The 56,471-nt window shown below is 73.9% G+C and carries 50 protein-coding genes and 2 tRNA genes (2 of these 52 cut by a window edge); 21 read left to right on the plus strand and 31 right to left on the minus strand.

The features are described 5' to 3' along the window. Together IEW90_RS08950 and leuE are read right to left on the minus strand one after the other, a co-directional pair. Positions 1–1,671: the 5' portion of an Rne/Rng family ribonuclease gene (locus IEW90_RS08950; RefSeq protein ID WP_188717797.1), read on the minus strand. It extends 909 nt beyond the left edge of the window; only the first 1,671 of its 2,580 coding nucleotides appear in the window; its start codon is at positions 1,669–1,671; its stop codon lies beyond the left edge, outside the window. 226 nt (positions 1,672–1,897) lie between these two features. After that, a complete protein-coding gene (gene leuE, locus IEW90_RS08955) occupies positions 1,898–2,581 on the minus strand; it encodes a leucine efflux protein LeuE (RefSeq protein WP_188717798.1) in 684 nt (227 codons plus the stop codon). A gap of 140 nt (positions 2,582–2,721) precedes the next feature. On the opposite strand from leuE, the gene IEW90_RS08960 reads away from it, so the two are divergent. Beyond that, on the plus strand, positions 2,722–3,378 hold the full coding sequence (locus tag IEW90_RS08960; RefSeq protein ID WP_188717799.1) for a vitamin K epoxide reductase family protein: 657 nt from the start codon (positions 2,722–2,724) through the stop codon (positions 3,376–3,378). A 54-nt stretch (positions 3,379–3,432) separates the two neighbouring features. Here the strand turns inward: IEW90_RS08960 and ndk are convergent, their stop codons facing one another. From ndk to IEW90_RS08995, 7 genes are all read right to left on the minus strand, one after another. Further along, positions 3,433–3,843 carry a nucleoside-diphosphate kinase gene (ndk, locus tag IEW90_RS08965; protein ID WP_188717800.1) on the minus strand — a complete coding sequence of 137 codons (411 nt, stop codon included), beginning with the start codon at positions 3,841–3,843 and terminating at the stop codon, positions 3,433–3,435. A gap of 111 nt (positions 3,844–3,954) precedes the next feature. Beyond that, positions 3,955–4,365, minus strand: coding sequence for a DUF4233 domain-containing protein (locus IEW90_RS08970; RefSeq protein WP_188717801.1), 411 nt, complete (start codon positions 4,363–4,365; stop codon positions 3,955–3,957). Then, entirely contained in the window at positions 4,362–5,849 is a 1,488-nt protein-coding gene (locus tag IEW90_RS08975; protein ID WP_188717802.1) for a bifunctional folylpolyglutamate synthase/dihydrofolate synthase, read from the minus strand. The genes IEW90_RS08970 and IEW90_RS08975 overlap by 4 nt, the downstream gene beginning before the upstream one ends. After that, a complete protein-coding gene (ileS, locus tag IEW90_RS08980) occupies positions 5,846–9,139 on the minus strand; it encodes an isoleucine--tRNA ligase (RefSeq protein WP_188717803.1) in 3,294 nt (1,097 codons plus the stop codon). The genes IEW90_RS08975 and ileS overlap by 4 nt, the downstream gene beginning before the upstream one ends. A 273-nt stretch (positions 9,140–9,412) precedes the next feature. Further along, positions 9,413–10,270 (minus strand): hypothetical protein, encoded by an 858-nt coding sequence (locus tag IEW90_RS08985; protein ID WP_188717804.1) that lies wholly within the window; start codon positions 10,268–10,270, stop codon positions 9,413–9,415. Then, positions 10,267–10,977 (minus strand): LuxR C-terminal-related transcriptional regulator, encoded by a 711-nt coding sequence (locus IEW90_RS08990; protein ID WP_188717805.1) that lies wholly within the window; start codon positions 10,975–10,977, stop codon positions 10,267–10,269. Before IEW90_RS08990 ends, IEW90_RS08985 begins: the two co-directional genes overlap by 4 nt. Then, entirely contained in the window at positions 10,965–12,341 is a 1,377-nt protein-coding gene (locus IEW90_RS08995; protein WP_229679570.1) for a sensor histidine kinase, read from the minus strand. Before IEW90_RS08995 ends, IEW90_RS08990 begins: the two co-directional genes overlap by 13 nt. Before the next feature lie 142 nt (positions 12,342–12,483). Here IEW90_RS08995 and IEW90_RS09000 point away from each other — a divergent pair, with 142 nt between their 5' ends. Beyond that, the gene (locus IEW90_RS09000; RefSeq protein ID WP_188717806.1) at positions 12,484–12,963 is read left to right on the plus strand and encodes a hypothetical protein; all 480 of its coding nucleotides are present in this window, start codon (positions 12,484–12,486) and stop codon (positions 12,961–12,963) included. After that, the gene (locus IEW90_RS09005; RefSeq protein ID WP_188717807.1) at positions 12,963–13,808 is read left to right on the plus strand and encodes an aminotransferase class IV; all 846 of its coding nucleotides are present in this window, start codon (positions 12,963–12,965) and stop codon (positions 13,806–13,808) included. The genes IEW90_RS09000 and IEW90_RS09005 overlap by 1 nt, the downstream gene beginning before the upstream one ends. A 118-nt stretch (positions 13,809–13,926) precedes the next feature. Here the strand turns inward: IEW90_RS09005 and IEW90_RS09010 are convergent, their stop codons facing one another. Beyond that, entirely contained in the window at positions 13,927–14,550 is a 624-nt protein-coding gene (locus tag IEW90_RS09010) for a helix-turn-helix domain-containing protein (RefSeq protein ID WP_188717808.1), read from the minus strand. A gap of 79 nt (positions 14,551–14,629) precedes the next feature. Here IEW90_RS09010 and IEW90_RS09015 point away from each other — a divergent pair, with 79 nt between their 5' ends. Then, on the plus strand, positions 14,630–15,991 hold the full coding sequence (locus IEW90_RS09015; protein WP_229679571.1) for an MFS transporter: 1,362 nt from the start codon (positions 14,630–14,632) through the stop codon (positions 15,989–15,991). A gap of 15 nt (positions 15,992–16,006) precedes the next feature. Here IEW90_RS09015 and IEW90_RS09020 read toward each other — a convergent pair whose 3' ends face one another. After that, positions 16,007–16,825 carry a fructosamine kinase family protein gene (locus IEW90_RS09020; RefSeq protein ID WP_188717810.1) on the minus strand — a complete coding sequence of 273 codons (819 nt, stop codon included), beginning with the start codon at positions 16,823–16,825 and terminating at the stop codon, positions 16,007–16,009. A 62-nt stretch (positions 16,826–16,887) separates the two neighbouring features. Between IEW90_RS09020 and IEW90_RS09025 the strand changes: the two genes are divergently transcribed. From IEW90_RS09025 to IEW90_RS09035, 3 genes are all read left to right on the plus strand, one after another. Beyond that, positions 16,888–17,070, plus strand: coding sequence for a hypothetical protein (locus IEW90_RS09025; protein WP_188717811.1), 183 nt, complete (start codon positions 16,888–16,890; stop codon positions 17,068–17,070). Positions 17,071–17,217: 147 nt separating this feature from the next. After that, a complete protein-coding gene (gene valS / locus IEW90_RS09030) occupies positions 17,218–19,776 on the plus strand; it encodes a valine--tRNA ligase (RefSeq protein ID WP_188717812.1) in 2,559 nt (852 codons plus the stop codon). Next, positions 19,776–20,006, plus strand: coding sequence for a hypothetical protein (locus IEW90_RS09035; protein WP_188717813.1), 231 nt, complete (start codon positions 19,776–19,778; stop codon positions 20,004–20,006). The genes valS and IEW90_RS09035 overlap by 1 nt, the downstream gene beginning before the upstream one ends. Positions 20,007–20,069: 63 nt before the next feature. On the opposite strand, the gene IEW90_RS09040 is transcribed toward IEW90_RS09035, so the two are convergent. Continuing rightward, on the minus strand, positions 20,070–20,864 hold the full coding sequence (locus IEW90_RS09040; RefSeq protein ID WP_188717814.1) for a methyltransferase domain-containing protein: 795 nt from the start codon (positions 20,862–20,864) through the stop codon (positions 20,070–20,072). 75 nt (positions 20,865–20,939) lie between these two features. On the opposite strand from IEW90_RS09040, the gene IEW90_RS09045 reads away from it, so the two are divergent. After that, positions 20,940–22,979 (plus strand): M3 family metallopeptidase, encoded by a 2,040-nt coding sequence (locus IEW90_RS09045; protein ID WP_188717815.1) that lies wholly within the window; start codon positions 20,940–20,942, stop codon positions 22,977–22,979. Between the two features lie 60 nt (positions 22,980–23,039). On the opposite strand, the gene IEW90_RS09050 is transcribed toward IEW90_RS09045, so the two are convergent. From IEW90_RS09050 to clpX, 4 genes are all read right to left on the minus strand, one after another. Beyond that, positions 23,040–25,070 (minus strand): iron ABC transporter permease, encoded by a 2,031-nt coding sequence (locus IEW90_RS09050; RefSeq protein ID WP_188717816.1) that lies wholly within the window; start codon positions 25,068–25,070, stop codon positions 23,040–23,042. Further along, positions 25,067–26,053: an ABC transporter substrate-binding protein gene (locus IEW90_RS09055; RefSeq protein WP_188717817.1), complete on the minus strand. Its 987-nt coding sequence runs from the start codon at positions 26,051–26,053 to the stop codon at positions 25,067–25,069. The genes IEW90_RS09050 and IEW90_RS09055 overlap by 4 nt, the downstream gene beginning before the upstream one ends. A 65-nt stretch (positions 26,054–26,118) precedes the next feature. Beyond that, positions 26,119–26,937: an ABC transporter ATP-binding protein gene (locus IEW90_RS09060; RefSeq protein WP_229679572.1), complete on the minus strand. Its 819-nt coding sequence runs from the start codon at positions 26,935–26,937 to the stop codon at positions 26,119–26,121. A gap of 63 nt (positions 26,938–27,000) precedes the next feature. After that, positions 27,001–28,278, minus strand: a complete 1,278-nt coding sequence (gene clpX, locus IEW90_RS09065) for an ATP-dependent Clp protease ATP-binding subunit ClpX (protein ID WP_188717818.1) — start codon at positions 28,276–28,278, stop codon at positions 27,001–27,003. 170 nt (positions 28,279–28,448) lie between these two features. Between clpX and IEW90_RS09070 the strand changes: the two genes are divergently transcribed. Next, complete coding sequence (locus IEW90_RS09070; RefSeq protein ID WP_188717819.1) at positions 28,449–29,060, plus strand: copper resistance CopC family protein; 612 nt, start codon at positions 28,449–28,451, stop codon at positions 29,058–29,060. 79 nt (positions 29,061–29,139) lie between these two features. On the opposite strand, the gene IEW90_RS09075 is transcribed toward IEW90_RS09070, so the two are convergent. The 3 genes from IEW90_RS09075 to tig all read right to left on the minus strand — a co-directional run bounded on the left by IEW90_RS09075 (position 29,140) and on the right by tig (position 31,936). Beyond that, a complete protein-coding gene (locus IEW90_RS09075) occupies positions 29,140–29,805 on the minus strand; it encodes an ATP-dependent Clp protease proteolytic subunit (RefSeq protein WP_188717820.1) in 666 nt (221 codons plus the stop codon). Beyond that, entirely contained in the window at positions 29,805–30,416 is a 612-nt protein-coding gene (locus IEW90_RS09080; protein ID WP_188717821.1) for an ATP-dependent Clp protease proteolytic subunit, read from the minus strand. Before IEW90_RS09080 ends, IEW90_RS09075 begins: the two co-directional genes overlap by 1 nt. A gap of 167 nt (positions 30,417–30,583) precedes the next feature. Beyond that, positions 30,584–31,936 carry a trigger factor gene (gene tig, locus IEW90_RS09085; protein WP_188717822.1) on the minus strand — a complete coding sequence of 451 codons (1,353 nt, stop codon included), beginning with the start codon at positions 31,934–31,936 and terminating at the stop codon, positions 30,584–30,586. A gap of 272 nt (positions 31,937–32,208) precedes the next feature. On the opposite strand from tig, the gene sigK reads away from it, so the two are divergent. The 3 genes from sigK to IEW90_RS09100 all read left to right on the plus strand — a co-directional run bounded on the left by sigK (position 32,209) and on the right by IEW90_RS09100 (position 34,620). Then, positions 32,209–32,757 (plus strand): ECF RNA polymerase sigma factor SigK, encoded by a 549-nt coding sequence (gene sigK / locus IEW90_RS09090; RefSeq protein WP_373284744.1) that lies wholly within the window; start codon positions 32,209–32,211, stop codon positions 32,755–32,757. After that, positions 32,754–33,572 (plus strand): anti-sigma factor, encoded by an 819-nt coding sequence (locus IEW90_RS09095; protein ID WP_188717823.1) that lies wholly within the window; start codon positions 32,754–32,756, stop codon positions 33,570–33,572. Before sigK ends, IEW90_RS09095 begins: the two co-directional genes overlap by 4 nt. A gap of 109 nt (positions 33,573–33,681) precedes the next feature. Then, positions 33,682–34,620: a DMT family transporter gene (locus IEW90_RS09100; RefSeq protein WP_188717824.1), complete on the plus strand. Its 939-nt coding sequence runs from the start codon at positions 33,682–33,684 to the stop codon at positions 34,618–34,620. A 17-nt stretch (positions 34,621–34,637) separates the two neighbouring features. Here IEW90_RS09100 and IEW90_RS09105 read toward each other — a convergent pair whose 3' ends face one another. Together IEW90_RS09105 and mmuM are read right to left on the minus strand one after the other, a co-directional pair. Next, positions 34,638–35,645 (minus strand): aldo/keto reductase, encoded by a 1,008-nt coding sequence (locus IEW90_RS09105; RefSeq protein ID WP_308421871.1) that lies wholly within the window; start codon positions 35,643–35,645, stop codon positions 34,638–34,640. A 47-nt stretch (positions 35,646–35,692) separates the two neighbouring features. Further along, on the minus strand, positions 35,693–36,598 hold the full coding sequence (gene mmuM / locus IEW90_RS09110; protein WP_229679573.1) for a homocysteine S-methyltransferase: 906 nt from the start codon (positions 36,596–36,598) through the stop codon (positions 35,693–35,695). 253 nt (positions 36,599–36,851) lie between these two features. On the opposite strand from mmuM, the gene IEW90_RS09115 reads away from it, so the two are divergent. Continuing rightward, positions 36,852–38,609 (plus strand): hypothetical protein, encoded by a 1,758-nt coding sequence (locus tag IEW90_RS09115; protein ID WP_188717827.1) that lies wholly within the window; start codon positions 36,852–36,854, stop codon positions 38,607–38,609. A gap of 56 nt (positions 38,610–38,665) precedes the next feature. On the opposite strand, the gene IEW90_RS09120 is transcribed toward IEW90_RS09115, so the two are convergent. Further along, positions 38,666–38,740, minus strand: a tRNA-Pro gene (locus tag IEW90_RS09120). A 102-nt stretch (positions 38,741–38,842) separates the two neighbouring features. Then, the gene (locus IEW90_RS09125) at positions 38,843–40,633 is read right to left on the minus strand and encodes a cytochrome c biogenesis protein DipZ (RefSeq protein WP_229679574.1); all 1,791 of its coding nucleotides are present in this window, start codon (positions 40,631–40,633) and stop codon (positions 38,843–38,845) included. Positions 40,634–40,806: 173 nt separating this feature from the next. Between IEW90_RS09125 and IEW90_RS09130 the strand changes: the two genes are divergently transcribed. The 3 genes from IEW90_RS09130 (at position 40,807) to IEW90_RS09140 (ending at position 43,868) form a co-directional block, all read left to right on the plus strand. After that, a complete protein-coding gene (locus tag IEW90_RS09130; protein WP_188717828.1) occupies positions 40,807–41,490 on the plus strand; it encodes a fasciclin domain-containing protein in 684 nt (227 codons plus the stop codon). A gap of 194 nt (positions 41,491–41,684) precedes the next feature. Then, complete coding sequence (locus IEW90_RS09135; protein WP_188717829.1) at positions 41,685–43,034, plus strand: HNH endonuclease signature motif containing protein; 1,350 nt, start codon at positions 41,685–41,687, stop codon at positions 43,032–43,034. A 165-nt stretch (positions 43,035–43,199) separates the two neighbouring features. Further along, positions 43,200–43,868 carry an SDR family oxidoreductase gene (locus IEW90_RS09140; protein ID WP_188717830.1) on the plus strand — a complete coding sequence of 223 codons (669 nt, stop codon included), beginning with the start codon at positions 43,200–43,202 and terminating at the stop codon, positions 43,866–43,868. 19 nt (positions 43,869–43,887) lie between these two features. Here the strand turns inward: IEW90_RS09140 and IEW90_RS09145 are convergent, their stop codons facing one another. From IEW90_RS09145 to IEW90_RS09155, 3 genes are all read right to left on the minus strand, one after another. Next, positions 43,888–45,285 (minus strand): GH1 family beta-glucosidase, encoded by a 1,398-nt coding sequence (locus IEW90_RS09145; protein ID WP_188717831.1) that lies wholly within the window; start codon positions 45,283–45,285, stop codon positions 43,888–43,890. A 46-nt stretch (positions 45,286–45,331) separates the two neighbouring features. Further along, complete coding sequence (locus IEW90_RS09150; RefSeq protein ID WP_188717832.1) at positions 45,332–45,769, minus strand: hypothetical protein; 438 nt, start codon at positions 45,767–45,769, stop codon at positions 45,332–45,334. Positions 45,770–45,861: 92 nt separating this feature from the next. Next, positions 45,862–45,935 (minus strand) — tRNA-Gly (locus IEW90_RS09155). Positions 45,936–46,026: 91 nt separating this feature from the next. Between IEW90_RS09155 and IEW90_RS09160 the strand changes: the two genes are divergently transcribed. Next, positions 46,027–46,683, plus strand: coding sequence for a hypothetical protein (locus IEW90_RS09160; RefSeq protein WP_188717833.1), 657 nt, complete (start codon positions 46,027–46,029; stop codon positions 46,681–46,683). Between the two features lie 18 nt (positions 46,684–46,701). On the opposite strand, the gene IEW90_RS09165 is transcribed toward IEW90_RS09160, so the two are convergent. Genes IEW90_RS09165 through IEW90_RS09175 form a run of 3 tightly spaced genes read right to left on the minus strand, consistent with a single transcriptional unit; the run spans position 46,702 to position 48,793 of the window. Beyond that, the gene (locus IEW90_RS09165; RefSeq protein WP_188717834.1) at positions 46,702–47,676 is read right to left on the minus strand and encodes an Fpg/Nei family DNA glycosylase; all 975 of its coding nucleotides are present in this window, start codon (positions 47,674–47,676) and stop codon (positions 46,702–46,704) included. Next, entirely contained in the window at positions 47,676–48,161 is a 486-nt protein-coding gene (locus tag IEW90_RS09170; protein ID WP_188717835.1) for a ribose-5-phosphate isomerase, read from the minus strand. Before IEW90_RS09170 ends, IEW90_RS09165 begins: the two co-directional genes overlap by 1 nt. After that, complete coding sequence (locus tag IEW90_RS09175) at positions 48,161–48,793, minus strand: mycothiol-dependent nitroreductase Rv2466c family protein (protein WP_188717836.1); 633 nt, start codon at positions 48,791–48,793, stop codon at positions 48,161–48,163. Before IEW90_RS09175 ends, IEW90_RS09170 begins: the two co-directional genes overlap by 1 nt. A gap of 90 nt (positions 48,794–48,883) precedes the next feature. Here IEW90_RS09175 and pepN point away from each other — a divergent pair, with 90 nt between their 5' ends. The 4 genes from pepN to IEW90_RS09195 are packed head-to-tail and all read left to right on the plus strand — an operon-like array spanning position 48,884 to position 54,463. After that, a complete protein-coding gene (gene pepN, locus IEW90_RS09180; protein ID WP_188717837.1) occupies positions 48,884–51,421 on the plus strand; it encodes an aminopeptidase N in 2,538 nt (845 codons plus the stop codon). An 11-nt stretch (positions 51,422–51,432) separates the two neighbouring features. Continuing rightward, positions 51,433–52,374, plus strand: coding sequence for a mechanosensitive ion channel family protein (locus tag IEW90_RS09185; protein WP_188717838.1), 942 nt, complete (start codon positions 51,433–51,435; stop codon positions 52,372–52,374). After that, positions 52,371–52,787 carry a globin gene (locus IEW90_RS09190; protein ID WP_188717839.1) on the plus strand — a complete coding sequence of 139 codons (417 nt, stop codon included), beginning with the start codon at positions 52,371–52,373 and terminating at the stop codon, positions 52,785–52,787. The genes IEW90_RS09185 and IEW90_RS09190 overlap by 4 nt, the downstream gene beginning before the upstream one ends. Before the next feature lie 35 nt (positions 52,788–52,822). Continuing rightward, complete coding sequence (locus tag IEW90_RS09195; RefSeq protein ID WP_188717840.1) at positions 52,823–54,463, plus strand: FAD-binding dehydrogenase; 1,641 nt, start codon at positions 52,823–52,825, stop codon at positions 54,461–54,463. 74 nt (positions 54,464–54,537) lie between these two features. Here the strand turns inward: IEW90_RS09195 and IEW90_RS09200 are convergent, their stop codons facing one another. Beyond that, complete coding sequence (locus IEW90_RS09200) at positions 54,538–54,957, minus strand: cytochrome c oxidase subunit 4 (protein WP_188717841.1); 420 nt, start codon at positions 54,955–54,957, stop codon at positions 54,538–54,540. Between the two features lies 1 nt (position 54,958). Next, positions 54,959–56,471 carry the 3' portion of an aa3-type cytochrome oxidase subunit I gene (gene ctaD, locus IEW90_RS09205; RefSeq protein WP_188717842.1) on the minus strand. The gene runs 221 nt beyond the window's last position, so 1,513 of the gene's 1,734 nt are visible here — the last part of the coding sequence; the start codon falls outside the window, past its right edge — the gene reads right to left on this strand; its stop codon occupies positions 54,959–54,961.

A 56,471-nucleotide genomic window follows, 5' to 3' on the forward strand; every position in this document is an offset into this window, starting at 1 on the left:
GATGATGAGCGAGCCGCCCGAGGGCAGCCAGGCCTTGCGATCGAGCGCCTTGTCGATCTGCTCCGCGATCCGGAAGTGCGAGAACGGGTCGTCGGTGCCCTCGTAGGCCTCGACGCGGTCGAGCAGGTCGGGCGCGATCGCCTCGAGGTACTCGCGGATCGTCGTGAGGGCCTCCGAGCCCTGGATGACGAGCTTCTGGAAGTCCTCGTTGAAGACGTCGCGGACGATCTTCACGAGCAGGTCGGGCTCGGCGTGCAGGCGCTGCGGGGCGCTGCCCGAGGCCTTCTGCTGCTGGATGCGCTCCCACTGGCGGGTGAGGCGCTCGACGTCGCGCGTGAGCTGCTCCTCGGTGGCGCCCTCGGCGGCGGTGCGCACGATGACGCCCACGCCCTCCGGCAGCACCTGCTTGAGGATCTTCTTCAGGCGTGCGCGCTCGGTGTCGGGCAGCTTGCGCGAGATGCCGTTCATCGACCCGCCGGGCACCGACACGAGGTAGCGGCCGGGCAGCGAGATCTGGCTCGTGAGGCGCGCGCCCTTGTGGCCCACCGGATCCTTCGTGACCTGCACGAGCACCGTGTCGCCGGGCTTGAGCGCGAGCTCGATCTTGCGGGGCTGGCCCTCGAGCTCGGCGGCGTCCCAGTCGACCTCGCCCGAGTAGAGCACGGCGTTGCGGCCGCGGCCGATGTCGACGAACGCGGCCTCCATGCTCGGCAGCACGTTCTGCACGCGGCCGAGGTAGACGTTGCCGATGAGGCTCGACTCCGACGCCTTCGCGACGTAGTGCTCGACGAGGATGCCGTCCTCGAGCACGGCGAGCTGCACTCGGTCGTGCTTGGAGCGCACGATCATCTGGCGCTCGACGGCCTCGCGGCGTGCGAGGAACTCGGTCTCGGTGACGACGGTGCGGCGGCGGCCCGCGTCGCGGCCCTCGCGGCGGCGCTGGCGCTTCGCCTCGAGGCGCGTGGAGCCCTTGACCTTCTGCGGCTCGGTGATGAGCGGCTTCTCGTCGTCGGCCTCGCGGCGGCGCGGCGTGCGCGAGGAGCGAGAGCGGCGCGAGCGGCGGTTCGAGGGCTCGTCGTCCTCGTCCTCCTCGTCGTCGCCGTCGATCGCGGGCAGCGCCGGGAGGACGGAGAGGTCGGGCGCGTGGAAGAGGAGGCCGAAGGGGCCGGCCGGCTGCTCCGGCAGCGCGAGCGCGGCCTGCAGCGCGGCGTCGGCGTCGGAGGGGGCCTCGGCGTCGCCCTCGTCGTCGGCGGGTGCCTCGGCGGGGTCGTGGAGGCCGGGCTCGTGGCCGGGCTCGGCGTCGCCCTCCGGCAGCGCGGGCGCTGCCTCGTCGGCGTGCTCGGCGTGCGCGGTGCCGCGGACGGCCGTGGCGCGCTTGCGGCGTCGCGCGGGCGCGGCGGCGGCGTCGGCCTGCGGTTCGGCGGCCTGCGCCTCACCGGGCTGCTCCTCGCCGGCCTCGTGCTCGGCGCCCTCGGGCTGCCCGTCGGCGTCGGCGTGCGGCACATCGGCCGCCTCCACCACTTGGGGCGCGGCCTCGTCGGGCGCGGCCTGCTCGGGCGCGACGTGCTCGGCCTGGACCTGCTGATCCTGGTCGTGCTGGGCCTCGGCCTGCTGGGCGTCGGTCTGGTCTGCTGCGGTGCCCTCGGGGAGGGTCGGCTCGTTGTCCACCATCGCTGGCGTGCTCCTGTCGCGACCGGCGCCGCCGGTCGGAATCTCTCGCTCGCGATCCGGGGCGCGCCCGGCGCGAATCCTTGCCTGTCACCCCCTCTCGGGGGTGGCCCGGGCGAAGCGTCGCTGCCCGGAAAAACCTGTGCGTGCGCCCGTCGGGCGCGCTAGCGGGCAGTCTAGCGCACGTGCCCCGGATCGGCCCCGTCGACCGGAACGGCGATCCGCGTCGTCAGGGCAGCACGACGCGGACGGCGAGCGCGACGAACGCGGCCGCCGCCGCGAGGGTGCCGACGATCGCGAGCCGGCCGTGCGGCTGCACGCGCCGGCCGATGCGCGCGCCGACGAGCACGAGCAGCGTGAGGTAGGCGGCCGAGACGACCTCGAGGATCAGCATGAGAATCACGAGGTCGCCGAGCGGCGTCGGCGAGGCGGGGTCGATGAACTGCACGAAGAACGAGGCGAGGAACAGGATCGCCTTGGGGTTCAGCAGGCTCGTGACGAGCGCCGTGCGGTACGGCGAGAGCCGCGGGCTCGCGATGATCGGGTTCGGCGTCGTCGGCGGCTGGATCGGGTTCTCGGTCGGCTCCGGCTCCGCGCGGTGCGCACGCCGGGCGAGGATGCGCTGCACGGCGCTGCGCACGAGGCCGAGGGCGAGCCACAGGAGGTAGAGCGCGCCGGCCCAGACGAGCACCGTGTAGACCACCGGATTCGCGGCGAGCGCCTGCGCCGAGAGCACCGCGAGCACCATGAGCACCGCGTCGCCCGTGAACACGCCGAGCATGGCGCGGAAGCCGGAGCGCGTGCCGGCGCGCAGGGCCGTCGTCGCGACGTAGAGGCTGTTGGCGCCCGGCAGCAGCACGATGACGACGACGCCCGCGGTGAACGCGGCGAGCGTGGCGAGGTCGAAGCTCATCGGGACTCCTCGGATCGATGGATGCGGTGCCGGGCGGGACGCTCGCGGTGCCGGGCGGTGCGGTCGTTCATGGCAGATGCAGGGCTTCGGGCGCCGGGGTGCGGCGCGGCCTGCTGGCAGGATGTGGAGCAGGAGGTCCCATGAGCACCCGCACCGCCCCCGCGCCCGCCGCGCCCGCATCCGAGCCGACCGCGGCGCACGTCGCGGCGCCGCGCTGGCTCGGCGCGCTGCTCGTCGTGACCGGCCTCATCGGCCTGCTCGGCGCCTTCGCGCTCTCGGTGGAGCGCATCGAGCTGCTGCTGCACCCGGAGGAGCAGCTCTCGTGCGACCTCAACCCGTTCCTCTCGTGCTCGGGGGCGATGGAGTCGGAGCAGGGCCGCGTGTTCGGCTTCCCGAACCCGTTCCTCGGCCTCATGGCGTTCCCCGCTCCCATCATCATGGGCGTGCTCGCCCTCGCCGGCACGCGCCTGCCGCGCTGGGTGTGGGGCGTCTTCTCGCTCGGCGTGCTCGGCGGGCTCGTGTTCGTGCTGTGGCTCTTCGGCCAGTCGGTGTTCGTGCTCGGCTTCGTGTGCCCGTGGTGCTTCCTGGTGTGGATGGGCATGTACGCCATGGCCTTCCCGCTGTTCACCTGGGCGATCGGCGCCGGCGCGATCCCGGCGCCCGCGGGGCTGCGGCGCACCGCGGCCCGCTTCTCGAGCTGGGGCTGGGTGCTGTCGCTCGCGCTCGCCGTGGCGGTCGTGCTGACGATCATGGTCGCCCTGCCGGGCATCCCGCGCTTCCTGCTCGGCGGCCTCTAGCCGCCGACGCGACGACGCCCCGGGCCGCTCGGCCCGGGGCGTCGTGCGTGCGGGTCAGGCGAACCAGAGCGCGAGCTCGCGCGCGGCCGACTCCTCCGAGTCGGAGCCGTGCACGAGGTTCTGCTGCACCTTCAGCCCCCAGTCGCGGCCGAGGTCGCCTCGGATCGTGCCGGGCGCGGCGGTCGTGGGGTCGGTCGTGCCGGCGAGCGAGCGGAAGCCCTCGATGACGCGGTCGCCCTCGAGGCGGATCGCGACCGAGGGGCCCGAGAGCATGAACTCGACGAGCGGCTCGAAGAACGGCTTGCCCTGGTGCTCGGCGTAGTGCTCCTCGAGCAGCGCGCGCTCCGGCTGCACGAGCTGCAGGTCGGCGACCACGTAGCCCTTCGCCTCGATGCGGGCGAGGATCTGGCCGGTCAGCTGGCGGCGGACGCCGTCGGGCTTGATGAGGACGAGGGTGCTCTGCATGGCGCCCAGCCTATCGACGGCGGAGGCCCCCGCAGCGCCCGGGAGGGCGGCCGCGGGGTCCTCGGATGCGCGTGCCCGGGTCGGTGGGCCGGGTCGGGCGTGCGGGGCCCGTCAGGCGCCGGGCGCCCCGCGCGGGTCGAGCCCCGCGGCGCGCCGCTGGCGCTCGATCTGCCGCGCCTTCGCGAAGCAGTAGATCCAGAGGCCGATGAGGACGACGGCGACGACGCCCCACACCGGCTCGAACCAGGTGAGGGCCGCGACGAGCACCTGCACGCCGAGGCTCGGGATCCAGCCCCAGGGCCGCGAGAGCAGCGGCATCGTGAGCACGAGCAGCGCCACGACGACGAGGAACGCGACGGGCGCCGGCCAGTCGCGCGTGACGCCCCACGTGGCGAGCGCGCCGAAGAGCAGGCCGGCGGCCTGCAGCGTGTGGGTGATGCGCAGCAGCGCCTCCATGGCGCCGCGCGCGGGGCGCCGGCGCACGGGGCGGGCGGCGTCGGGCGACTGCGGGGCGTCGCTCATCGCTCCTCCTCGTCGGTGATGCGGATCTCGGCGGCCTGGCGGCGCGCGTCGGGGCGCACGAGCCAGCCCGCCTCGCGGGCGTGCACGAGCACGTCGCCGAGCAGCGTGATGGAGCCGGTGACGACGACGGCGCCGGCGCGGTCGACGGCCGCGTCGCGCGCGGCCTCGAGCGCCGTGCCCAGGTCGGGCTCGACGAGCACGCGCTCGGCGCCGAGCACCCGCACGGCGACAGCGGCGAGCTCGTCGGCGTCGAGGGCGCGCTCGGACGTCGACTGCGTGACGACGACCTCGTCGACGACGGGCTCGAGCGCCTGCAGCACGCCCGCGGCGTCCTTGCCCGCGAGCACCCCGAGCACGAGCGTCACCCGCTCGAGGCCGAAGAACTCGCCGAGCGCGACGCGCAGCGCCTCGGCGCCGTGCGGGTTGTGCGCGGCGTCGACGACCACGAGCGGGCCAGCGCCGATCGCCTCGAGCCGGCCGGGCGAGGTCGCGGCCGAGAGGCCCGCCGCGAGCACCTCGCCGGTGAGCGGCTGGCGTCCGCCGCCGAGGAAGGCCTCGACCGCGACGATCGCGAGCGACGCGTTGCGGCCCTGGTGGGCGCCCATGAGCGGCACGAGCTGGTCGATGTACTCGGCGGCGAGGCCGCGCACGGTCACGAGCTGGCCGCCCACGGCGACCGCGTGCGACTCGAGCGCGAAGTCGCGGCCCTCGACGAGCAGCTGCGCGCCCACCTCGGCCGAGCGCTCCTCGAGCACCGCGAGCGCCTCCGGCTCCTGCACGGCCGACACGACGAGCGCGTCGGGCTTGATGATGCCCGCCTTCTCGCGCGCGATCGCCTCGATCGTCGTGCCGAGCCGGTTCGTGTGGTCGAGCGCGATGGGCGTGATGACCGCGACGTCGCCGTCGGCGACGTTCGTCGAGTCCCACGTGCCGCCCATGCCCACCTCGAGCACCGCGACGTCGACGGGCGCGTCGGCCATGACGGCGATCGCGAGCACCGTGAACGCCTCGAAGAACGTCAGCCGCCGCTCCCCCGCCGCCTCGAGCTCCGCATCCACCATCTCGAGGAACGGCGCGATGTCCTCGTAGCCGCGCGCGAAGGCCTCGTCGGTGACCGGCTCGCCGTCGATGAGGATGCGCTCGTTGACCCGCTCGAGGTGCGGGCTCGTGAGGAGCCCCGTGCGGAGGCCGTGGGCGCGCAGCAGCGCGTCGACCATGCGGGCGGTGGAGCCCTTGCCGTTCGTGCCGGTGAGGTGCACGACGCGGAACGACCGCTGCGGGTCGCCGAGCAGCTCGACGGCGCGGCGGGTGGCGGCGATGCGCGGCTCGACGGCCTGCTCCCCCGCGCGGGCCAGCAGCGCCTCGTAGGCGGCCGCCGCGGCCTCGCGGTCCTCGAGGGAGTCGAGGATGCGGTCGTCGACGTCGCGCTCGCGGTCGTCGTCGGGCAGCTCCGGCAGGTCGGGCAGCGAGAGGCCGTCGCTCATGCCTGCACCGCCTCGGCCGACGGGACGCGCTCGAGCGAGATCGACAGCGGCGAGCCGTCGCCCACGCGGTACGCGGTGCCGCCGTCGGCGAGCTCGCCCGCCGAGTCGTCGACGCGCTCGAGCACGACGTCGACCGCGAGGGTCTCGCCGGCGACGAGCGCGCGGTTCGCCTCGAGCGCCGCGACGCCGTGGGCGTCGGAGCCGAGGACGAGCCGGATGCGGTCCGAGACGTCGAGGCCCGCGTCGCGGCGCGCCGACTGCACGGCGCGCACGACGTCGCGCGCGAGGCCCTCGGCCTCGAGCTCGGGCGTCGTCGCCGTGTCGAGCACGACGAAGCCGCCGCCGGGCAGGAAGCCCACGGCCGCACTGTCGTCGGCGACCTCGAGCGCGAGCTCGTACTCGCCGGGCTCGAGCGCGATGCCGCCCGCGACGACGGTGTCGCCGTCGAGCGACCAGTCGCCCGCGCGGGCCGCCTGGATGGCCGTCTGCACGCCCTTGCCGATGCGGGGGCCTGCGGCGCGCGCGTTCACCTGCAGGCGGCGCGTGATGCCGTAGCGCTCGAGCGCGTCGTCGCCCGCGGCCTCGAGCACGACCTCGCGGACGTTGAGCTCGTCCTGCAGCACCGCGGCGAAGCGCTCGACGTCGACGGTGCCGACGACGGTGAGGCGCGGCAGCGGCAGGCGCACGCGGCGGCGGGCCTGCTTGCGCAGCGCGTTGCCGACGCTCGCGATGGCGCGCACCGCGTCCATCTGCGCGACGAGCGCGTCGTCGGCGGGCAGCTCGGCGGCGTCGGGCCAGTCGGTCAGGTGCACGGAGCGCTCGCCGGTCAGGCCCTTCCACACCTCTTCCGCCACGAGCGGGGACAGCGGCGCGGCGACCCGCGTGAGCGTCTCGAGCACCGTCCAGAGCGTGTCGAACGCCTCCGAGCCCTGCCCGTCGGGGCCGACGCCCTCCCAGAAGCGGTCGCGCGAGCGGCGCACGTACCAGTTCGTGAGCACGTCGAGGAACTCGCGCACGGCGAGGGTCGCGCCGGTGCCGTCGAGCGCCTCGAGGCTGGCGGTGGCCGTCTCGACGGTCGTGCGCAGCTTCGCGAGGATGTAGCGGTCGAGCACGTCGGTCGACGCGGTCGAGCGCTGCGCGAGGTGCGGCTGGCCGTCGGCGGCGCGGTTGGCGTAGGTCGAGAAGAAGTACCAGGTCGACCACAGCGGCAGGTGGAACTGCCGCAGCGCCTCGCGGATGCCCTCCTCCGACACGACGAAGTTGCCGCCGCGCAGGATCGAGCCCTGGAGCAGGTTCCAGCGCACCGCGTCCGAGCCGTAGGCATCGAACGACTCCGTCACGTCCGGGTAGTTGCGGCGCGACTTCGAGGCCTTGAAGCCGTCGTCGCCGAGGATGATGCCGTGGCTGATGACGTTCCGGAACGCCGGCCGCCCGAAGAGCGCCACCGACAGCACGTGCAGCACGTAGAACCAGCCGCGCGTCTGCCCGATGTACTCGACGATGTAGTCGGCCGGGTGGTGCGTCTCGAACCAGCGGGTCGCCTCGAACGGGTAGTGCACCTGCGCGAACGGCATCGAGCCGGAGTCGAACCACACGTCGAGCACGTCGGGGATGCGGCGCATGGTGCTCCGCCCCGTCGGGTCGTCGGGGTTCGGGCGGGTCAGCTCGTCGATCGCCGGGCGGTGCAGGTCGGTCGGGCGCACGCCGAAGTCGCGCTCGAGCTCGTCGAGCGAGCCGTACACGTCGGTGCGCGGGTGCTCGGGGTCGTCGGAGACCCACACGGGGATCGGGCTGCCCCAGTAGCGGTTGCGGCTGATCGACCAGTCGCGCGCGCCCTCGAGCCACTTGCCGAACTGGCCGTGCTTGACGTTCTCGGGCACCCAGGTGATCTGCTCGTTCGCCGCGATGAGGTCGTCCTTGATGGCGGTGACGCGCACGAACCAGCTCGACACGGCCTTGTAGATGAGCGGCGTGCGGCAGCGCCAGCAGTGCGGGTACGAGTGCACGTAGCTCGCCTGCCGCAGCACGCGGCCGGCCTCCTTGAGCATCCGCGACAGCGGCTTGTTCGCCTCGAACACCTGCTGGCCGGCGACCGGCGCGACGGCCGGCAGGAAGCGCCCGCCGTCGTCGACCGAGAGGATCGTCGGGATGCCCGCGGCGTTCGTGATGCGCTGGTCGTCCTCGCCGTAGGCGGGCGCCTGGTGCACGATGCCGGTGCCGTCGCCGGTGGAGACGTAGTCGTCGACGAGGATGCGGAAGGCGCGCTCGGTGCCCCACTGCTCGGCGTCGGCGTAGAAGTCGAAGATCGGCTCGTAGAGCACGTCGGCGAGGTCGGCGCCGACGACGGTGCGCTCGATCGCGGCGGTCGCGGCGTCCGCGTCCTCGTAGCCGAGGTCCTTCGCGTGGCTCGCCACGAGCGGCTCGGCGAGCAGGAACGAGCCCTCGCCCGCCGTGGTGCCGGCCGGGCCCGCGGGCACGACGGCGTACGGGATCGCGGGGCCGACCGCGAGCGCCAGGTTCGTCGGGAGCGTCCACGGCGTCGTCGTCCACGCGAGCGCCTTGACGCCGACGAGGCCGAGCGCCTCCGCGCGCTCGCCGCGCATCGGGAAGGTGACGGTGAGCGTCGTGTCCTGGCGGTCCTGGTAGACGTCGTCGTCCATCCGGAGCTCGTGGTTCGAGAGCGGCGTCTCGTCGCGCCAGCAGTACGGGAGCACGCGGTGGCCCTCGTAGGCGAGGCCCTTGTCGTGGAGCGTCTTGAACGCCCACATCACCGACTCCATGTAGTCGAGGTCGAGGGTCTTGTAGCCGCCCTCGAAGTCGACCCAGCGGGCCTGGCGGGTGACGTAGTCCTCCCACTCGTCCATGTAGCGCAGCACGGACTCGCGGGCCTTGCCGTTGAAGACGTCGACGCCCATGGCCTCGATCTCGGCTTTCTCGGTGATGCCGAGCTGCTTCATGGCCTCGAGCTCGGCCGGGAGGCCGTGCGTGTCCCAGCCGAACACGCGCGGCACCTGCTTCCCGCGCATCGTCTGGAAGCGCGGGAAGACGTCCTTGGCGTAGCCGGTGAGCAGGTGGCCGTAGTGCGGCAGGCCGTTGGCGAAGGGCGGGCCGTCGTAGAAGACCCACTCGGGGCAGCCCTCGCGGCGCTCGAGCGAGGCGCGGAAGGTGTCGTCGCCCTTCCAGAAGGCGAGGATGCCGCGCTCGATCGACGGCAGGTCGGGGCTCGCGACGACGGGGGCGTCGCCCGAGAGGGGGTAGCGGTGCTGCTCGGTCACGCTGGTCTCCTGCATCCTTCTGCTGCCCAATGCCTGGGCCTTCTCGGATGCGGGGACGCTCTCGCGCGGTACCACCCCGCTTGCGGCCGCCCCGTCGGGGCGGACGCCGCTTCGTGCTCGGGCGATGACGGGCCTGAACCGTTCGGATCTACTGGGCCCTCTCGGGCCGTTCTGCCGACCGCTCCCCGGTGATGGCCGGATCGATGCGTGTGCCTCGATGGTAGCGCGGCCGACCGCCCGGATCGAGCCCGAAGGGCGCGGGTCCGGGCGGTCGGCCGGTCGCTGCTGCTAGCGCTCGCCGCGCAGCACCACGCTGCCGGCGCTCACCGTGGCGTCGATCGTCGAGGCGGCGTCCTGGTCCTCGTCGACGAGGATGCGGGCGCTGCCGGCCGAGACGTCCTGGGTGACGGCGTAGTCGCCGCCCGGCACGTCGAGCTCGATGCTGCCGGCGCTGGCGCTCGCGACGATCGACGACGGCTGGTCGCCCGTGAGAGCGCCGATCACGCGGCCCGCGCTGACGTCGAGGCCGACGTCGCCGGCGACGGCGAGGTCGAGGCGCGCCTCCCCGGCCGCGACCTCGATGTCGAGGGAGTCGGCGCTGCCGGCGACGTCGAGGCCGCCCGCCTGGAGGCCGAGCACCACGGCGTCCCAGTCGCCGTCGGCGTCGAGGCTGCCGGCCTGCACCTCGGCGGACAGGTCGAGCCCGTCGCGCTCGAGGGCCGCGGGGAGCGTGAGCACCGCCCGCTGCTCGCCGCCGCGGCGGTCCCAGTCGCCCCAGCCCCAGCTCCACCCGTCGCTGTCGCCGTCGGCCCAGCCGAAGCCGGGGCCGAAGAGGCCGCGGTGGCGCTCGGTGCCGACGACGATCGCGCCGCCCTCGCGCTCGAGCGACCACGAGCTGCGCGGGGTGCCCGAGCTCGTCACCTCGAGCGTCGCCTGGCCGACGTCGCCGAAGACGACCTGGACGTCGGCGGCCTCCGTCGCGATGCGCAGCTCGTCGGCGCCCGCGGCGTCGACGGACCAGGAGCCGTTCGTCGCGTCGTGCGACGCGAGGCCGCGGACGACGCCGCCGCCGACGGCGAAGAGGGCGCCGAACGAGCCGAGGACGATGAGGACGACGCTGATCCAGCGTCCGGGTCGGGTGGTCATCGGATGCCTCCGTCGGTGCGCGGCGCTCCGGGCGCCGGGTGGTGGGGGTGCGCGCCGCTCGCCTCGGGCGCGTCGAGGTGGGCGAGCACGGCGAGCACGCGGCGGTTGCCCGCCTCGGGCTCGAGCTCGAGCTTCTGGAACACCGCCGAGATGTGCTTCTCGACGCTGCCCTCGCTGATGAACAGGCGACCGGCGATGGCCTGGTTGGCGGCACCCTCGGCCATGAGCGCGAGCACCTGGCGCTCGCGGGGCGTGAGCCGCTCCATGCGGCCGTCGCGGCGGCGGCGCGTGAGCAGCTGGCTCACGACCTCCGGGTCGAGCACCGTGCCGCCCTCGGCGACCTGCCGCACGGCCTGGAGGAAGTCGGCGACGTCGGCCACGCGGTCCTTGAGCAGGTAGCCGAACCCGGCGGGGCCGCTCGCGATGAGGTCGGCGGCGTAGCGCTCCTCGACGTACTGCGAGAGCACGAGCACGCGCGGCCGGTCGCCGCGGGCGCGGATGCCGATGGCGGCGAGGATGCCCTCGTCGGTGCGGGTCGGCGGCATGCGCACGTCGAGCACGGCGAGGTCGGGGTCGTGGGCGGCGATCGCGGCCTCGAGCGCCGTGGCGTCGGGCAGCTGCGCGACGACCTCGTGGCCGGCGTCGGCGAGCAGGCGCGCGAGCCCCTCGCGGAGGAGGACGGAGTCCTCGCAGATCAGGATGCGCACGGCAGCTCCACCTCGATCGCGGTCGGTCCCCCTGCGGGGCTCGTGAGGGCCAGGGTGCCGCCGGCGCCGGCGATGCGGTGCGCGAGGCCGTCGATGCCGCCGCCGACCTGCCGGACGGCGCCGCCGATCCCGTCGTCCTCGACGCGTGCCCAGAGGACGGCGCGGCCGTCGGGGGCGGTGCGGGTGCGGATGGCGACGCGGATGCGCGAGGCGCGGGCGTGCTTCTGCGCGTTCGTGATCGACTCGGCGATCGCGAAGTAGGCGGCGGTCTCGGCCTCGCGGGAGCAGCGGCGGTCGATGCGGGCGTCGACCTCGACGGGCACGGTGCTGCGGGCGGCGAGGGCCGAGACGGCGGCGTCGAGGCCGCGGTCGTCGAGCACGGCGACGTGGATGCCGCGGGCGAGCTGCCGCAGCTCGGTGACGGCCGACTTCGAGGACGCGTGGGCCTCGTCGATGAGGGCGCGGGCGGCGGCGGGGTCGGTGTCGATCTTGTCCCGCGCCATGCCGAGCTGCATCGCGATCGAGACGAGCCGCGGCTGGACGCCGTCGTGGAGGTCGCGCTCGATGCGGGTGCGGTCGAGGTCGGCGGCGCGCACGGCGCCCTCGCGCTGCACCCGGCTCTCGCGCGCCTCCCGCTCGAGGCGCTCGCGCTCGTCGGGCACGAGCAGCGCGGTGGTGATGCCGCGGTGCGCGTAGGCGGCGCCGAGCGTGCCGCCGATGCCGCCGACGAGCGCGAGCGAGCCGACGAGCGGCGCCCACTCGACGGGCACGACGTAGCCGAAGTAGGGCACGGCGACGCTGTCGGCCGCGCCGAGCGCCGCGAAGGCGAGCGGGCCGCCGAGGCCCGCGAGCCCCAGGAGCGAGACGGTGATCGATCCGAGCAGGCTCGCGAGGAAGAAGCTCAGCACCGCGCGCCAGTGCTGGCCGTCGGCGACGATGCGCAGGAGCGTGTGGGGCACCCGCAGCCAGTCGGTGCGCGGCGAGCGGCGGAGCTGCGCGGGCGGCACGGGCACGCCGTAGAGGCCGGCGACGCGCTCGCGCTCGAACCAGGCGACCGCGAAGATGGCCAGCAGCGCGAGGGCGAGGAGGCCGAGGCCGACGACGAGCAGCAGCGTGCCGACGCCGAGCGCGACGAGCACGCCGATCGCGGTGAGGATCGGGATGCCCATCGCGCCGAGCACGGCGAGGTGCGCGACGGTCGCGGCGATGGGGGCGAACGAGCGGCGGGCGCGGGGCGCGGCGGGCGCCGCGACGTCTGCCGCGGAGGCCGCGGCGGGCTGTCCCGGGCCGGGCGCGGGGCGGGCGCCGGGCGCTGCCGACGGGCTCGGCGTGCCGGCCGCGGCGGGGGCATCGGAGGAGGTCATGGCTCCACGCTAGGCGCGCGGCGGCCGCGCGGCCCCGGGGGTCTCCGGAAGCCCTCCGGGGGCTTTCCCCCACCGCGCATCCCCCGGGGTGGCCCCGGGTGGCCCCGGCGGTCCGCATAGGCGCCGCCGGTACCCTCGCCGCATGACCGACACGCGACTCCGCACCGCCGTCGCCGGCCTCGTGCTCGCCGCAGGCCTCCTCGTGGGCGGCTGCGGCCTCCTCCCCTCGCCCGCGCCCTCGTCGAGCGCCGCGGAGCCCTCCGGCTCGGCCACGGGCGAGCCCGGCACGCAGGCCGAGCAGTGCGCCCAGGTGCTCGCGCAGGTGCAGTCGATCGGCGACGACATCGGCCGCCTCGGCGAGATGGTGACGAACGACCCGTTCGGGGCGCTGGGCCTGCTCACGAGCATCTCGGAGCGCGTCGGCAGCCTGCAGGCGCAGGTGACCGACCCCGAGCTGCTCGAGCGGATCGGCGAGATCCAGACCGGCTGGGACGCGCTCGTCGCCGACGCGCAGGAGTCGCTCGGCGCGGGCGACGCCTCGGGCCTGCAGCGCGCGGCCGACCAGGTGGCGCAGCTCGGCCAGCAGGTGACCGAGCTCCAGCAGTTCTGCACGGGCGCCTGATGGCCGCGCACGCGCCGCTGCTGGCGCTCCTCGACGGCACCCTCGCCGACATCGCGAGCCCGCTCGTGCGCGCCGACGACCTCGGCGTCGTGCGCGGCGACGGCGTCTTCGACGCGACGCTCGTGCGCCGTGGCGCCGTCCGCGACCGCGAGGAGCACCTCGACCGGCTCGAGCGCTCGGCCGCGATCCTGCAGCTCCCCGCGCCCGACCGCGCCGGCTACGGCCGCGCGATCGACGCGCTCGTCGCGGCGTGGGACTTCGGCGCCGCGCCGGAGGCGCTCATCCGCCTCGTGCTCACGCGCGGCCCCGAGGGCGGCGGCGAGCCGACCGCCTTCGCGATGATGCTGCCGCTCTCGCCCGCGGCGATCGCGGAGCGCGACCGCGGCGTCTCGATCACCCTGCTCGGCCGCGGCCACGACGGCGACGAGGTCGCCGCGATGCCGTGGCTCCTGCCCGGCGCGAAGAGCCTCTCGTACTCGATCAACATGGCCGCGAAGCGGCACGCGGTCGCGCACGGCTTCGACGACGTCGTCTTCGTCGCGCCCTCGGGCCAGCTGCTCGAGGGACCGACGTCGACGCTCGTCGTCGACCGCGGCGGCCGGCTCGCGACGCCGCCGCAGGACGGCATCCTCGCCTCGATCACGCTCGATCACCTGCTCCGCGACGCCCCCTCCGCCGGGCTCGAGGTGGCGTTCGAGCCGATGGAGCCCGCCGACCTGAGCGCGGCCGACGGCGCCTGGCTGCTCTCGTCCGGGCGTCTGCTCGCGGCGATCACCGCCGTCGACGGCGAGCCGATGCCGCGCTCGCCGCTCGACGCGGCGCTGCGGCGGGTGCTCGACGTCTAGCGCCCGCTCGGAGCCCGCCTGACGCTCGATCCCGCTCAGGTGGACCCGATCCTGCGTCGTGAACCCGAACAATCGGGTCCAGCACGCAGGATCGGGTCCAGCTGCAGCGGCGGTGCGGTCAGCCGCCCGCGGCGCCGGCCGCGAGCGGGCCGACCGCGGCGGCGACGGCGTCGGAGGCGGTGCCCCGGTCGGGCGCGGCGGCCCAGGCGACGACCGCCGCGGCAGCGGCGGCGACGAGCGCCACCGGTGCGACCGCCGCGCCCGGCGACTCCGGCAGCGCGTCGCGCTCGAGCGCGAGGCGCAGCGCCGCCCGCTCGACGAGCGGCTGCAGGCGCGCGGGCGCCGCGTCGCGGAGCGCCTCGGCCGCGCCCATCGCGGCGGCGTCGCGCAGCGCGGCCGGCGGCGCGGCACCCCACGGCGCGACCGCCGCCGCGAGCGCCTCGGCCAGCGCGGGGACCGCCGCGCCGGCCGCGGCGTCGAGCGCCTCGCCCGCACGGCCGATCGCCGCGTCGAGGTCGGCCCAGAGCGCATCCGCCTTCGAGTCGCAGTAGGCGAAGAACGTGCCGCGCGAGACGCCCGCCCGGCGGGCGACGTCGTCGACGCTCACGGCGTCGTAGCCGCGCTCGAGGAACAGCTCGAGGGCGGCCTCGTGGATGGTCGCGGCGCTCGACGCGCGCGGCCGGCCCGGCCCTCGCGCGCCGGGCGTCGATCGCGGGCGAGCCGCGGATCCCTCGCGTGCCATGGGAATCCTTCCTCCGGGGCTATTGTTGCACCCGGTATCGCAACCCCGCCGCGCATCCGCGGCCTCCCGAGGAGCACCTGTGACCAGCATCCCAGCCGGCAGCCCGGCGACCACCACCCAGGCGCGCAGCAGCAGCCGACGCGTCGCCGCAGCCGCGACCGTCGGCACGGCGCTCGAGTCGTACGACTTCTACGTCTACTCCTACTTCGCCGCGTTCTTCGCCGCGCCGTTCTTCTTCGACGCGCTCGGCGAGACCGGCGGCCTGCTCGCGGCCTTCGCCACGATCGGCATCGCCTTCGTCGTGCGCCCGATCGGCGCGATCGTGTTCGGGCACCTCGGCGACCGCATCGGCCGCCGCCGCACGCTGCTCATCACGATCGCCCTCATGGGCGTCGCGACGGGCCTCGTGGGCCTGCTCCCGACGGGCGAGGGCTGGGCCGCGTTCGGCGCGGTCGCGCTCGTCGTGCTCCGCATCGCGCAGGGCCTCTCGCTCGGCGGCGAGTGGGGCGGCGCCGTGCTCCTCGCGACCGAGCACGCCGACGCGCGCCGGCGGCCGTTCTTCGCCTCGCTGCCGCAGCTCGGCTCCCCCATCGGCTCGGTCGCCGCCGGCGGCCTCATGCTGCTCATGTTCTTCGGGCTCGGCCCGGAGGCGATGGTCGCGTGGGGCTGGCGCGTGCCGTTCCTGCTCGCCATCCCGCTCATCGCGGTCTCGCTGTACCTGCGCTGGTCGATCGACGAGACGCCGGTCTTCAAGGAGCTCGCCGCCAAGGGCGAGCGCTCGCGCATGCCGGTCGTCGAGGCCGTGCGCTCGCAGCCGGCGGCGTTCGGCGTCGCGATCCTCGTGGCGCTGCTCGGCATCGGCTCGTACTCGCTCATGAACACGTACACGATGGGCTACGGCGTCACGCGCCTCGGCTACGACGAGATGCAGCTGCTCGCGGCGGCGACGATCGGCGGCCTGCTGCAGTTCATCACCGTGCCGGCGTTCGGCTGGCTCGCGACCCGCATCGGCTCGGCGCGCGTCGTCGCGATCGGCGCCGTCGGCACGCTGCTCATCGCGTTCCCGATCTACTGGCTGCTCGGCTCGGCCACGTTCGCGGTGCTCGTCGCGCTCATGGTGGTCGGCGGCATCCTGCCGACCGCCTCGTGGGCGGCGCTCGGCGGCACGATGCAGGAGCTCTTCCGCGGCCGCCACGCCTACTCGGCGCTGTCGCTCGCGTACGCCATCGCCGCGGTCGTCTCGGGCTTCATCCCGACGCTCACCGAGGCCCTCGGCTCGGCGACCGGCGGCGCCTGGTGGCACCCGGGCATCGTGCTCGCCCTGCTGTCGGCGCTCACGCTCGTCGGTGCGATCGCCGCGGGCCGGATGCGTCGCCTCGGCGACCAGGACGCCGACGCCGCGCAGGCGGCCGAGCCCGAGCGGATCCCCGAGCCCGCCTGACCCGGGCAGCGCGGTTCAGGCGAGCGAGCGGGCGACCGCGAGCGCCTGGGCCGCGTAGCCGCCCCCGAAGAGCATCGTGTGCACGAGCAGCGGCTGCAGCTGCTGCATCGGGATGCGCTCCCGCCAGCCGTGGGCGAGCGGCGACGCCTCGTCGTAGGCGGCGAGCACCTCGGCCAGCCGCGGCAGGCCGAAGAGCGCGAGCATCGCGAGGTCGGTCTCGGCGTGGCCGCCCTGCGCGTGCGGGTCGATGAGCACGGCGCCCGTGTCGACGTCGCTCCAGAGCACGTTGCCGGCCCACAGGTCGCCGTGGAGCCGCGCGACGCCGTCGACGAGCGCGGGCTGGGGCGCATCGAGCTCGCCCGCGGCCATGCGGTCGACGGCGCGGTCGAGGACGCGCGCGTCGGCCGCGTCGAAGGCGCCGGCGTCGACGCAGCGCACCAGGATCGGCCGCACGGCGGTCGCGGCCCAGGCTTCGCCCCAGCCGGACCACGAGGACGCGGCGCTCCCGACCGGCGACACCGCGAGCGGCGTGCGCGACGACCCCACCTCGAACGGCGGCGCGGCGCCCGGCGGCGGGCACGCGTGGTGCGGGGCGCCGGAGGCGTGGAGCAGCGCGAGCGAGCGCCCGAGGGCGGCCGCGCGGGCCGGCGTCGCCGGCTCCTCGTCGACGCGCGCCACGCGCAGCGTGCGCCCGCCGTCGTCGAGCCGGGCACGCGCGATCCGCGTGCCGCCGGCCACCTCCGCCTCGGCGAGCCACGCGAGGCCCGCCGCCTCCATCGCGAGCGCGTGCGGCGCGCCCGCGTGCGCGCGCTTGACGACCTCCGCATCCGACATGCCCCCACCCTGCCACCGCGGCCTCCACGGCCCGTCCGGGTGCGCGCGGATACCGTGGACGCATGGCCGACCGCACCCGCAAGCCCGTCTCGATCGCCCTCTTCGTCGTCGCGGCGATCTGCTTCGGGATCGCGGCGCTGCTGCAGGCCGACCAGCTGAGCCAGGTGCTCTTCGGGCTGGCCGCCGCCGCCATGGCCGTCGCCGCGCTCATCGAGTGGCGCCGCCAGGCGCGCCAGCGCGGCTGACGACCGCGAGCGCCGCGCCCCACGACGCCCCGCCGCGAACAGGCCGGGCCTGTCGCGGCCGGGCGCCTACACTGGCCTGACGACAACCAGGCATCAGCCGGACAGCCCGGCTCTGACGCGATGCCGCGCACAGGGAAGCGAGACGCCATGAGCGCCATGCCCGAGAAGCCCGCCCTCGAAGGACTCGAGGAGAAGTGGGGCGCCCGCTGGGAGCAGGACGGCACGTACCGGTTCGACGCCGCGGGCCGCACCCGCGACGAGATCTACTCGATCGACACGCCCCCGCCCACCGCCTCCGGCTCGCTGCACATCGGCCACGTCTTCTCCTACACGCACACCGACGTCGTCGCCCGCTTCCAGCGCATGCGCGGCAAGCACGTCTTCTACCCGATGGGCTGGGACGACAACGGCCTCCCCACCGAGCGCCGCGTGCAGAACTACTACGGCGTGCGCGTCGACCCGACGCTCCCCTACGACCCGCAGTTCACGCCCCCGCAGGAGGGCGGCGAGGGCAAGAGCGCGAAGGCCGCCGACCAGGTGCCCGTCTCGCGCCGCAACTTCATCGAGCTCTGCGAGCGCCTCACCGAGGAGGACGAGGAGAAGTTCGAGCACCTGTGGCGCTCGCTCGGCCTCTCGGTCGACTGGTCGCAGACGTACCGCACGATCTCGGACGACGCGCGCCGCACCTCGCAGCTCGCCTTCCTCCGCAACCTCGAGCGCGGCGAGGCGTACCAGGCGGATGCGCCCACGCTGTGGGACGTCACGTTCCGCACCGCCGTGGCCCAGGCCGAGCTCGAGGACCGCGAGCAGCCCGGCGCCTACAGCACGCTGCTCTTCACGAGCCAGGACGGCGACCTGCGCATCGACACGACGCGCCCCGAGCTGCTGCCGTCGTGCGTGGCCGTCGTCGCGCATCCCGACGACGAGCGCTACCGCCACCTGTTCGGCACCACCGTGACGACGCCGGTGTTCGGTGTCGAGGTGCCCTTCGTGGCGCACGAGCTCGCCCAGATCGACAAGGGCACGGGCGTGGCGATGATCTGCACGTTCGGCGACGTCACCGACGTGACGTGGTGGCGCGAGCTCGACCTGCCGAACCGCTCGGTGATCGGCTTCGACGGCCGCTTCCAGGCGGAGGCGCCGGAGGCCCTCGCGAGCGAGGCCGCGCAGGCCGCCTACGCCGAGCTCGCGGGCAAGACCGTGTTCAGCGCCAAGAAGGCGATGCTGGAGCTGCTGCAGGAGGCCGGCCGCGTCATCGGCGAGCCCCGCACGATCACGCACCCGGTGAAGTTCTTCGAGAAGGGCGACAAGCCGCTCGAGATCGTCTCGACCCGCCAGTGGTACATCCGCAACGGCGGCCGCGACGGCGACCTCCGCGAGCGCCTCGTGGAGCTCGGCCGGCAGATCGAGTGGCACCCCGAGCACATGCGCACCCGCTACGAGAACTGGGTGAACGGCCTCAACGGCGACTGGCTCATCTCGCGCCAGCGCTTCTTCGGCGTGCCGATCCCCGTCTGGTACGCGCTCGACGAGGAGGGCCAGCCCGACCACGCGCAGGTGCTGCTGCCGCGCATCGACCAGCTGCCGCTCGACCCCTCGAGCGACGTGCCCGACGGCTACGACGAGTCGCAGCGCGGCGCCCCCGGCGGCTTCGCCGGCGAGGTCGACGTCATGGACACGTGGGCCACCTCGTCGCTCACGCCGCAGCTCGCGGGCCGCTGGGCCGACGGGCAGGACCTGTGGTCGCTGCTCGCGCCGTTCGACCTGCGCCCCCAGGGCCAGGACATCATCCGCACCTGGCTCTTCTCGACGCTGCTCCGCTCGGCGTTCGAGGACGGCCGCGCGCCGTGGGCGCACGCGGGCATCTCCGGCTGGATCCTCGACCCCGACCGCAAGAAGATGTCGAAGTCGAAGGGCAACGTCGTCACCCCGCAGGGCATGCTCGACGAGCACGGCTCGGACGGCGTGCGCTACTGGGCCGCGTCGTCGCGCCTCGGCGCCGACGCGACGCTCGACCCGCAGAACCCGAAGATGGTGAAGATCGGCCGCCGCCTCGCGATGAAGGTGCTGAACGCCGCCCGCTTCGTGCTGTCGATGGAGGGCGAGCCGGGCGCCGTGACGCAGCCGCTCGACGCCGAGATGCTCGCCGAGCTCGCCGACGTCGTGCGCGTCGCCACCCGCTCCTTCGAGGGCTACGACCACGCGAAGGCGCTCGAGGCGACCGAGGCGTTCTTCTGGACCTTCTGCGACGACTACCTCGAGCTCGTCAAGGAGCGCGCCTACTCGGGCGACGCCGAGGGCCGCGGCTCCGCGATCGCGGCGCTCCGCACCGCCATCGACGTGCAGCTGCGCCTGCTCGCGCCGTTCCTGCCCTTCGCCACCGAGGAGGTGTGGTCGTGGTCGCACGAGGGCTCGATCCACGCCGCCGCGTGGCCGACGCCCGACGACCTCGGCGCCGAGCACGGCTCCACCGGCATGCTCGGCACCGTCGGCCAGGCGCTCATCGGCATCCGCCGCGCCAAGACGGACGCGAAGGCCAGCCAGAAGACGCCCGTCGCCTCCGCGGTCATCGGCGTGCCGGCCGCGCACCGCGAGCACATCGAGGGGGCCGCCGAGGACCTCCGCGCCGTGGGCCGCATCCGCGACCTCCGCATCGAGGACGCCGAGGAGCTCGTCGTGCGCGACATCGTGCTCGAGGAGGCCTGATGCAGATCGGCACGCGCTGGCCCGTCGGCGGCGAGGCCCCGGCCTCGGTGCCGGTGGCGATGCGCGCCGCCATCGACGACGAGGAGCGCACGCTCGTCGAGCTCGGCGCCGACACCGCGTCGTGGCGCTGGACGCTCACGTGGCTCGAGGGCCTGCCGGTCGTCGAGCTCGACGACGGCACGACCATCCGGCTCGACGGCGACGACGTCGTCGTGACCCGCGAGGACTGAGCCCGGCTCCCTCCGCAGGACGACATGAGGCCCCCAGGCGCGATGCCTGGGGGCCTCCACGCGCTAGCTGCGGGCGAGGATCCAGCCGTGCAGCATCGCCATCCAGCCGTCCTCGTCGTCGCGCCACGCGGCCCAAGCATCCGAGATCGCCTGCCGCTCGGCGGCGTCGGCCAGGCCGTGCCGCTCTGTGCCGTCGGCGAACGCCGAGTGCAGCGCCCGCTCCACCCACTGGCCGCCCCAGAACGCCCGCCCGCCCGGCGACTCGAAGCACCAGGTCTCCACGTCGGTCTCGACGCTCGCGAAGCCCGCGGCGCGCGCCCACGACTTCAGCCGCGCACCGGCGTCGCCGTCGCCGCCGTTCGCCGCCTGGAGCGCGACCATGATCTCCCGCCAGCGCGCGAGCGGCGGCGTGAGGGGATGGATGGTCGTGGCCGAGTAGACGACGTCGCGCGCCGCCACGAGGTCGCCCACCGCGCGCCAGGCGGCGAGCGCCGCCACCGGCTCGCCGAGGTGCTGCAGCACCTGGTGGGCGTGCACGACGTCCCAGCGCTCGCCGGGCGTGGGGGCGTACGCGTCGCCGACGTGGAACTCGACGTTGGCGACCCGCGCCTCCGCGGCCGCGGCGCGCGCGGTCTCGACCACCTCCGCGCTCGCATCGATGCCCACCACGAGGCCGCGCTCCCCCACCCGCCGCGCGAGGTCGATCGTGATCGAGCCCGGGCCGCAGCCGACGTCGAGGATGCGCATGCCCGGCTCCACGAGCGGCGAGAGGTAGGCGGCCGAGTTCGCGACCGTGCGCGCCGCGTGCGCGCCGACGACGCTCGCGTGGTGGCCGTGCGAGTAGGTGGCGGCGGTCATGGCCGCATCCTACGACCGCCGCGGCGCGCGGCCGCCGCCCGGCCGGCGCCCCGCGGGCGCGCCTAGGGTGGTGCCATGACGAACCCCTTCCTCGTGCCGAGCACGCTCCCGTACCAGCTGCCGCCCTTCGCCGACATCCGCGAGGAGCACTACGAGGAGGCCCTCGAGGCCGGCTTCGCCGAGCAGGCCGAGGAGCTGCGCGCGATCGTCGAGCAGGAGGCCGCGCCCACGTTCGAGAACACGATCGAGCCGCTCGAGCGCAGCGGCCAGGTGCTCTCGCGCGTCGCCCACGTCTTCTGGAGCATGACCTCGACCGACTCGACCCCGTTCCTCGAGGAGCTCGAGGAGCGCTACGCGCCGCGCTTCGCCGCGCACTTCGACTCGATCGTGCTCGACCCTCGCCTCTACGCCCGCGTCGCCGCGCTCCACGAGGGCGCCGACGCCTCCTGGACCGACGAGCAGCGCTACCTCGTGGAGCGCCGCCACACCGAGATGACCGTCGCGGGCGCCGGCCTCGACGACGCCTCGCGCGAGCGCCTCAAGGACCTCAACCAGCAGATCGCGACGCTCACCACGCGCTTCGACAAGCACTTGCAGGCCGACACGAACGACCTCGCGGTCGTCGTCGGCGACGTCGCCGAGCTCGACGGCCTCTCCGACGGCGAGATCTCGGCGGCGGCGCAGGCGGCTGCCGACCGCGGGCTTGAGGGCAAGCACCTCGTCACCCTGCCGCTCTTCTCGGGCCACCCGTGGCTCGCCTCGCTCACCGACCGCGGCCTCCGCCGCCGCATCCTCGAGGCCTCGCTCGCGCGCGGCACGCGCGGCAACGAGCACGACAACCGCGCGACGGTGCTCGAGCTCACCGCCCTGCGCGCCGAGCGCGCGGCGCTGCTCGGCTTCCGCACCCACGCGCACGCGATCACCGCCGACGAGACCGCGGGCGACCCGGAGCGCGTGCTCGCGATGCTCGAGCGGCTCGCGAAGCCCGCGGCCGCCAACGCCGCCGCCGAGGCGCGGGCCCTGCAGGCGCAGATCGATGCCGCCGGCGAGGGCTACGAGCTCGCCGCCTGGGACTGGGACTACTGGACCGAGAAGGAGCGCACCGCGCGCTACGACGTCGACACCGCGGCCCTCCGGCCCTACTTCGAGGCCGAGCGCGTGCTCGTCGACGGCGTCTTCCACGCCGCCACGCAGGTCTACGGCGTCACCTTCGAGGAGCGCACCGACCTGGTCGGCTACCACCCCGACGTGCGCGTGTTCGAGGTGCGCGACGAGGACGGCGGCGAGGTGGGCCTCTACCTGCTCGACCTCTACACGCGCGACTCGAAGCGCGGCGGCGCGTGGATGAACTCGCTCGTGCAGCAGAACCGCCTGCTCGGCGACCCGACGGTCGTGATGAACAACCTCAACGTGCCGAAGCCTCCGGCCGGCACGCCCACGCTGCTCACGTTCGACGAGACGAACACGCTCTTCCACGAGTTCGGGCACGCGCTGCACGGCCTGTTCGCGCAGGTCACCTACCCCTCGCTCGGCGGCACGAACGTGTACCGCGACTTCGTCGAGTTCCCGAGCCAGGTGAACGAGATGTGGATGCTGTGGCCCGGCATCGTCGAGCACTACGCCCGCCACATCGAGACCGGCGAGCCGCTGCCCGCCGACGCCATCGAGCGCCTCCAGGCATCCGAGTCGTTCAACCAGGGCCACGACACGAGCGAGTACCTCGCCGCGGCGCTCCTGGACCAGGCGTGGCACGCTCGCACCGCGGGCGACGAGGTGGCCGACGTCGCCGCCTTCGAGCGCGAGGCGCTCGAGCGGGTCGGGCTCCTCATCGACACCGTGCCCACCCGCTACTCCACCGGCTACTTCCAGCACGTCTTCTCGGGCGGCTACTCGGCCGGCTACTACTCGTACATCTGGTCGGAGGTCATGGACGCCGACACGGTCGAGTGGTTCAAGCAGCAGCCGTCGATCCGCGAGGCCGGGCAGCGCTTCCGCGAGCGGCTGCTGGGCGTCGGCGGCTCGAAGGACCCGCTGGAGGCGTACCGCGACTTCCGCGGCCGCGACGCCGAGCTGCAGCCGCTGCTCGAGCGCCGGGGCCTCACGGGCGCCGAGTAGCGACGGACGACGGAGGCCGGGAGCGATCGCTCCCGGCCTCCGTCGTCTCCGAACGCCGCGTCAGCGGGCGCGACCCGCCTGCAGCACGAGCCAGATGAAGTACGGGATGCCGACGAGCGCCGTCATCACGCCGGCCGGCAGCTGCGCCGGGGCGATGAGCGTGCGGCCCAGCGTGTCGGCGAGCAGGGTGAGCGAGCCGCCGAGCAGCGCCGCCAGCGGCAGCAGCGCCCGGTGCCGCGCCCCGACGATCGCGCGCGCCGCGTGCGGCGCGACGAGCCCCACGAACGCCACGACGCCGATCGCGGCGACCGCGGTCGCGGTCAGCGCGATCGCCAGCGCGAGGGAGATCGCCTGCACCGGCTGCAGGCGCACGCCCAGCAGGCGCGGCGTCGACTCGTCGAGCTGGGCGAGGTCGAGGTCGCGGTGCATCCACACGAGCGCGAGCACGGCGACGACGATCGCGACGGCGACCGGCACGACGTCCTCGAAGCCGCGGCCGTAGGTGGAGCCCGCGAGCCAGACGATCGCCTTCGCGCGGTTCCACGGATCCGTCACGACGATGAGGAGGCTCGTGATCGCCGCCGTCGCGGCAGACAGCGCGAGGCCCGTGAGCACGAGCCGCAGCGTGCCGAGCCGCTTCGGGCCGACGAGCCACAGCACCGCGAGCCCGGCGACGGCGCCGCCCGCGAGGGCGCTGCCCGCCACGGCCCAGCCCGCGGCGGCCGGGGCGATCGTGATCATCGCGACGGCGCCCACGCCCGCGCCGCCCGAGACGCCCAGCAGGTAGGGCTCCGCGAGCGCGTTGCGCGCCACGGCCTGCACGAGCGCCCCGGCGATCGCGAGCGCGATGCCCGCGAGCACCGCGGCGACGACGCGCGGCGTGCGCGTGTCGAGCGTCGCCCGCACGGCGTCGCCGGCGCGGCCGGCGAGCCAGTTCGCGACGTCGCCGAGCAGCAGCATCCGGTCGCCGAGCAGCACGGCCGCGACCGCGAGCGCGAGCAGCAGCACCGCGCCGACCGCGATCGGCGGCCAGGGGCGCCGCACGAGCGTCCGCACGCCCAGCACCGTCATCGTCTCCGTCTCGTTCGCGCCCGCGAGGGTGCGCGCGAGGATGACGATGCAGACCGCGCCGACGAGGCTCGTGACGACGCCCGTGGGCACGTCGAGCGCGCCGACGCCCCCGAGCGCGGCGCGCAGCAGCACGTCGGAGCCGACGACGAGCACCGCGCCGGCGAGCGCGGCGAGCGGGATCGCCGCCACGTGCCGGGTCGTGCCGCGCATGCGCGCGGTCGCGAGCCGGATCACAATGGGGGCGGCGAGCCCGACGAAGCCGATGGGGCCGGCGATCGCGACCGCGGATGCCGCGAGCGCGACGGACGCCACCAGGGTCCCGAGGCGGAGCCTCGCGACGCCGACCCCGAGGGTCGTCGCGACATCCTCGCCCAGGGCGAGCACGTCGAGCCTGCGTCCCAGCAGCAGGAGCACGACGAAGCCGACGACGACGATCGGGAGCACCTGCACGACCGTGCCGATGCCGTTCTGCGAGAGGCGTCCCACGCCCCAGGCGAAGAGGCCCGCGGTCTCCTGCTCGTTGAGCAGGATCGTGACCGTCACGACCGACTGCAGCGCGAGCGCGAGCGCGGTGCCGACGAGGACCATCTGCGTCGTCGAGCCGCGGCCGCGGCCGATCGCGACGACGAGCAGCGCGGCGGCGAGGCCGCCGATGAAGGCGAGGCCCGCGCCGCCGAGGCCCGGCACCGAGACGCCGAGCACGGCCGCGAGCGCGATCGCGACGCCGGCGCCGCCGTTCACCGCGAGGGTGTCGGGCGAGGCGAGCGGATTGCCCGTGAGCGTCTGCATCGCGTAGCCGGCCGCACCGAGCGCGAGGCCGACGACGACGGCGGCGGCGATGCGCGGCAGGCGCGACTCGACGATGATCGCCGAGTTCCCGCCGTGGCCGCCGAGCCACGCGAGCAGCTCCGGCAGGCCAAGCTGGGTCGTGCCCTGCGTGATGTGCCACGCGGACAGCACGACGAGCACGACGAGGAGGGCCGCGGCGAGCGCGGGCCCTCCCTGTCGCACGCGGGTCACGGCGTGGGCGAGAGTGCTGCGACGAGCGCGTCGGCGTAGGCGCTCATCGAGTCGACGCCGCCGAACAGCCAGATGCCGTCGGGGAGGCGGTGCACGTTGCCGGCCTCGACCGTGGGCAGGCCCGTCCAGATCGCGTTCGTGGTGAGCTCCTCGGTGAACACGTCGCGCTCGCCGACCGTCATGTAGACGATGTGGGCATCGTCGGGCAGCTCGGTGAGACCCTCGACGTCGGTGATGCCGAGGCCGTACTGCGGGTCGCCCTCGCCCGGCCAGGCGTTCTCGAAGCCGATCTCCTCGAAGACCGCGGGCAGCAGCGCGCCCTCGGCGTACGGGCGGATCTCGACCTGGCCGCCGTTCTCGTAGCCGTCCATGTGGGCGAGCGGCGTGCCGGTGAGCCCGGCCTCCTCGACCGTGCCGGCGACCTCCTCGAGGTGCGCCTGGAAGTCGGCGATCGCGGTCTCGGCCGCGTCGAGGCGGCCGGTGGCCTCGCCGACGAGGCGGAGGTCGTCCTCCATGGTGCCGATCGGGTCGGCGGCGTCGGCGGCCTGGAGCACGACGACCGGCGCGATCGCCTCGAGGTCGGCCCACGCGGCGTCGTCGCGGCCGGCGACGGCGACGATGAGGTCGGGCGCGAGGCCCGCGATCGCGTCGATCGACGGCTCGGTGCGGGTGCCGACGTCGGTCGGCTCGCCCTGCAGCGGTGCGCCGGTGCCGGCCCAGTCCTCGTAGCCGGCGACGTCGGCGACGCCGACGGGCTCGATGCCGACGGTCTGCAGGTGCTCGACGGCGACCCACTCGAGCGCGACGACGTCCTCGATGCCGCCCGGCAGCTCGACCTCCTGGCCGCGGGCGTCGGTCACGGTGACGCCCTCGCTCGAGGGGGCAGCCGACTCCGACTCGGCGGGCGCCTCGGTGGTGCCGCAGGCCGCCAGCGCGAGCGCGGTCACGACCGCGGCGCCGGCGAGCAGGGTTCGCTTGGGCATGGGGATTCCTTCCATAGGCGTCCGGGCGCGACGGAGCGACCGGACCGTGGTGCGGGCTCGCCGCGTCAGGCGGCGCGCGAGATGACCGGCTCGCGGCGCACGCGCCGGGGCCGGATGCGGAGGCCGTCGGCGACGGGCTCGACGTCGATGGGCACCTCGTAGGCGGCGCTGAGCCGCTGCGGGGTGAGCACGTCCTGCGGCGTGCCGGCGGCGACGATGCGGCCGGCGACGAGGAGGACGACGCGGTCGGCGACCTCGGCCGCCTGCTCGAGGTCGTGGAGCACGATGCCGACGGCGACGCCCTGCGCGGCCAGCTCGTGGACGATCTCGAGGATCTCGAGCTGGTAGCGCAGGTCGAGGTAGGTGGTGGGCTCGTCGAGCAGCACGATGCCGGTCTCCTGCGCGAGGCAGGTGGCGAGCCAGACGCGCTGGCGCTGGCCGCCGGAGAGCTGCGAGACGGAGCGGTCGGCGAGCTCGTCGACGCCGGCGGCCGCCATGGCGCGGTCGATGGCGGCGTCGCCGCGCTCGTCGGCGCCGCGGAAGCGGCCGCGGTGGGCGAAGCGGCCGTAGCCGACGACCTCGCGCACGCTCACGCCGGAGGGGTCGGGGTGCGACTGCGCGAGCAGCGCGATGCGGCGGGCCAGCTCGCGCTCCCCGAGGCCCGTCGTGTCGGTGCCGTCTGCGAAGACCACCTGGCCGCCGGCGGGGCGGTGCAGGGCCGTGAGTCCGCGCAGCAGCGTCGACTTGCCGGAGCCGTTGGGCCCGACGAGCGCCGTGACGGTGCCGGGCTCGAGGGCGATCGACGCCTCGTGCACGATTCGGGTGCGCCCGTAGTCGAGGCTCACATCCTGCGCGCGCAGGGCGGGGGTGGATCCGGTGGTCACGCAGGTAAGGCTAGCCTTACCTCACGCCCGGCGCAATTCGGGACGCCGCATCCGCGGCGCGCGTCAGGCGGAGAGCTCCTCGATGTCGTCGGCGGTGAGGACGACGGGCGACTCGACGCCCGAGACCGACTCCTTCGTCACGATGACGCGCTCGACGCCCTCGCGCGACGGCACCTCGAACATGACCGGCGCGAGCACCGTCTCGAGGATCGCGCGGAGCCCGCGAGCGCCGGTCTTGCGCTCGACCGCGAGGTCGGCGATCGCCTCGAGCGCCTCGGGCTCGAAGTCGAGCTTGACGCCGTCGATCTCGAAGATGCGCTGGTACTGCTTCACGAGCGCGTTGCGCGGCTCGGTGAGGATCTCGACGAGCGCGGCGCGGTCGAGCGGCGACACCGTGGCGATCACGGGGAGGCGCCCGATGAACTCGGGGATGAGGCCGAACTTGTGGAGGTCCTCCGGCAGCACGTCCTGGAAGACGTCGAGGTCGGGCTTCAGCGACGCGATGGGGGCGCCGAAGCCGATGCCGCGCTTGCCGGCGCGGTTGGCGATGATGTCCTCGAGGCCGGCGAAGGCGCCCGCGACGATGAACAGCACGTTCGACGTGTCGATCTGGATGAACTCGGAGTTCGGGTGCTTGCGCCCGCCCTGCGGCGGCACCGAGGCGACCGTGCCCTCGAGGATCTTCAGCAGCGCCTGCTGCACGCCCTCGCCCGAGACGTCGCGGGTGATCGACGGGTTCTCGGCCTTGCGCGCCACCTTGTCGATCTCGTCGATGAAGATGATGCCGGTCTCGGCGCGCTTCACGTCGAAGTCGGCGGCCTGGATGAGCTTGAGGAGGATGTTCTCGACGTCCTCGCCGACGTAGCCGGCCTCCGTGAGCGCCGTGGCGTCAGCCACGGCGAAGGGCACGTTGAGCTGCTTCGCGAGCGTCGACGCGAGGTACGACTTGCCGCAGCCCGTCGGGCCGACCATGAGGATGTTCGACTTCTGGATCTCGACGCCGTCGCCCGCGCGATCGGCCGGCTCGAGGGCCTGCACGGCGGCGACGCGCTTGTAGTGGTTGTAGACGGCGACGGCGAGCGAGCGCTTGGCGCTCTGCTGGCCGACCACGTACTCCTCGAGGAACGCGAAGATCTCGCGCGGCTTCGGCAGGGTGAAGCCCTCCTGCGGCGCGGCCTCGCCGGCCTCCGCCATCCGCTCCTCGATGATCTCGTTGCACAGCTCGACGCACTCGTCGCAGATGTACACCGCGGGACCGGCGATGAGCTGCTGCACCTGCTTCTGGCTCTTGCCGCAGAAGGAGCACTTGAGCAGGTCGCCGCTCTCTCCGAGTCGTGCCATGTCGCCCCTCCTGACGTTGCCGGCCGCGCTCGCGCCCGTGCCAGAAGCCTAGGCGGTCGCGCCCACACCGTCACCGGGCACGCCGATCCGGGCAGGATCGCCCGCAGCGGACGCGGCCGGGCGCCCGACGCGCAGGGGCTCGCCACAGCGTCGCTCGATAGCGTTGGAGCATGCAGCTCGCCCTCGCCGCCGCCCTCGTCGCGGTGCTCCTCCCCGCCCACGCCTCCGTCATCGGCTCCACCCCCGCCGACGGCGACGCCCTCGCGTCCCAGCCCGGCGAGGTGAGCGTGACGATGAACGAGGAGATCCTCTCGGTCGAGGGCGCCGACAGCGCGAACGCGATCGTCGTCACGGATGCCGCGGGCGCCTTCTACGGCGACGGCTGCGCGAGCGTCGACGGCGACACGATCTCGATGCCCGTCGAGCTCGGGGAGCCCGGCGACTACACGCTCACCTACCAGGTCGTCTCGGCCGACGGCCACCCTGTCGACGGCACGGTCGCCTTCTCCTACGAGGGCGAGGCGGGCCCCGCCGGCCTCGCCGAGGCCCCGGTGTGCGGGCAGGAGGCGCCGGCAGCCTCGAGCGCCGCGGCCGAGCCCGCTCCCCCGGCCGCGACCTCCGACGACGGCGCCGCCACCGACGAGCCCGCCGACGCCCAGGGCGAGGGCCAGGACGAGGGCGGCTTCCCGTTCCTCGCGGTCGGGATCATCGCGCTGCTCGCCGTGCTGGCGGTCGTCGCCTACGCCGTGAACCGCGGCTCGCGCACCCGTCGCCGCGACTGACGGCGCGCAACATCCCCCGCCGCGCTGCGGCACGCGGAAGGCCCGGCACCCGAGGGTGCCGGGCCTTCGCCGTGCCGGATCAGCCGAGCAGCTGCGGGGCCGACTTGCGGCTCGTGAGCACCTGGTCGATGAGGCCGTACTCGAGGGCCTCCTGCGCCGAGAGGAAGGTGTCGCGCTCGATGTCCTTCGACACCTGCTCGACGTCCTTCTTCGAGTGGTCCGAGAGCGTCTGCTCGAGCCAGCCGCGCATCCGCAGCACCTCGCGCGCCTGGATCTCGATGTCCGAGGCCTGGCCGCGCGCGGCGTCCGAGGTCGCCGGCTGGTGGATGAGGATGCGGGCGTTCGGCAGCGCGAGGCGCTTGCCGGGCTCGCCCGCGGCGAGCAGCACGGCCGCAGCCGACGCGGCCTGGCCGAGGCACACCGTCTGCACGGCGGGCCGGATGTACTGCATCGTGTCGTAGATCGCCGTCATGGCCGTGAACGAGCCGCCGGGCGAGTTGATGTACATGACGATGTCGCGGTCCGGGTCCTGGCTCTCGAGCACGAGGAGCTGGGCCATGATGTCGTCGGCCGAGGCGTCGTCGACCTGCACGCCGAGGAAGATGATGCGGTCCTCGAACAGCTTCGCGTACGGGTCCTGGCGCTTGAAGCCGTAGGCCGTGCGCTCCTCGAAGCTCGGGAGGATGTAGCGCGAGCCGGGCATCTGGAGGGCGCTGCCGCCCGCCTGGAACGTCGGGGTCTCCATCAGTTGCCACCCTTTCCTGCGGTGCCGTCCTGGTCGGTGCCGCCGCCGCCGGTGACGTCGGAGGCCGACTCGCGGACGTGGTCGACGAAGCCGTACTCGAGCGCCTCCTGCGCCGTGAACCAGCGGTCGCGGTCGCCGTCGGCGTTGACCTGCTCGACCGACTTGCCCGTGCGCGAGGCCGTGATCTCGGCGAGGCGCTTCTTCATGTCGAGGATGAGCTGCGCCTGCGTCTGGATGTCGCTCGACGTGCCGCCGAAGCCGCCGTGGGGCTGGTGCAGCAGCACGCGCGCGTTCGGCGTGATGTAGCGCTTGCCCTCGGTGCCTGCGGTGAGCAGCAGCTGGCCCATCGAGGCGGCCATGCCGATGCCGACCGTGACGATGTCGTTCGGCACGAACTGCATCGTGTCGTAGATCGCCATGCCGGCCGTGATCGAGCCGCCGGGCGAGTTGATGTAGAGGTAGATGTCCTTGTTGGGATCCTCCGCGGCGAGCAGCAGGATCTTGGCGCAGATCTCGTTCGCGTTGTCGTCGCGAACCTCCTCGCCGAGCCAGATGATGCGGTCCCGCAGGAGCCGGTCGAAGACCGACGGCGGGAAGACGGGTTCAGCCACTGGTGGCCTCCTTCTCTCGGATTCGTCACGAGCCTATGCGAGCGCCCGGGCCGTCCGGGGCGCTGTTCGCCGCAGGCGGAGGCCCGTGCCGCGGCACCGTCCCGGGCACAGCGAAGGGGGCCGGGCGCGATGCCCGACCCCCTCCGCGCGTGGATGTGCGCGGTGGCTCAGTCCTGCTGCTGCTGCGCGGCGAGCTTCGCCTCGGCGTCGCGCACGGCGGCCTCGATGTCGTCCTCGTCGGCCTCCTCCTTGGGGAGGAAGTCCGAGAGGTCGACGGCCTCGCCCTTGTCGTCGACGACCGACACGCGACCGAGGAGCGTCGAGAGCGTCTTGCCGCGGAGGATGTCGGCGAGCAGCACGGGCAGCTGGCCGTTCGACTCGAGCGCGTTGACGAGCTCCTGCGGGGCCATGCCGTACTGCGCGGCCTGCTGCACGATGATCTGCGTGAGCTCCTGCTGGCTGACCTGCAGGCCCTCCTCCTCCGCGAAGCGGTCGAAGAGCATCTGCTGCTTGAGCAGCTTCTGCGTCTCCTCGCGCACCTCGGCGCCGTGCTCCTCGTCGCCTGCACGGTTCTCGGCCTCGAGGTGCCGGGTGACCTCGTCCTCGACGACGGCGCTCGGCACCTCGATCTCGACGGCCTCGATGAGCTCGTCCTGGAGGCGCTGGCGGGCCTGCTCGGCCTGGCCGAGGCGGCTCGAGCGGGCGACCGACTCGGCGAGGTCGGCCTTCAGCTCGTCGATGGTGTCGAACTGGCTGGCCATCTGCGCGAAGTCGTCGTCGGCCTCCGGGAGCTCGCGCTCCTTGACCGACTGCACCGACACGGTGACCTCGGCGTCCTTGCCGGCGTGGTCGCCGCCGACGAGCGTCGAGGTGAAGGTCGTCTCCTCGCCCGCGGTGAGCGACTCGACGGCCTCGTCGATGCCGTCGATGAGCTGGCCGGAGCCGACCTCGTACGAGATGCCGTTGGCGGTGTCGACGGGCTCGCCGTCGATCGTGGCCGTCAGGTCGAGCTGCACGAAGTCGCCCTTGCCGGCGGGGCGGTCGACCGTGACGAGCGTGCCGAAGCGGCCGCGGAGCTCGTCGAGCTCCTTGGCGACGGCCTCCTCGTCGACGTCGATCGCGTCGACGGTGATGGTGCGGCCCTCGAGCGAGGGGAGCTCGAAGTCGGGGCGGACGTCGACCTCGATCTCGAGCACGAGCTCGCCCGACCAGTCCTTGAGCTCGGGCCAGGTGGTCACGTCGGCCGTCGGGCGGCCGAGGGGACGGATGCCGGACTCGGCGACGCCCTGGCGGTAGAAGTCGTCGATCGACGACGAGACGGCCTGGTTGAGGATCTCCTCGCGGCCGATGCGCTGGTCGATGATCGCGGCCGGCACCTTGCCCTTGCGGAAGCCGGGCACGCTGATCTGCTCGGCGACGGCCTTGTACGCCTCGTCGAGCGCGGGCCGCAGCTCCTCGGGCTCGACCGCGATGGTGAGCTTCGTGCGCGTGTTCTCGATCTTCTCGACCGTGGTCTTCACGGGATGGTCTCCTGGATTCGTCGATGTGCGGGCCTCGCGCCCCCGCGCGCCTCGGACGGCGCACGCCGCGGCGCGCAGGCGCGCCGCATCCGCCGCGAGAGGGCGGACCATCTCCCGACTCTACCTGCCGCTCCCGCGCCGCCCCAATCGGGCCCGCGCGATGCTCAGGATGCTCTCAGCGGCATGTGCTGACCAATCCGTTCGGCACCATGCGCCGAACCACCGGCATGACCTCCGCGATCCTGCTCCGCGGGCCTGCGATAGTGGGCTTCGTGGACATCGACATCGAGCAGTGCCTCGTGCGCGCTGCGGGTGGCGATCAGCGCGCCTTCGCGGAGCTGTACGACGCGACCTCGTCGCGCGTGTTCGGCCTCGTGCTGCGCATCCTGGTCGATCGCGCGCAGGCGGAGGAAGTCGCCCAGGAGGTCTTCCTGGAGGCGTGGCGGCAGGCGAAGCGCTTCGACCCGACGCGCGGGGCGGCCGTCAGCTGGCTGCTGCAGATCGCGCACGCCCGCGCCGTCGACCGCGTGCGCGCCTCGCAGGCGCAGCGCGACCGCGACCGGCGCATCGGCGAGCGCGACCTCGGCGTCCCGGTGGACGACGTGTCCGAGCGGGCCGAGATCTCGCTCGACGCGGCGCGCGCCCGCCAGGCGCTCGAGGAGCTGCCGGACGCGCAGCGCGAGGCGATCGAGCTGGCGTACTTCGGCGGCTACACGCAGTCGGAGATCGCCGAGCGGCTGGGGACGCCGCTCGGCACGGTGAAGACGAGGCTGCGGGACGGCATGATCCGCCTGCGAGGGATCCTGGGGGTGACGGCATGAGCATCGACGACCAGCGCGCGATCGACGAGCTCGCAGCTGCCTACGCGCTCGACGCGCTCGACGCCGACGAGCGGGCGCTCTTCGAGGCGAAGGCGTCGCCGGAGGCGCGCGCCGAGGCGACCGCGCTCGCCGAGACGGCCTCGCGCCTCTCGAGCGACGAGGCGACGCCCTCGCCGTTCCTCCGCGCGAGCGTGCTCGACGCGATCGCCCGCACGCCGCAGCTCCCGGCCGAGGACGCGACGGTGACGCCCCTGCGGCCCGCTCCGGCGCCTGCACCCGCCCTCGACGCGGACGATGACGAGCCGATCCGCGCGGCCGGCGGCGGTGCCGCCGCGCCCGCGCCCGGCCCCGCCGAGCGCCGCGCCAAGGCGCGCTGGCGCCCGCTCCGCACGCTCGTGGGCGTGGCGGCAGCGGCGGCGCTGCTCTCGGGCGGCATCGCGATCGGCACCCAGCTCGACGGCGGCGACGACCGGGCGGAGGCCGTCGGCGCGATCGTCGCGGCGACGGACGCGCAGCGCGCCGAGGTCGAGATGGCCGACGGCTCGGTGGCGACGGTCGTGTGGTCGGCCGAGGAGGGTCGCTCGGCGATCCTGTTCGACGGCCTGGGCTCGGCCCCGGCCGGACAGGTCTACCAGGCCTGGTACATCGACGCGGCGGGCCCGCACAGCGCCGGCACGTTCACGTCGGCGGGCGGCAGCACGGCCTACGTGCTCGACGGCGAGCTGACGCCCGGCACCGCGGTCGGCGTGACCGTGGAGCCCGACGGCGGCTCCGAGGCGCCGACGACCGACCCGATCCTCGTCGTCGAGACCTGATCCGGCCCGACGATGCGCGGCCTGCATGCCGCGCATCCGTGCGGTACGCACGCCCGGCATCCGTGCGGCACGCACGACGGGCACCCACGCGGTGCCATGATCGGACTCGATGTCAGACTCCCCCGCCCCCGGTGAGGCGCCCGGCGCCCGCTCGGGCCGCCTCGGCCCCACCGCGATCTCGCTCGCCTCGGTGGGCCTCGTCGTCACGTGGAGCTCGGGGTTCGTGGGCGCCGAGCTCGCCCACCGCGCCGACGGCGAGCCGATCACGGTGCTCGCGTGGCGGTTCGTCGTGCTCGCGGGCATCCTCGTCGCCGCCATGCTCGCGCTGCGCCGCCCGTGGCCGGGCCCGCGGAGCTGGCTGCGCCAGGGCACGATCGGCCTGCTGAGCCAGGCCTGCTACCTGCTCGCGGTCTTCGAGGGCGTGCGGTTCGGCGTCGACGGCGGCACGGCGGCGCTCATCGCGGCGCTGCAGCCGCTGCTCGTCGCGACCGTCGCCGGCCGCATCCTCGGCGAGCGTGCGACGCGCTGGACGTGGCTGGGCATGGCGCTCGGCCTCGTCGGCGTCGCGCTCGTCGTGTCGGGCCGGATCGGCACGACCGACGCGCCGTGGTGGGCGTACCTCGTGCCCTTCGCGGGCGTCCTCGCGCTCGGCACCGGCACGGTGCTGCAGCGCCGCTGGCACGCGGACGACGACCTGCTGCAGACGATCACGCTGCAGTCGCTCGTCGCGGGCGGCGCGCTCATGGCGGTCGCACTGCTGCGCGGCGTCGCCGCTCCGCCGACCTCCCCCGACGTGTGGGGCGCCATCCTCTGGCTCGTGGTGCTCGCGAGCCTCGGCGGCTACGGCCTGTACGTCACCGTGACGCGCTCGCACGGCGCGACCTTCGTCTCGACGCTGCTCTACCTGACGCCGCCGACGACGATGCTGTGGGTGCTGCTCGTGTTCGGCGTGCCCGTGCCGCCGATCGGGATCGTCGGGCTCGCGGTCGCCGCGGTCGGCGTCACGATCGTGCTCGTCGCGCAGCGGCGGGCGCGGCCGCGCGGCTGAGCGCCCTCGGCGGCGGCTCAGGTCCTCGCGAGCGCCGCGTCGATCGCGTCGAGCTCTGCCTGCTCGAGCGGCGGCGCCGCGAGCGCCGCGACGTTCGCCTCGAGCTGCTCGACGCTGCTCGCGCCGACGATCGCGGAGGTGACGCGCTCGTCGCGGAGCACCCAGGCGAGGGCGAGCTGCGCGAGGCTCTGGCCGCGCTCGCGCGCGATGCCGTCGAGCTCGCGGGCGACCGCGACCTTCGCCTCGGTGATGTCGCCCTCCGAGAGGTACCGCGAGTGCGTGGCCCGGGATCCCTCCGGCACGCCCCGCAGGTAGCGGTCGGTGAGGAGGCCCTGCGCGAGGGGCGAGAACACGACCATGCCGAGGCCCAGGCGGCCCACGGTGTCGAGCAGGCCGTGCTCGACGTGCCGGTCGAGCATCGAGTAGCGGGGCTGGTGGAGCAGCAGGCTGCCGCCGGCGTCGGCGATCGCGGCGGCGGCCGCATCCGTCTGGATCGGCGAGTAGTTCGAGATCGCGGCGTAGCGGGCGCGGCCGGAGCGCACGATGTCTGCGAGGGCGCCCATCGTCTCCTCGATGGGCGTCTCGGGGTCGGGCCGGTGGTGGTAGAACACGTCGACGTGGTCGAGGCCCATGCGGCGCAGGCTCTGGTCGAGCGAGGCGAAGAGGTACTTGCGCGAGCCGCCGTCGCCGTAGGGGCCGGGCCACATGTCGTAGCCGGCCTTCGACGAGATGACGAGCTCGTCGCGGTAGCGGCCGAGGTCGCGCGCGAGGTGGCGGCCGAAGCCGTCCTCTGCGGAGCCGTAGGGCGGGCCGTAGTTGTTCGCGAGGTCGAAGTGCGTGATGCCGAGGTCGAAGGCGCGGCGCAGGATCGCGCGCTGGCGGTCCTCGGGGGTCGTGGCGCCGAAGTTCTGCCACAGGCCGAGCGACAGGGCGGGCAGCCGGATGCCGCTGCGGCCCGCACGGCGGTAGACAGCGCCCTCTGCCTCGTAGCGGCCCTCGGCGGCGACGTAGCGCTCCTCGATCACGGTGCTCCTCGCTCCCCGCGGCGCGTCGGCGCGCCGCCAGGGCGAACCTATCGGCTGGCGAGCAGGCGTGCGATCGCGGCGATGTCGTCGGGCCCCACCCGGCAGCATCCGCCGATGAATTGCGCCCCGGCATCCGCCCACCCGACCGCGAGCGCCGCGTCGAGGCCCGGCTCGCCGCGCCACCGGCGCGCGTCGGCGTCCCACGTCTCGCCGGCGTTGGGGTAGACGACCGCAGGCGCGCCGCTCGCCGCGACCGCCGACCGCACCGCGGGCAGCGCGTCGCCCGGCGCGCAGCAGTTGACGCCCACGGCGACGACGGCGCTCCTGCCCGCCGCGAGCGCGAACGCCTCGACCGCCGGGCGCCCGTCGCGGAGCCGATCCCCCGCGACCGTGCACGAGAGCCAGGCGGGCATCGCGAGCTCCTCGGCGAGGTCGAGCAGCACGGCAGCCTCGTCGAGGTCGGGGATCGTCTCGATCGCGAGGAGGTCGGGGCCGGCGCTCGCCAGCAGCTCCATGCGGGGCCCGTGGAAGTCGCGCAGCGCGCTCCGGCTGAGCCCGTAGCGGCCGCGGTACTCGGAGCCGTCGGCGAGGATCGCGCCGTACGGGCCGACGGAGGCCGCGACGAGCCGCGGCGCTCCGTCTCCCGCGGTCGCCTCGACTTCGTCGCGCACCTCGCGGGCGATCCTCACGCTCCTCCGGATGAGGCGCTCGGCCTCGACCCGGGCCATGCCGTCGCGCTCGAAGCCGACGACGCTCGCCTGGTAGCTCGCCGTCGTGGCGACGTGCGCGCCCGCGTCGAAGTACGCGCGGTGCACCGCGGCGATCTCCTCCGGCGCGTCGCGCAGGAGCCTGGCCGTCCAGAGCGCGTCGGACAGGTCGTGCCCACGATCGGCGAGCGCGTTCGAGAGCCCGCCGTCGAGCACGACGACGGGAGCGTCGGTCGGATCCGTCACCCACTCATCCTCGCCGATCGCACAGGCGCGGACCACGCGTGCGCGACGTCCAACGGGTCGCTTGTACCCTGGTCGCGGTGTGCCGGGAAGTCTGGTCGGCGGCCGTCGTTCGAGCTCGGCGGTGATGACGACAGGAGACTTCGCATGCACCAGCCGCCAGCCCACCGCCCCGCTGCCATACGTCGAGGCCAGCTCCCAGCCCCGGGCCGACTCGCGGCTCCTCGTCGGCGCTCGCGACGCTGAGCCGCACCGCATGTCGAACTATCTCGTCATCGTCCACGCCGCGCAGCACGATGCGGCGGTCGACCGCTGGCTGCGCCGCTGGAGCACGCCGTCGGAGACCCACGTCGAGCAGCTGGGCCGCTCCCGCCTCGTCATCGTCGCCAAGGACGTCGAACGCAGCATCGAGGACCGGCGCTTCTTCCGCGGCAGCGCGGTCGCGACCGAGCACGGCGCCATCGTGTTCGGGATCGACGGCTGGAAAGCCGCGCCAGCTGGGCTGCGAGGCGACCCCGGCAGCGCGAGCGGGGAGTTCGTCGCGCTCGACTGGTCGGACGGGAGCCTGCGGCTCGATCGCGACGTGTTCGGCAGCGTGCGGACCGCGCACACCCACCTCCGCGGCCTCATCGCCGCGTCCGATTCCCTGCTCGTGCTCGCATCCCTCCGCAGCGCGCTGGGCGCGCGGAACCGCCTGCACGTGGAGGTGGCCGCGGCGCGCACCGCGCGAAGCGCCGTCGCCGCGCAGCAGCTCTCGCCCGACACGATCGTCGAGGGCATCGACTACGTCCCCGCGGGCCGCGGGCTGCGGCAGCGTCGTGCCTCGCTCCGCTGGGCCCTCACGGGCGAGCGTGTGGCAGAGCGCGTCGAGGCGGCCCGATCCGCCGGCACCGTCGAGCTCCTGCGCCGCAGCGCCGACGACGCGGCGCGGGTGCTGGGTGCCCTGCCAGGAGTGCCCGGGTGGCACACGCGGCTCAGCCTCTCGGGTGGCCAGGACTCGCGCGCCGTGCTCGCCGCCGCGATGGCCATGGGCGTCGAGGGCGCCATCTCCGTCCACACGGCGCCCCGCACGGCGGCGACCGCTGCCGATCATGACGTCGCGATGCACCTGGCGCAGGCGCGGTCGATCCGCACCGAGGCGCCGTCGCAGGTCGAGCGCCCTGTGGCACCCGACGAGGCGCAGACGCTCTGGGCCGCGTCGCTGCTCGGCCTCTACGACGATTTCGGCCCGCTGGCACCGCACCGCCAGCTGCGGTCCACGTTCGCCCTCACCGGCGTCGGCGCCGAGCTGCACAAGGGGAACTGGGACTGGCAGCCGCTCGACCGGCTCGCCGACGGCGCAGCCGAGGGCGTCGTGCGCGACGCGGTGCACGCTCAGCTGTGCACGGGCGCGAGGTCGGTCGGCGCCGATGCGCGCGCCGGCAGCGCGAGCGAGCTGGTCTACCTCGGCTACCGCAACGGCATCCACGGCTCTGCGGGCCACATCAGCCTGCACATGACGACGATCAGCCCGCTGATGCAGCTGTCGCTGGCTGCCGCTGGTCATCAGCCGCGCAGCCCCGGGACGGGCTTCGCGGGCTCCCGCGCAGGCATCTCGGCCATGATCGCGATGCTCGACCCGGAGCTCGTGACCGAGCCGTACGCGGAGGCCGAGCACGCCATCGCGCCCGATGTCGCGGATCGACTGCTCGCCGCCGTCGGCGGCCCGCTCGAGCCCGGTCCGGCGCTCACCGTCCACGGGCGCCCCGACGACATCCCCCGCGGCCCGTCGGCGCTGTCGATGCGCATCGCCGATGACTGGGGCTTCCGAGGGCCCCTGGCCGTCGACGCGGTGATGGCCGGCGCCGACGACGCGGTCGCCGGCATCGGGGACAGAGACCTGCGGGGCCTCTACGTCGACCTCCTCGCGAACGCGCGGTGGCGGCTCGATCGCTCGGGCGGGAACCTGCGGGCAGAGGGGCGGCAGCCCGCGCGCATCCGCTCGCTCGCGCTCATCGCCGGCCTGGACGGCTGAGCGCACCGCGCCAGAGCGGCCGCGGGCCGGTCGGATGCGAGGAGTCGTCTCACCGGTCGGGGCGACAGGATTCGAACCTGCGACCTCCCGCTCCCAAAGCGGGCGCTCTAGCCAAGCTGAGCTACGCCCCGGAGGGCGACCCGCAGGAGGCGCTCCGAGGGCCAACTCTAGCGCCGCCATGAGCGGGGTCCGGTCGTGACCACGGACCCCGCCCTCCCCGGTTCCCTCCGGGCCTATCCGAAGGTGAACGAGTAGGCCTCGACGCCCTCGGGCACCGTGACCTCGATCGTCCCCTCCTGGCTCTGATCCGCCCGGAGCAGCTGGTAGCTGCGGGGCGTGCCGCTCACGTCGAGCTCGACGCGCTCGCCGTCGATGTCGGCGACCACCGTGCCGGTGCCGGCGAGCACCATCCGCACCTCCTGGCCGCGGTACTGCAGCCGGATGCGGGCCTCGTCGCCGCGTGGCGTGGCGAACTGCGTCTCGAGCTGCCAGTCGCCGTCGAGCGCGAACGTGTCGGCCGCCTGCTGCGCCGGGTAGGCGAACGCCTCGGCCTGCGCCGAGTAGCGCTCCTCGCCGCCGAAGTTCTGCACCTTCGTCGTGCCGAGGTACGACTCCGGCGTGATGTCGGCGTTCAGCGGCGTCTCGTCGCTCGTCTCGGTGGCGGCGGGCAGCTGCACGCCCGGATCCGCCTGCTGCAGCAGCTCGCGGATCATCTGCTCGCCCTCCTGGTACTGCCCCTCGCCGAAGTGCACGTTGCGCACGGTGCCGTCGGCGTCGATGAGGTAGCGGGCGGGCCAGTACGCGTTGCGGTAGTTCGTCCAGGTCGAGAGCGAGTTGTCGATCGCGACCGGGTACTCGATGCCGAGCGCCTCGGCGCCGTCGATGACGTTCTGGCGCTCCTTCTCGAACGCGTACTCGGGGCTGTGCACGCCGATCACCTCGAGCCCCGCATCCCGGTACGCGTCGTACCAGGCGTTGATGTGGGGCGTGGAGCGCTGGCAGTTGATGCACGAGTAGGCCCAGAAGTCGACGAGCACGACCTTGCCGCGGAGGTCGGCGAGGTCGACCGGCTGGTCGCCGTCGGTGTTGAACCACGAGTCGATGCCGCGGATGCTGGGGGCCGTGCCGCACTCCTGCAGCTCGGTCGCACCCGGGTCGCAGAGGTCGAGGTCCTTGTTCTCGTCGTTCTCGAGGCCGCCGATGGCGATGGCCTCCTGCACGTCCTCGTTGCCGGCGATCGACTCCTGGATGGCCGAGGTGTAGTCGGGCACGAGCCGCTGCAGCCGCGCGGGCAGGTCGAAGACGAGGCCGATCGCGAGCAGGATCATGAGCGCGCCCGAGACGACGCGGATGACGCCCTGGCGGCGGCGGAACGCGGCGATGCGCTCGGCGAGGCCGCGGCCGGCGAGCGCGAAGAACAGCAGCGGCAGCGCCGCGCCGATCGCGAACGAGACGGTGAGCACCACGGTGTCGGCGCCGATCTGCCCGGTCGCGCCCGCGACGGTGATCGCGGCGAGCACCGGGCCTGCGCACGGCACGTAGACGGCGCCGAGCGCGAGGCCGAGCGGGAAGCCCTGCAGCCGGTCGGTGCGCATCTGCGGGAAGCGCTCGAACGGCTTCTCGAGCAGGTGCTGCACCGCCGGCACCATGAGACCGATGCCGATGAGGGTGAGGACGACGATGCCCGCCCAGCGCAGCACGTCCTGCGGGAGACCGAGGAGGCTGAGGACGAGCGATCCGGCGAGCGTCATGATCGTGAAGCTGGTGACGATGCCCGCGATCACGAAGTAGGGGCGCCAGCGCGAGACGGTGCGCGTCTTCCGCACCGTCTCCCTGCGGGTCGCGGTCGCGACCGCGCCCGTGGACGCACCCGCCTCCTCACCGTCCTGAGCATCCCCCGCCGCCGCCCGCTGCTCGCGCGCGGACTGCATGCCGCCGGAAAACAGGATGACGGGCAGCACGGGGATGATGCATGGCGAGATGCCGGTGATGAAGCCGCCGAGCAGTCCGATGAGCGCGAGCACGCTGCCTCCCTTGGTCGTCGGAGGTTCGGGGCGAGGGACGGATCGGATGGGCAACCTGGGAATCCCATCCAAGGCTCAGGTCCGCGCAATCCGGCCCCTGGGAGGCTCCGAAGCCCCGATGACACACCGGCTCGCACGGGCCGGGACCGAACACCAGGGAAGGGAGAGCAGCGATGCTCACCAAGAAGAACCCCAAGATGGCCGGGCTCGTGCTCGTCGGAGCGGCGACGCTCGTGCTGGCGGGCTGCTCGATGGGTGGCACGACCGCCGAAGAGAGCACCGAGCCCACGACCGACACGATGGAGTCGTCGGAGCCGATGGAGACCGGCTCGGCGATGGACGACCCGGCCTACGCGAACCTCGTGGGCTCCGCCTGCGAGGCCTACGACATGGAGGTGCCGGACGGCGCCGGATCCATCGTCGGCATGTCGCAGGACCCGGTGGCGGTCGCGGCCTCGAACAACCCGATGCTCACGCAGCTCACCGCCGCGGTGTCGGGCCAGCTGAACCCCGACGTCGACCTCGTCGACACGCTCAACGGCGACGAGTTCACCGTCTTCGCGCCGGTGGACGAGGCCTTCGAGGCGCTCCCCGCCGACACGCTCGAGCTGCTGCAGACGCCTGAGGGCGCCGAGACGCTCGAGACGGTGCTCACGTACCACGTGGTGCCCGGCCAGGTCGCGCCCGACGCGATCGCCGGCATGCACACGACGGTGCAGGGCGAGGACGTCGAGGTCACGGGCGAGGGCGACTCGCTCATGGTGAACGACGCCACCGTGCTCTGCGGCGGCGTGCAGACCGCGAACGCGACGGTCTACCTCATCGACTCGGTGCTGATGCCGCCGTCGATGGGCTGATCCGCACATCGCGCTGGACCGCGGAGGGTCGACCTGTCAGGGGGTCGGCCCTCCGCCTCTTCGTGCGCGCTGTCGAGATGCGCGGCCGCCGCTCCCCGCTGGTCGAGGAGCGCGCCGCCGCAGGCGGCACGCGTCTCGAGACCACCCCTCGCGCGGCCGCTCGCGATGTCAGTGGCCCCTGCCACACTCCGATCATGTCGACGCAGACCCCGAGCGCAGCACCGGCCGAGCCGGCCTCGCCGCACGCGGTCGCGGCGCACGCGCTCGAGGCCGTCGTCGGCATCGATGAGGCGATCGCGTCCCTGCAGGCGATGCGCGCGCACCTCATGGCGGGCCTGGCCCGCATGGCCGTCGACGACGCCCTCGAGACCCGCACCGACCAGCGGCTCGCCCTCCGCGAGGTGGCCGCCGAGCTCGCCACCCGGCAGCGCCGCTCCGACCGCACCCTCGAGGCCGAGCTCGGGGGCGCCATGGTCGATGTCGCCCACTGGCCCGCGACCGTCCGAGCCTGGGGCGACGCCCGCATCCACCGCGGCCACCTCCACGTCATCGCCGAGGTCGGCCTGCCCCTGCAGGACCCCGCGGCGCGCGCCGCGTTCGAGGCGGCGCTCCTCCCCCACGCCGAACGGATGGCGCCCGGCCGGCTCCGCCGACTCGCCCGCCGCGAGCTCGAGCAGCACCTGGCGGAGCCGCTCGTCGAGCGGCACCGCACCGGCCGCGAGCAGCGTGGCATCTCCGTCACCGACATCGACGACGGCATGTCCGTCCTCCGTGCCACCATCCCGACCCTCCTCGCCCACGGCATCGCCGACCGGCTGACCCGCATCGCGCGCACCGCGCCCGCCGACGATCCGCGCACCGTCGACCAGCGCCGCGCGGACGCGCTCTGCGACCTCCTGCTGACCGGTGACGCCACCGGATCCGGTATCGAGGGCATCCGTGCGGAGGTGTCGGTCGTCATCCCCGCGACCGCGCTCCTCGCTGCCGGCTCGTCCGCCGACGCCGAGGCGGCCTCGCACGCCGACACCATCGCGCCGCGGCTCCTCGGCGGCTCGCTCGTCGACGCAGCGACGGTCCGCGATCTCGCAGCGACCAGCCCCGGCTGGAGCCGCCTCTTCACCGACCCGCTGCGCGGCCACGTGATCGCCACCGACAGCTACCAGCCCACCGCCGGCATGCGGCGCCTCCTCCGCCACCGCGACCAGACCTGCCGCTTCCCCGGCTGCGGCGCCTCCGCCCACCGCACCGACGTCGACCACACCATCGGCTGGGCCGAGGGCGGATCGACGAGCCTCGGCAATCTCGCCCATCTCTGCCGCCGCCACCACACCCTCAAGGGCGCCACCCGCTGGCGACTCGAGCAGCCCGAACCCGGCACCCTCCACTGGACCTCGCCCACCGGTCGCACCTACACCGACGAACCCACACCGACCGGCCCCCGCTTCACCGAGCGCGAGCATCACCGGGCCCGAGCCCGAACCCGTGGTCCCGAACCCTGGCATGGCCCACCGCCACCGGCGGACGCACCACCCTTGCCGTTCTGACCGACGTGCGCCGCCCACCCTCTCGCTGGTCACTGACGACCCGCCGCTGGTCGAGGAGCGCGCCGCCCCAGGCGGCACGCATCTCGAGACCACCGCCGCCGGTCGAGGAGCGCGCCGCCACAGGCGGCACGCGACTCGAGACCACCACCCGGCTAGGGTGCGACCATGCCCCTCGCCCTGCTCACCGGTGCCGCACGCCCGAACAGCATCGCCGCCGGGATCGCCGAGCGGCTCCGCGCCGACGGCTGGGACGTGGCGACCTCCGACCGCTCCGGCGCCGAGTTCGACGCCGACCTCGAGGACGCCGCCGCTCCGGCCGACCTGATCGACGCCGTCATCGCCGGCCGCGGCGGACCGATCGACGCGCTCGTGCTCAGCCACGCGCACGGCGTGGAGTCCGGCATCCTCGACACGACCGCCGAGTCGTTCGACCGCCACGTCGCCGTCAACGCCCGCGCGAGCCTGCTGCTCATCGCTGCCTTCGCCCGCCAGGCGCCCGAGGATGGCGGCGCGATCGTCGCCCTCACGAGCGACCACACCACCGGCAACCTCCCCTACGGCGCGTCGAAGGGCGCGCTCGACCGCATCGTCATCTCGGCGGCGCGCGAGCTCGGACCCCGCGGCATCTCCGCCAACGTCGTGAACCCAGGTCCCGTCGACACCGGCTGGATGGACGACGAGCTGCGTGCGTCGATGCCCGCCCACGTGCCGCTCGGCCGCCTCGGCACCGCGGACGACACGGCGGGCGTCGTGGCGTTCCTGCTCTCCCCCGAGGGGCGCTGGATCTCGGGCCAGCTGCTGCACGCCGACGGCGGCCTCTCGGGCCGCTACTGAGGGCCGCGCACGTGGCCTCCTAGAGCGTCCGCTCCCGGATCATTCGCGCGAGCTCGAGGCCCGAGTCCTTCACCGTGCGCTCCTGCGTGTCGTAGTCGACCCGCACGATCCCGAAGCGCTTGTGGTAGCCCCACGCCCACTCGTAGTTGTCCATGAGCGACCAGTAGAAGTAGCCCCTCACCGGCACGCCCTGCTCGATCGCATCGACGACCGCGCCGACGTGCGCGCGCAGGAACTCCGTGCGCTCCGCGTCGTGGACGCGGCCGTCCTCCGCGACGACGTCGTCGTACGCGGCGCCGTTCTCGGTCATCCACAGCTCCGTGCCCGCGGGGCCGGTGTACTCCTCGTGCACCATGCGCAGGAGGCGCGTGAGGCCCTCCGGCTGCACCTCCCAACCCATGACCGTCGTCGGCAGGTCGCGGGCGTGGATGTACACGCACTCGGCGGCCGGGAAGGGGCTCGCGATCGGTCGGTCGGTCGGCGCGTCCTGCAGCGGCGCCTGCGTCGGCGGCACGGCCGAGACCGCATCGCCGTGGTAGTAGTTCACGCCCAGCACGTCGAGCGGCGCGCTGATCGTGGCGAGGTCGCCGTCCTGCACGACGGCGTCGAGGCCGAGGTGGCCCACGTCGGCGAGCAGCGAGTCGCGGTAGTGCCCGCGGAAGATCGGGTCGAGGAAGAAGCGGTTGTACTGCTCGTCGATGCGCCGCGCGGCGTCGACGTCGGCGACCGACGACGGGTCCACCGGATCCGCGACCGTCATGTTCAGCGTGATGCCGAGCCGCTCCGCCCCCGCGTCGCGCAGCGCGCGCACGGCCATGCCGTGGGCGAGCAGCAGGTGGTGGCCCGCCGCGAGGCCGTCGGCGACGCTCTGCCGGCCCGGCGCGTGGGCGCCCGCCGTGTACGAGAGGAACGACGAGCACCACGGCTCGTTGAGCGTCGTCCAGTTCACGACCCGGTCGCCGAGCGCCTCGTGCATCGCCAGCGCGTAGTCGACGAAGCGGTGCGCGGTGTCGCGCGCCGGCCAGCCGCCGGCCTCCTCGAGCGACTGCGGCATGTCCCAGTGGTGCAGCGTCAGCCACGGCATGATGCCGGCCTCGAGCAGCTCGTCGACGAGCCGCGAGTAGAAGTCGACGCCCTCCGGGTTCACGGGGCCGCCGTCGGGGCACACGCGCGACCAGCTCGTCGAGAAGCGGTACGACTGCAGGCCCAGCTCGCGCATGAGCGCGACGTCCTGCGGCATGCGGTGGTAGTGGTCGCACGCGACGTCGCCGGTGTGGCCGTCGATCACGGCGCCCGGCACGCGGGAGAAGGCGTCCCAGATGCTCGGCGTCCGGCCGCCCTCGGCGGCCGCGCCCTCGATCTGGTAGGCGGCGGTCGCGCCGCCCAGGATGAGGTCTGCGGGGATGCTGCGCTGCACGGCTCGACGATAGCGGAACCGGTTGCGGAGCGTGCGCCCGCCTCGCTCAGGGCGCGGGCGTCTCGCCGGGCTCGGTCGCCGTGAACCACGCGAGCCAGCCCTCCGACGTCTCGTGCACCTCGTAGGAGCCGCACCGCAGCACCTCGTCGGGCAGCTCGCTCCCCTCGGCGAAGCCGCCGTAGCGCCCGTCGAAGGGCAGCGACGCGCGCGCGTCGAGCGCGCAGCCGACCGGCTCGGCCCCGCGGAAGGCGATCACGGCGTGCGTCTCGTCGAGGGTCGCGGTGCTCCGGATGTCGACGGCATCGGCCGGCAACCAGGCGGGCGCGGCCACTCCGACCCAGCCGCTCGCGGCGTCGGCGCGGGTCTCGAAGGACTCGCTGTGGACGCGCTCGAACGCGTCGGAGATGCCCGAGCAGGCGGTGAGGCCGGCGACGGCGAGGGCGGCGGCCGCGGCGGCGGCGAGGGAGGCACGGTGCTTCGTCATGCTTCGATCCCACCGCGCGAGGCCTGTTCTGCGCGTCGGACGAGCGGCGGATCGGCGTCAGCCCTGAGGATGATCCGCTCGGACTGCAGCGGTGGAGCGGGCGACGGGAATCGAACCCGCGTAATCAGTTTGGAAGACTGAGGCTCTACCATTGAGCTACGCCCGCGCGCCCCGAGGGACTGCTCGAATCTACCGCATCCCCGCGCCTGGCCCGACGCCGACAGCCGCCGGACAGCCGCGCGGGATACCGTGGCCGGGTGCACGGCCCGCTCCGCTCCCGCTCCCGCCGCCGCGGCTCCCGACCGCTCGGCGCCGCGCTGCTGGCGGCCGCCGCGCTGAGCCTTGCCGCGCTGAGCCTTGCCGCGTGCGTCGCGATGCCCGCGACCGTGCCCGCGGATCCCGAGATCCCGCAGACGCCCGGGCCGCTGCCGACCGACAGCATCGCGCCGGCGCCGACGACGAACGGCCCCACCGACCCGCCGGTGCCCACCACGGCGCCGGGCGACTTCTCGTACGGCGACACCGTCGTCATCCACACCGAGCGCGGCTCGACGTGGGAGATCACGCCGACCGCCTCAGTCGATCCGGCCGACGACATCGCGCTGCAGACCGGCGCGACGCCGCGCAACGGCGAGCGCTTCGTGATCATGGAGCTCGAGATCACGAACGTCGGCGTCATCACCACGCATCCGATGCACGACATGACGTTCGGCTACCAGCCGGACGGCGGTCCGATCGCCGACCAGAACTCCGCAGCGACCGCCGCGGCGCCCGACGACCTCGGCTACATCTGGGACCTCGCGCCCGGCCAGACCGAGACGGCGCAGGTCATCGTCGCCGTGCGCGCCGACGACCCGACGGGCGCTTGGGTGCTCAGCGGCGACGGCTTCGACACGACGTACCGGTTCCGCTGAGCCGCGGCCCGCGACTGCCTACAGCTGGCAGCCGGGGCACCAGTACAGCTTGCGCGCCTGCATGACCTCGAGCGCGATCGGCGTGCCGCAGCGGCGGCACGGCATCCCCTCGCGCTTGTACACCCAGTGGCGGTCGGCTCGGTTCGCGAGCGCCGCCGCCCGCTTCGCGCCCCGCAGGCCGTCGATCGTGAGCATCTGCCCGGTCTCGACGCCGATCCGCAGCAGCTTCGTCCAGTCGCGCCACAGCGCCCGCAGCTCGTCCTCGGGCACGGCCGAGCCTGGGCGGTGCGGATCCATGCGCGCGCGGAACAGCAGCTCGGCCCGGTACACGTTGCCGATGCCGGCGACCACCGACTGGTCCATGAGCAGCTGCCCGATCGCCTGCCCCGAGCGGGCCGCGCGCGCCACGAAGCGGTCCTCGGCCGATCGCTTCGACTCGGTGAGCGCCTGCGGGTCGGGCCCCAGCCGCTCGGCGAGCGCGCGCACCTCGGCGTCGTCGAGCACCTCGCACACCGTCGGCCCGCGCAGGTCGGCCACGGCGGAGGCGGTGAGGATGCGCACGCGCACCTGGCCGACGGGCGGAGGCGGGAACTCGACCAGCGCATCGGCGTGCTCCGTCTCGCCCGCGCGGAGCCGCGCGAGCCGCGGCGCGCCGATCGACGCGATCGAGTCCTCGTGCTCGCCGTCGGTGCCGGCGCCGCGCATGCCCGTCTGCCCCATGCGGCCGTCGGATGCGGCGATCGTCGGGTCGACCGAGATCGCGCCCGCGAAGTCCCACGCGCCGTAGATGCCGAGGTGCACGTGGAGGGTCGGCCCGTCGAAGCCGACGAGCAGGTGCTTGCCGATCGCCTGCGACGAGGTGATCTCGCGCCCGTCGAGCTCGGCCGCGCCCACCTGGAAGCGTCCCTGGGGGCTCGTCACCGAGGCCCGGTGCCCGGCGAAGTTCGCTGCGAACTGGCGGGCGATGCGATGGACGGAGTGCCCCTCGGGCATCAGTCGATCTCGTGGCCGGCGATCGCGCCCGTCGTCTCGTACTCCCCCAGCTGCGCGATGCGGCGCGCGTGGCGCTCGGCGCCCGAGAACGCGGTGGCGAGGAAGCGGCCGATGATCGCGAGCATCTCCTCCTCGGAGTGCTGGCGCGCGCCGACCGCGACGACGTTCGCGTCGTTGTGCTCGCGCGCGAGCTCGGCGGTCGCGAGGCTCCAGGCGAGCGCCGCGCGCACGCCCTTCACCTTGTTCGCCGCCATCTGCTCGCCGTTGCCGGAGCCGCCGAAGACGACCCCGAGCGCTTCGACGCCCGCCCGCTGGTCGGCGACGACCGCGCGCGCCGCCGCGATGCAGAACGAGGGGTAGTCGTCCTCGGCGTCGTACGCGGTGGGGCCGTGGTCGATCGGGTCGTGGCCGGCGTCGCGCAGGTGCTCGACGAGGCGCTTCGACATCTCGAAGCCGGCGTGGTCGGTGGCGACGTGGACGCGCATCAGGCGGCCTCCCCCTCGGTCGCGAACTGCGGCCCGCGGGTGCGGGTGCGCTTGAGCTCGAAGAAGCCGTCGACCGACGCGGCGGCGACGACGCCGTCGAAGAGGCGCAGCGCCTCCTCACCCGTCGGCGCGGGGCTGATGACCGGGCCGAAGAAGGCGACGTCGCCGACGGCGACGACCGGCGTGCCGACGTCGTCGCCCACGAGGTCGATCGCCTCCGCGTGGCTCGCGCGCAGCGCCTCGTCGTGCGCGTCGGTCTCGTCGGCGAGCGAGGCGGGCAGCCCGACCGCCGCGAGCGCCTCGGCGACGATCGCGTCGTCGTCCTTCCGGGCGGCGTGGTGGATGCGCTCCCCCAGCGCGTCGTAGAGCGGCTTCACGACGGCGTCGCCGCCCTCGGCGCGGGCGGCCGTGACGAGCCGCGTGAGCCGCATCGAGCGCGGCATCCGCGCCGCGTACGACTCGGGCAGGTCGCGGCCCTCGTTGAGCACGGCGAGGCTCATCACGCGCCAGTCGACGTCGAGGCCGCGCACCTCGGCGACCTCGCCGAGCCAGCGCGACGTCATCCACGCCCACGGGCAGGTCGGGTCGAACCACATGCGGACGGTGGGCGTCGGAGCCTCCTGCGCAGTCATGCCTCGATGCTATCCGCGCCCGGGCGGGCGCCGGGGCGCGCGCCACTAGGGTTGGGACCAGCCAGCACACCACTGCCGAAGGAGTCCAGCGTGCCCGGAGAGAACCTCACTCGCGCCGAAGCCCAGGAGCGCGCCTCGATCCTCGAGGTCGACGCGTACGACATCGAGCTCGACCTCACCAGGGGCGACGAGGTGTTCGGATCCACGACGACGGTCCGCTTCCGCGCGACCGAGGGCGCGTCGACGTTCATCGACCACATCTCCGCGGCCGTGCACCAGGTGACGCTCAACGGCGTCGACCTCGACGTCGCCGACGTCGACGACTCCGTGCGCATCCGCCTCGACGGCCTGCAGGCCGAGAACGAGCTGCGCGTCGTCTCCGACGCCCGCTACGTCAACACCGGCGAGGGCCTCCACCGCTTCGTCGACCCGGTCGACGGCGAGGTCTACCTCTACTCGCAGTTCGAGGTGCCCGACTCCCGCCGCGTCTTCGCGGTGTTCGAGCAGCCCGACCTCAAGGCCACCTTCCGCTTCACGGTCACGGCGCCCGCGCGCTGGCAGGTCGTCTCGAACCAGCCCACCCCCGAGCCGGTCGTCGACGGCGACACCGGCACGTGGTCGTTCGAGCCGACGCCGCGCATCTCGAGCTACATCACTGCGCTCGTCGCGGGCCCGTACGACGTCGTGCGCTCCGAGCTCGCCTCGGCCGACGGTCGCACCATCCCGCTCGGCATCTTCTGCCGCGCCTCGCTCGCCGAGCACATGGACGCCGACTACATCTTCGAGAAGACCCGCCAGGGCTTCGCGTTCTTCGAGGCGCAGTTCGGCGTGCCCTACCCCTTCGACAAGTACGACCAGCTCTTCGTCCCCGAGTTCAACGCGGGCGCGATGGAGAACGCCGGATGCGTGACCTTCACCGAGGCGTACGTGTTCCGCGCCCAGGTGACCGACGCCATCCGCGAGCGCCGCGTCGTGACCGTGCTGCACGAGCTCGCGCACATGTGGTTCGGCGACCTCGTGACGATGCGCTGGTGGAACGACCTGTGGCTCAACGAGTCGTTCGCCGAGTGGGCGTCGACGCTCGCGACCGCCGAGGCCACCGAGTGGACCGAGGCGTGGACGACGTTCCAGGCGATGGAGAAGACCTGGGCCTACAAGCAGGACCAGCTGCCCTCGACGCACCCGATCGTCGCCGAGATCCGCGACCTCGAGGACGTCCAGGTCAACTTCGACGGCATCACGTACGCCAAGGGCGGCTCGGTGCTCAAGCAGCTCGTCGCCTGGGTGGGGCTCGAGGCCTTCATGCAGGGCGTCGGCGCGTACTTCCGCACGCACGCCTGGGGTAACACGGAGCTCAGCGACCTGCTCTCGGAGCTCGAGGCCGCGAGCGGCCGCGATCTCGGCGAGTGGAGCCGCCTGTGGCTCGAGACGGCCGGCGTCAACACGCTGCGCCCGGCGATCGAGACGACCGCCGACGGCATCATCACCTCCTTCGCCATCGAGCAGACCGCGCCCGAGACGCACCCGACGCTCCGCCCGCACCGCCTCGCGATCGGCTTCTACGACGTGCAGGACAAGGCGCTGCGCCGCATCCACCGCGTCGAGCTCGACGTCGACGGCGCGCGCACCGAGGTGCCGTCGCTCGTCGGCCACATGCGCCCCGCGCTCATCCTGGTGAACGACGAGGACCTCGCCTACGCGAAGATCCGCCTCGACGAGGCGTCCACGCGCACCGCCCTCGGGCAGCTGCGCGACATCGAGGACCCGCTCGCGCGCGCCCTCGTGTGGGGCGCCGCGTGGGACGCGACGCGCGACGCCGAGACGCCGGCGAGCGACTACGTCGACCTCGTCCTCGAGAACATCGGCGCCGAGACGGAGTCGACCACGATCCGCTTGGCCCTCACGCAGCTCGCGCTCGTGGCCCGCACCTACGTGCACCCCTCGAAGCGCACCGCCACGATCGAGCGCGCCGGCGACCGCCTCTGGCAGCTCGCCTCGGAGGCGGAGGCAGGCTCCGACGCGCAGTTCCAGTTCGCGGGCGCCTTCGCGGGCCTCGCCTCCACCGACGAGCACGTCGCGATCCTGCGCGGCCTGCTCGACGGCGACCAGCGGCTCGAGGGCCTCGAGATCGACGCCGACCTGCGCTGGCAGCTGCTCGACGGCCTCGTGCTCGCGGGCGCCGCCGGCGAGGAGGAGATCGCGGCGCTGCTCGCGACCGACGACACCGCCACGGGCCGCCAGTTCGCCGCCCGCGCCCGCGCGACCGTGCCGACGCCCGAGGCGAAGGAGGCCGCCTTCGCGTCGGTCGTGGACGCCGAGGGCGCGTCGAACATGATCGTGCGCTACACCGGCCAGGGCCTCGCCCACGTCAACGACCCCGCGTCGCTGCAGGGCCTCGTCGCCCGGTACCACGACGCGATCCAGTCGATCTGGGACTCGCGCACGTACCAGGTGGCCGAGGGCCTCCTCGTGGGCGTCTACCCCGGGGGCCTCGCGAGCCGGGAGCTCGCGGACGCCACGCGCGCGTGGCTCGCCGCGAACGAGCCGGCGCCCGCGCTGCGCCGCATCATCATCGAGCACCTGGCCGGCGTCGAGCGCGCGCTCGCGGCGCAGGAGCGCGACGCCTGATCGGAGGACGGATGCGAGGGCTCTCGCTGCAGGCCGCGCCCGGGATCGACTGGGCGGACGTCGCCGACTGGTGGGCGGCGTGGGGGACGCCGATCTCGATCGTGCTGATCGTGATCGGGGCCTTCCTCGCCTACTGGATCGTCAAGGTCGTCATCGGCCGGGTCGTCCACGAGGTCGTCACGGGCGTGAAGCGCCGCGCCGACGTCGCCGACACCGAGGCGCTCTCGCACTCCCCCCTCGCCCAGGTGCGCATCGTGCAGCGCACGCGCGCCATGGGCAGCGTGCTCAACACGATCCTCGCCTGGGTGATCGCGGTCTTCGCCGCGATCCTCGTGCTCGGGGCGCTCGGCGTGAACCCCGGCTCGCTCGTCGCGCTCGCCGGCTTCCTCGGCGCCGCGGCGGGCGTCGGCGCGCAGGGCGTGATCCGCGACTTCCTCAACGGCCTGTTCATGGTGTTCGAGGACCAGCTCGGCATCGGCGACGTCGTCGACCTGGGCGAGGCGTCCGGCGTCGTGGAGTCGGTCGGCATCCGCGTCACGCAGGTGCGCGACGTCAACGGCACGCTCTGGTACGTCCGCAACGGCGAGATCGTGCGGGTCGGCAACAAGTCGCAGGGCTGGGCACGCGTGCTGCTCGACCAGGCGGTGCCGTACGACGCCGACGTCGACGCGGTCGAGCAGCGCCTCCTCGACGTGGCGACGCGGATGAGCGAGGAGGCCGAGTGGACGAGCCGCATCATCGACAAGCCCGAGACGTGGGGCATCGAGTCGGTCTCGGCCGAGGCCGTCGTGCTGCGCCTCGTGGTGAAGACGCGCGCGAGCGCGAAGGACGACGTGGCCCGCGAGCTGCGCCGCCGCGTGAAGGCCGGGCTCGACGACCTCGGCGTCACGCTGCCCTCGCTGCAGAAGGTGGTCGTGCAAGGCCTCGACGACACGGCGAAGGGCAGGGCATGACGCTCCCCGGCAGCATCCCCGTCGGCCAGCCGCAGTCGCTCCACGCGGCGGTCGGCGGCACGCCGTTCTTCGCGGCGCTCGTGCGCGGCTTCTACGACCGCGTCTGGCAGGACGAGGTGCTGCGGCCCATGTACCCGCAGGACGACCGCGAGGGCGCCGAGGAGCGGCTGCGGCTGTTCCTCGAGCAGTTCTTCGGCGGCCCCACCACGTACAGCGAGACGCGCGGCCACCCGCGGCTGCGGATGCGCCACGCGCCCTTCCCGGTCGACCTCGACGCGCGCGACCGCTGGCTCGCCGCCATGGAGGCGTCGGTCGACGACCTCGCCCCGGCTCCGCTGCACCGCGCGGAGCTCATGGACTACTTCGAGCGCGCCGCCACGGCGATGCTCAACCGCAACCCCCTGTTCCGCTAGGACGACGCTGTTCCGCTAGATCGACGGAGGCCCCGATGCCCGAGACCCGGACCGACGTGGTGGTGATCGGCGCGGGCCTCGCGGGGCTCGTCGCCGCGTGCGAGGCGCTCGACCGCGGCCGCACCGTGCGCATCGTCGAGCAGGAGGGCCGGCAGTCGATCGGCGGCCAGGCCTGGTGGTCGTTCGGCGGCCTGCTGCTCGTCGACTCCCCCGAGCAGCGCCGCCTCGGCATCCGCGACTCCGTCGGCCTCGCGCGCGACGACTGGATGCGGGCCGCCGGCTTCGACGCGGAGGGCGACGAACACGGGCGGCGCTGGGCCGAGGCGTACCTCGACTTCGCGCACCGCGAGCTGCGGCCGTGGCTGCGCGAGCTCGGCGTGCGGCTCTTCCCCGTGGTCGGGCACGCCGAGCGCGGCGCGCGCACGCCCGGCGGCCACGGCAACACCGTGCCGCGCTTCCACATCGTCTGGGGCACCGGCCCCGGCCTCGTCGCACCCTTCACGCGCCGCCTGCGCGATGCCGTGGCCGACGGCCGCGCCACGCTCTCGTTCCGGCACCGCGTCGAGCGCCTGCTCGTCGAGGACAGCCGCGTCGTCGGCGTCGCGGGCGACCGCCTCGCCGACGACCTCACGGTGCGCGGCGAGCCCTCGAGCCGCGAGGTCGTCGGCGCCTTCGAGCTGCGCGCCGAGAGCGTGGTCGTCGCGACCGGCGGCATCGGCGGCGAGCTCGACCGCGTGCGCTCGCTCTGGCCCGAGCGCCTCGGCCCTCCACCGCGCGAGGCGCTCGCAGGCGTGCCCGCGCACGTCGACGGCTCCGGGCTGGGGCTCGCGGAGGCCGCGGGCGCGGCGCTCGTGCACGGCGACCGGATGTGGCACTACACCGAGGGCATCGCCAACTGGGACCCGGTGTGGCCCGGCCACGGCATCCGCATCCTGCCCGGCCCGTCGAGCCTGTGGCTCGACCACCGCGGGCATCGCCTCCCCTCGCCCAACTACCCCGGCTTCGACACGCTCACGACCCTCGCGCACCTGCGCTCGGTGGGCGCGGAGCACTCGTGGTTCGTGCTCACGCAGTCGATCGTCGAGAAGGAGTTCACGCTCTCGGGCTCGGAGCAGAACCCCGACCTCACCGGCCGGAGCCTGCGCCGCCTCGCGCAGCGCGTGCTGCCGGGCGCGCCCGCGCCCGTGCAGGCGTTCCTCGACCACGGCGAGGACTTCGTCGTGGCGAGCAGCGTCACCGAGCTGCTCGACGGCATGGAGCGGCTCGGCGAGGGCGACCTCGACCGCGCGGCCGTCGTCGCCGCCATCGAGGAGCGCGACGCCGCCGTCGCCGACCCCGCCTCGACGGACCCGCAGGCGATCGAGATCCGCCGCGCGCGGGAGTACCTCGGCGACCGGCTCGTGCGCACCGCCGCGCCCCACCGCATCCTCGACGAGCGGCACTGGCCGCTCATCGCCGTGCGGCTGCGCACGCTCACCCGCAAGACGCTCGGCGGCATCCTCACCGACCTCGACTCGCGCGCGCTCGACGCCGACGGCGCGCCCGTGCCCGGCCTCTTCGCGGTCGGCGAGGCGGCGGGCTTCGGCGGTGGCGGCGTGCACGGCTCGCGCGCGCTCGAAGGCACGTTCCTCGGCGGCTGCCTCCACACGGGCCGTCGCGCCGGCCGCGTCGCCTGAGCGCGTCGTCGGCCGCAGCACGGCCCGACGACGAAGGGCCCCGTCCGGAGACGGGGCCCTTCGTGCGCGGTGCGTCAGCGGCTGAAGTTGCCGCGGTAGTACTCGTAGACCCAGCCGACGAGCATGATGAGCGTCAGCGCGGCCGCGATCGGGATGAGGAACGTCGGGCCCGCGAGCGAGACGAACATCATCGCCAGCGCCGCGCCGAGCGCGATCGGCCACCAGCTCCAGGGCGAGAAGTGGCCCATCTCCGGGTCGGCGTCGTCGATCTCGGCGTCGAGGCGGTCCTCGGGCAGCTCTCCCGCCTGGTTGCGGTAGAGCAGCCAGAGGTAGAACCCGATGAGCACCGACAGGATGCCCGTGAGGGCCATGCCGATCGTGCCCGTCCACTCGACCTCGCCGTCGTACGACACCATGTGCCACAGCGTGTACACGGCCGAGGAGGCGAAGAAGAACGTCGCGATGATCGCGAGCAGGAGGATGTTGGCCCGCATGTCAGCGCCCCTCGGTCTTCGTCACGTCGATCACGTCGTCGCGATCCGGCTTGTCCTGCAGCGGCCCGGCACCGACGCCGAACTGCGGCCCCGCGTTCGGGTGGTGCAGGTCGAAGGCGGGCGACTCCGAGCGGATGCGCGGGATCGAGGCGAAGTTGTGCCGCGGCGGCGGGCAGCTGGTCGCCCACTCGAGCGAGCGGCCGGTGCCCCACGGGTCGTCGACGGTGACCTTCGGCGCCGTGCGGGCCGTGATCCAGACGTTCCAGAGGAACGGCACCATCGACAGCGCGAGGATCATCGCGCCCACGGTGGAGATCTGGTTCATCCAGGTGAAGCCGTCCTGCTCCAGGTACGTGTAGTACCGGCGCGGCATGCCGATGACGCCCAGCCAGTGCTGGATGAGGAACGTCATGTGGAAGCCGATGAACAGCAGCCAGAAGTGGATGTGGCCCAGGCGGTCGTTGAGCATCTTGCCCGTCCACTTCGGCCACCAGAAGTAGAAGCCGGAGAACATGGCGAACACGACCGTGCCGAACACGACGTAGTGGAAGTGCGCCACCACGAAGTAGCCGTCGGAGAGGTGGAAGTCGAGCGGCGGCGAGGCGAGGATGACGCCCGTGAGGCCGCCGAACGTGAAGGTCACGAGGAAGCCCAGCGCCCACACCATGGGCGACTCCCAGGTGATGGAGCCCCGCCACATCGTGCCGATCCAGTTGAAGATCTTCACGCCGGTCGGCACCGCGATCAGCATCGTCATGAGCGCGAACCACGGCAGCAGCACGGTGCCCGTGACGTACATGTGGTGCGCCCACACCGTCACCGACAGGGCGGCGATCGCGATCGTCGCGCCGACAAGGGTGTTGTAGCCGAAGATCGGCTTCCTCGAGAACACCGGGATGACCTCGGAGATGATGCCGAAGAACGGCAGCGCGATGATGTACACCTCGGGGTGGCCGAAGAACCAGAACAGGTGCTGCCACAGCACGACGCCGCCGTTCGCGGGGTCGTAGATGTGGGCGCCGAAGATGCGGTCGGCGGCGAGGCCGAAGAAGGCGGCGGCCAGCACCGGGAACGCGATGATCACGAGGATCGACGTGATGAGGATGTTCCAGGTGAAGATCGACATGCGGAACATCGTCATGCCGGGCGCGCGCATCGTGAGGATCGTCGTGATGAAGTTGACGCCACCCATGATCGTGCCGAAGCCCGAGAGCGCGAGGCCGAGCACCCAGAGGTGACCGCCGATGCCGGGCGAGAACGCGGTGTCGCTCAGCGGCGTGTACGCGGTCCAGCCGAACGACGCGGCGCCCTGCGGGGTGAGGAAGCCGGCGACGGCGATGAACGAGCCGAAGCTGTACAGCCAGTAGGCCAGCGCGTTGAGGCGCGGGAACGCGACGTCGGGCGCACCGATCTGGAGCGGCATGAGCACGTTGGCGAAGCCGGCGAAGAGCGGCGTCGCGAACATGAGCAGCATGATCGTGCCGTGCATCGTGAAGAGCTGGTTGTACTGCTCC

This window comes from Agrococcus terreus (assembly GCF_014645235.1).
GTDB lineage: Bacteria > Actinomycetota > Actinomycetes > Actinomycetales > Microbacteriaceae > Agrococcus > Agrococcus terreus.

Coding starts and splice junctions, on each gene's coding strand:
- leuE (WP_188717798.1), bottom strand. CDS start 2,581: ATGAGCTTCGACCTCGCCACGCTCGCCGCGTTCACCGCGGGCGTCGTC.
- IEW90_RS08960 (WP_188717799.1), top strand. CDS start 2,722: ATGAGCACCCGCACCGCCCCCGCGCCCGCCGCGCCCGCATCCGAGCCG.
- ndk (WP_188717800.1), bottom strand. CDS start 3,843: ATGCAGAGCACCCTCGTCCTCATCAAGCCCGACGGCGTCCGCCGCCAG.
- IEW90_RS08970 (WP_188717801.1), bottom strand. CDS start 4,365: ATGAGCGACGCCCCGCAGTCGCCCGACGCCGCCCGCCCCGTGCGCCGG.
- IEW90_RS08975 (WP_188717802.1), bottom strand. CDS start 5,849: ATGAGCGACGGCCTCTCGCTGCCCGACCTGCCGGAGCTGCCCGACGAC.
- ileS (WP_188717803.1), bottom strand. CDS start 9,139: ATGCAGGAGACCAGCGTGACCGAGCAGCACCGCTACCCCCTCTCGGGC.
- IEW90_RS08985 (WP_188717804.1), bottom strand. CDS start 10,270: ATGACCACCCGACCCGGACGCTGGATCAGCGTCGTCCTCATCGTCCTC.
- IEW90_RS08995 (WP_229679570.1), bottom strand. CDS start 12,341: ATGACCTCCTCCGATGCCCCCGCCGCGGCCGGCACGCCGAGCCCGTCG.
- IEW90_RS09000 (WP_188717806.1), top strand. CDS start 12,484: ATGACCGACACGCGACTCCGCACCGCCGTCGCCGGCCTCGTGCTCGCC.
- IEW90_RS09005 (WP_188717807.1), top strand. CDS start 12,963: ATGGCCGCGCACGCGCCGCTGCTGGCGCTCCTCGACGGCACCCTCGCC.
- IEW90_RS09010 (WP_188717808.1), bottom strand. CDS start 14,550: ATGGCACGCGAGGGATCCGCGGCTCGCCCGCGATCGACGCCCGGCGCG.
- IEW90_RS09020 (WP_188717810.1), bottom strand. CDS start 16,825: ATGTCGGATGCGGAGGTCGTCAAGCGCGCGCACGCGGGCGCGCCGCAC.
- IEW90_RS09025 (WP_188717811.1), top strand. CDS start 16,888: ATGGCCGACCGCACCCGCAAGCCCGTCTCGATCGCCCTCTTCGTCGTC.
- valS (WP_188717812.1), top strand. CDS start 17,218: ATGAGCGCCATGCCCGAGAAGCCCGCCCTCGAAGGACTCGAGGAGAAG.
- IEW90_RS09035 (WP_188717813.1), top strand. CDS start 19,776: ATGCAGATCGGCACGCGCTGGCCCGTCGGCGGCGAGGCCCCGGCCTCG.
- IEW90_RS09040 (WP_188717814.1), bottom strand. CDS start 20,864: ATGACCGCCGCCACCTACTCGCACGGCCACCACGCGAGCGTCGTCGGC.
- IEW90_RS09045 (WP_188717815.1), top strand. CDS start 20,940: ATGACGAACCCCTTCCTCGTGCCGAGCACGCTCCCGTACCAGCTGCCG.
- IEW90_RS09055 (WP_188717817.1), bottom strand. CDS start 26,053: ATGCCCAAGCGAACCCTGCTCGCCGGCGCCGCGGTCGTGACCGCGCTC.
- clpX (WP_188717818.1), bottom strand. CDS start 28,278: ATGGCACGACTCGGAGAGAGCGGCGACCTGCTCAAGTGCTCCTTCTGC.
- IEW90_RS09070 (WP_188717819.1), top strand. CDS start 28,449: ATGCAGCTCGCCCTCGCCGCCGCCCTCGTCGCGGTGCTCCTCCCCGCC.
- IEW90_RS09075 (WP_188717820.1), bottom strand. CDS start 29,805: ATGGAGACCCCGACGTTCCAGGCGGGCGGCAGCGCCCTCCAGATGCCC.
- IEW90_RS09095 (WP_188717823.1), top strand. CDS start 32,754: ATGAGCATCGACGACCAGCGCGCGATCGACGAGCTCGCAGCTGCCTAC.
- IEW90_RS09100 (WP_188717824.1), top strand. CDS start 33,682: ATGTCAGACTCCCCCGCCCCCGGTGAGGCGCCCGGCGCCCGCTCGGGC.
- IEW90_RS09115 (WP_188717827.1), top strand. CDS start 36,852: ATGTCGAACTATCTCGTCATCGTCCACGCCGCGCAGCACGATGCGGCG.
- IEW90_RS09130 (WP_188717828.1), top strand. CDS start 40,807: ATGCTCACCAAGAAGAACCCCAAGATGGCCGGGCTCGTGCTCGTCGGA.
- IEW90_RS09135 (WP_188717829.1), top strand. CDS start 41,685: ATGTCGACGCAGACCCCGAGCGCAGCACCGGCCGAGCCGGCCTCGCCG.
- IEW90_RS09140 (WP_188717830.1), top strand. CDS start 43,200: ATGCCCCTCGCCCTGCTCACCGGTGCCGCACGCCCGAACAGCATCGCC.
- IEW90_RS09150 (WP_188717832.1), bottom strand. CDS start 45,769: ATGACGAAGCACCGTGCCTCCCTCGCCGCCGCCGCGGCCGCCGCCCTC.
- IEW90_RS09165 (WP_188717834.1), bottom strand. CDS start 47,676: ATGCCCGAGGGGCACTCCGTCCATCGCATCGCCCGCCAGTTCGCAGCG.
- IEW90_RS09170 (WP_188717835.1), bottom strand. CDS start 48,161: ATGCGCGTCCACGTCGCCACCGACCACGCCGGCTTCGAGATGTCGAAG.
- IEW90_RS09175 (WP_188717836.1), bottom strand. CDS start 48,793: ATGACTGCGCAGGAGGCTCCGACGCCCACCGTCCGCATGTGGTTCGAC.
- IEW90_RS09185 (WP_188717838.1), top strand. CDS start 51,433: ATGCGAGGGCTCTCGCTGCAGGCCGCGCCCGGGATCGACTGGGCGGAC.
- IEW90_RS09190 (WP_188717839.1), top strand. CDS start 52,371: ATGACGCTCCCCGGCAGCATCCCCGTCGGCCAGCCGCAGTCGCTCCAC.
- IEW90_RS09195 (WP_188717840.1), top strand. CDS start 52,823: ATGCCCGAGACCCGGACCGACGTGGTGGTGATCGGCGCGGGCCTCGCG.
- IEW90_RS09200 (WP_188717841.1), bottom strand. CDS start 54,957: ATGCGGGCCAACATCCTCCTGCTCGCGATCATCGCGACGTTCTTCTTC.